Here is a 55,994-nt window from a genome sequence, read left to right on the forward strand (position 1 = left end):
GGGTGGAGCAGCTCGGTAGCTCGTCGGGCTCATAACCCGAAGGTCGTCGGTTCAAATCCGGCCCCCGCAACCAACTTTTCGTCAGCCTGCGATTGTGTAAACAGTCGAAAGCAGACAAACGCCATCAAGCTACTGCTCGGCTTGAGGGTGACAATTCGGACGCGGGGTGGAGCAGCTCGGTAGCTCGTCGGGCTCATAACCCGAAGGTCGTCGGTTCAAATCCGGCCCCCGCAACCAACTTCCTGATAGTTTTCTTCTTTTCCCCCTCATTACATTGAATATATCTCCATCGGGTATGCAACCGATGGCGATTAATGCTGTTTCCTGCGCTTTTTCAAGACCATAACTGGTCGTCTCGACCATTTGTTAGGTATCATCAGATATCTCTTCATGGATGAGGCACGCGCCTGTGATCACTCCTTTTACCTATCTTCCTCCTGCTATTGAAAGCCGGGATGCCACGCTGACCGAGACCCTTTCACAGGGCTTGCCATTGCAACTGCTGCTGATCGCCGAAGAGCAAAAGGAGGTATTGCTGTCGCTACCGGCCCTGTCGGGGATCAACACCCAGTTGGCGCTTGGGCAAAAAGCACCTTTCACCCTGATGCATGGTTCCACCCTGTTGCTGGTCATATTGGTGACCGGCAATGTGACGCGGGATCACCGTCTTTATAAGCAGGTCAGAGGTTGGATAGCCCCGCTCTCCGGGCTCAAGGTAGAGCGGCTCGGGCTGCATCTGGAGGGGTTCTCCCCCTCAGAGCGGGTGATGCTGGCTGAATTGATGTTGTCGGCTCTGTTGGCCGCCAATCTACCGTTGCCGACCAGCAAAAGCCGTAGCGAAAGTGGCTGGAACTATCAGCATGTGTCGGTCTCTCCTGCTGTAGTGCTGGATCTCGCTCGTATCTACAGCGAAGCAGGGGGCAATGGGCTGGCTCGTCATTTGGCGGTGTTACCCGCCTCGGAGCTGACTGCGGCCAGCTATCGCGAGTTCGTCAGCCAGCTGGCTCAGGATGAAGGTTGGCAGTGCCATCACTACGATCAGGCGCAGCTGGCCGAGCTGGGAGCGGGGGCTTTTTTGGCGGTAGCCCGCGGTTCGGAAGATAATCAGGGGGCCATGGTCAAGCTCAGCTACTACCCGTCCAAGCCGGTACGCCGCATTGCGTTGGTGGGCAAGGGGATCTGCCATGACTCAGGTGGCTATAACCTCAAGGTTTCCGGCAGCATGTATGGCATGCATCTCGATATGGGGGGCAGTGCGGTGGCGTTGGGTACCCTTTATGCCATCAGTCGGGCTCAGCTGCCCTATGAGGTTCACTGCTGGTTGGCGATTGCCGAGAATCATATCGGTCCCCAGGCTTATCGTCCGGGTGAAGTGGTGACAGCGATGAATGGTCTCACCATCGAAGTGGTGGATACCGATGCGGAGGGACGAATGGTGCTGGCCGATACTCTGACGATGGCGGCGCAGGATACCCCGGATCTGCTGATCGATTATGCGACTCTGACCGGCGCTTGCAAGCGGGCACTGGGCAGTCGCTATAGCGGCGTCTTTACCAATCGCCACGAATGGCTGGCATCGCTGGTCAAGCTGGGTCAGCACAGCGGTGAACGAGTCTGGCCCTTTCCGCTCGATGAGGATTACGATGAAAATATCGAGAGCGAGTGGGCCGATCTGTTGCAGTGTGCACCAGGCAGTTCGCCGGATCACATTGATGCGGCTCGTTTCCTCGCCCACTTCGTGCCCGAGCAGACCCCCTGGCTGCACTTCGACCTGAGCGGTTTTCGCAACAAGGGGGGCAATGGGGTGGTCTCCAGCGAAGTGACCGGCTTTGGTGTGCGGCTCACGCTGGATCTGCTGGCTGGCCCACTCGGTCGAGTGGGGCACTCAGCTTCCGAATAATCTGACTGATAAAAGGATTTCTGTGAAACAACCAAGCTATGACTGGGTGCTGTTCGATCTGGATGAAACCCTGCTCGATTTCCCGGTCGCCGAGGCACTGGTGCAAACTCTGCAGATCTATGGTGTGGAGGCCGATGACGCCAGCATGGCGCAGTACCATGCTATCAACCATGAGCTCTGGCAGCAGTACAACGATGGCGAGATCGATGCGACAGTGCTGCAGCAGACCCGCTTCTCCCTCTTTGCCCAGCAAGTTGCCGCCGACCCCATGGCGATGAACAATACCTTTCTGGAGCAAATCATTGCCCTTAGCATGCCCCTCGAAGGGGTGGTCGAGACCCTGCAGCAATTGCGCAGCAAGGTGCGGATGGGGATCATCACCAATGGTTTCAGCGTCCCCCAACGTGGCAGACTTGGAAAACTGGGCTGGAGCGAGTGGTTCGAGCCCCTGGTGATCTCTGACGAGATCCGGGTGACCAAGCCGGCGCCGGCTATTTTCCAGCACACCCTCTCCCTGATGGGGAAGCCGGATCCGGCCAGAGTGCTAATGGTGGGGGACAATCCGAAAACTGATATTGCCGGGGCTGCGTCACAGGGATTGGCCACCTGCTGGTATAACCCGAGGCGGCACTCGGGGGAATGCGATGCGACCCACGAGATCCACCACTTCGCCCACCTTGCCGACATTGTGCTGGGACGCTGACAGGCAGGAGTAATCCATCACGTTATCGGTGACCAAAACGTCCTGGCAAGTTGCAACCAGGGCTGTTTGAGACAGGATTGGGTTTGCTTGAGACAGTAAGGGGAGCTGATGCTCCCCTTACTTATGAGTGTTTTCCTGTGAATGCAGGGATCTGAACTGGTAGCGATCGAGGATCTGCTGATAGTCGGGACTCTGTTTCAATTGATCGATAGCCTGATTGATCCGCTGCAGTTGCGCTTCTGTGGTGCTCTCTTTGCTCAGCATCAGGTGAACCGGTGTCTGTTCGATATGCAGCAGAATATACAGCTTGTCCTGCACGCCATCCTTACCCTGCCACTCCTGCAGTCCGTGGGGGTCCAGAATAAACCCCTGGATCCGACCCCCTTGCAACATCTTCAGCAACTGATCCAGCCGCAGGCGCATCTGCAAACGGGGCTGCAGCTCGGGCCTTGCCATCAACTGGCGGAAGGTATTGCCGTAATCAAAGCCCTTGAGCACCCCGATATGGAAGTCAGGGGTGTTGATCAACTGCTCCAGGGTGGTGATCCCGCGCCAGCGTTCGGCATCTTGCCGACGGATGACGATGGCCGTCTCCTCTTCCCGATAGGGGTGGCTGAAGCGGGCATATTGCTGCCGCTCGGCGGTGATATTGGCTGACATGGCCAGTTGAACCGTGCCGAATTTCAGCTCGTGCAACACGCGAGCCCAGGGCATTTCACTGAATTTGGCCTGATAACCGGCCCGCAGGAAGATGGCGTTGAGCAGCTCCACATCCAGTCCGCGGAGCTGTTGCTGTTCATTGCGATAACTGAAGGGCTGCCAGTCGACCCAGCCCACGACCAATGACTCTTGTGCCGTAGCCTGGCAACACAAACACCATAACAACAAGAGTCTGTACACAACGCATACCCTCGAACAGGCTGATACGGTGAGTATTGGACAGGAACGACGGAGTAACCAGTGCTGAGGGTTGAGCGGATGCACAGATGTGCATCCATCACAGTTCGTGGGCGTGGAATCCCTTGCGGTAACGGGCTTCGCAGCGCGGGCAACGTTGCAGGGTCGGATCCTGTTCCAGCTGTTCGATGGAAAGCGGCTCTTCACAATCGGAGCAGAGGCCATAGAGGCCGAGATCCATCTGGCAGAGTGCCGCGTCGATCCGCTTGAGGCGGGCCACACTCTGCTCTACCTTCGGCAGATCCAGTCGGCTGGTCAGTTCCACCAGTTGATCCTGCTCGCAGTGATCGACCTGCTCGGCCCACTCGTCACGGCGGCAGGCTTTGAGCTGACCGATCAGCGTTTCTCGTACTTGGGCCCAGTCTGACAGCAGGCGATTACGCCAGACAGTCAACTGTGCTTGCGTCATTTCACACACATTATCCCCCACAGGACAGACGACAGATTCGGGGCAGTATAGGGATCCGATAACTCTATCAAGATGATATGCGTCAAGTTAAACGTGGTTAGCCGTGGCTTTTGGCTGCTTGCAGCAGGGCATCGCGGATGGGAGCCGTCTCTTTGAGCACCCGGATCTCCTGAAACAGCAGGTCCGCTTCGGGATATTCCCGCTTGAGATAGCTGAACCACTGCTTGATGCGGCTGGGGTAGTAGTCGGCTTTTTCGCTGGCCAGATCCTGCTCGGTATAGCTCACCATCAACTGCAGCACCTCGGCCCAGCTCATGTGCGGGCAGCCGGTTTTCATCACGTTGGCCAGATTGGGCAGGGAGATGGCGCCGCGCCCGACCATCAGGGCATCGCAACCCGAGACCCTGGCGCAGGCGAGGGCATCTTTGTGATCCCAAATCTCGCCGTTGGCGGTGACGGGGATGGGCAGGGCGCGGCGAATGGCATCCACATACTCCCAGTGGGCGGGGGCCTTGTAGCCTTCGCGCTTGGTGCGGGCATGAACGGCCAGCTCGTTGGCGCCCCCCTGGAAGACCGCCTGGGCGTTCTCCAGATAGAGATCCTTGTCGTCGTAACCGAGGCGAATTTTGGCGCTCACCGGCAGATGGGCAGGCACCGCCTCGCGCACCGCCTTGACGATGCGGTAGATGGTCTCGGGCTCTTTGAGCAGCACCGCACCGCCCTTGCTCTTGTTGACCGTAGGGGCGGGACAGCCGAAGTTGAGATCGACACCGGGGGAGCCCAGCTCGATGGCGCGCACGGCGTTCTCGGCCAGCCACTCGGGGTGTTGCCCCAGCAGTTGTACCCGCACCGGGGTACCTGCGCGGGTTTTGCCATCTTGCAGCAGTTCAGGGCAGAGGCGGTAGAACACCTTGGCGGGCAGCAGCTGATCGACGACCCGGATAAACTCGCTTACGCAGAGATCGTAATCATTGACGGAGGTGAGTACCTCCCGCATCAGGTGATCCAGTACCCCCTGCATGGGGGCCAAAATAACGCGCATAACGGCTTTCCGACGAGAGTGGCAAGAAAAAAGAGCGCAGATTGTAGTGGGGTTGCGGCCCGCTGTCAGCACCCGCTCAAACTCTGTTAGGCTAGAGGGAGATAAATCACGCAAGGAGAAGGAATGAAGCGTTGGTGTCTGATGGCGCTCGGGTGGCTGGCATTTGCCACCGGTATTGTGGGCATTGTGCTGCCGCTCTTGCCGACTACCCCCTTCATGTTGCTGGCTGCCGCTCTGTTTGCCCGCTCGTCGCCCCGTTTTCATCGCTGGCTGCTGACCCATCCCTGGTTTGGCCCGCCCATCGTGGATTGGCAGCAGTATCGCGGTATTCGTCGTCAGGCCAGACGGCGCGCCATTATCTTCATTTTGCTCACCTTTTCGGTGTCGCTGGCGGTAGTGCCACTGCTGTGGGTCAAGGGGCTGCTGGTTGTCATAATGGTGATCCTGCTCACCTGGTTAATGCGCCTGCCGGTGCTGGAGCCAGTTGCAATGGCGAAGTGAAGTCCCTAAGCTATTGCAGCAATAATGCTATGGAGTCGGCCTGTCATTTTTGCGTGACAGGCTTTTTTATTTCCCGCAGAAGGGAATTGAGAAAAAATGGCCACCCTTGGGTCAAAAAAATAAGCGGTCAACACATGAATCCGGAAACCCTGAAATTTATCGAAGCAAGCATCAAGACCATTCCCGACTATCCGAAGCCGGGCATTCTGTTTCGTGACATCACCAGCCTGATCGAGAACGCCGAGGCCTTCAAGGCCACCATCGATCTGCTGGCCAATCATTATCGTGATCAAGGGATCACCAAGATTGTTGGCACCGAAGCTCGCGGCTTCATCTTTGGCGCGCCGGTTGCCTATGCCATGGGGCTGGGCTTCGTACCGGTCCGCAAGCCGGGCAAGCTGCCGCGCGAAGTGATCGAGGAGTCCTATGCCCTCGAATACGGCACCGACACCCTGCAACTGCACACCGATGCCATCGTTCCCGGTGATAAGGTGCTGGTCGTGGACGATCTGCTGGCGACCGGCGGTACCGTTGATGCGACCGTCAAGCTGATCCGCCGTGCCGGTGGTGAAGTCGCCGATGCGGCCTTCATCATCTCCCTGCCGTCTCTGGGGGGCGATGCCCGCCTGACTGCTGCTGGCATCAAGGTAGTCTCACTGGTCGAGCTGGCCGGCGAGTAATGCCTCTTCGGCCCGATCCTCTGCATCGGGCCTGCGTTGAACCGGTGCCCTTGCGGGCATCGGTTTGAAAATCAAGCGATCCCTCCCGCTGTCACCGATAGCCGATACAGCCAGCCCGCCATTTGTGTTAGCATCCGGCCTCAATGCCCTGTCTTCCCTGCATGATGGATTTATGAGCTATCAGGTTCTGGCGCGTAAATGGCGCCCCCATACGTTTGAACAAGTGGTAGGCCAGCAACATGTGCTGACCGCCTTGACCAACGCCCTGGATCAGGGACGGCTGCATCACGCCTATCTGCTGAGCGGTACCCGCGGGGTCGGCAAGACCACCATCGCCCGTATTCTGGCCAAGAGCCTCAACTGCGAGCAGGGGATCAGCAGCCACCCGTGCAGCGTCTGCGATACCTGCCGCGAGATCGATCAGGGCAACTTTGTCGACCTGCTGGAGATTGACGCGGCCTCCCGCACCAAGGTGGAAGATACCCGTGAGCTGCTCGACAACGTGCAGTACCGCCCGGCCCGCGGCCGCTTCAAGGTCTACCTCATCGATGAAGTGCACATGTTGTCGCGCCACAGCTTCAACGCGTTGCTGAAAACCCTGGAAGAGCCGCCCCCCTATGTGAAGTTTCTGCTGGCCACCACGGATCCGCAGAAGCTGCCCATTACCATTCTCTCGCGCTGCCTGCAGTTTCATCTGAAGAGTCTGGATCAGACCCAGATCGCCAAGCAGCTCGAATGGGTGCTGGATCAGGAGGGGCAGCCCTTCGAGCCACGCGCCCTGCTGGCCCTGGCCAAAGCCGCCGACGGCAGTATGCGCGATGCACTAAGCCTGACCGATCAGGCGCTGGCCCACGGCAATGGTAGCGTGCGCCTCGACAGCGTGCTGGCGATGCTGGGCACGCTCGATCACCGCCATCTGCACCAGCTGCTGGAAGCCATTTTGCGGCAAGATGCGCCAGCGACCATGGCCAAGATCACCGAGATCGCCACCCTGGGCCCCGATTTTGATCAGCTCCACGCCGAGCTGGAAGGCTTGCTCCATCGCATCGCCATGGCGCAGCTGCTGCCTGCCAGTGTGCAGGAGCAGGGGGCGGATGCCGATTCCCTGCTGCAACTGGCCAAGGCGATGAGCCCGGAAGAGGTGCAGCTCTGCTACCAGATCGTGCTGGGTGGCCGTAAAGATCTGCCCTGGGCCCCCGATGGCCGCACCGCGCTGGAGATGACCTGCCTGCGGATGCTCGCCTTCTCGCCAAGGCGCGATGCCCTGCATCCGGCCAGCCTCACTGCATTGCCCCCGTCAATGACGAGCAGTGCGGCGAGCAGCGCCACTCCGGTAGCCTCCTTGCCGGGAAAGCGCCCGGCCGCTGAATCGGCCGCACTGGCACCGATCAGCGGCGCCGTGCCCGCACCGCTAGCCAGCCCTGTTGCCAGCACGCCTGTTGCTATCAGTGCAGTGCCCGCGGTTGATGTCTCCCTGCCTGCGATGACGGATGACATCGGCAACCCCGCCGACAGCGAGGAGGAGACCCAAGCCGCCGAGCTGTTCAGCCAGCAGGATGAGCTGCTGCGCGAAGCCGCAGGCATGGGGTATCAACCCGAGCCCGCGTTGACCCATGTGCAGCCCGATGTGTCTGCGCACTCGGTTGCACAGCCCGCAGATGCTGATGAACAAGCTTCTGCCGCAGCCTACGCGGACCATTCCCGTGGCGAGTCGCTGACTGCCAGCATCGAGCCCGCGTTCGAGCCGACAACCGCGCCGGTTAGCGCACCTGAAGCTGTTTCAGCGGTATCGAGCATGCAGAGCCTGCTTGGCAAGCGAAATATGCTGCGCAGTCGTCAGCGTGGTCAGGATGCCCCGGCGGTACCCGTGCCGCGCGCTGTGCCGGTTGCGCCAGCGCGCCCTGTCGCGCCCGCCGCTGCACCGGTCGTCACCCAACAACCTGCTCCGGTCAGCCAACCGGCCGGGCAGGGGATGGCGACGATGGGACACTATGATGATCTGCCACCGGTGGATCTCTATAACGACAGTTACGAGCCGCAGGGTGACAACGGGGAATACGAAGAGTACCTCAATCAGGGCTTTGCCGAGCAGACTCCGGTGATGAGCCACGCTCCCGTCACGGCACCGGCCCAGCCAACCGATCTGCCACCCTGGGATCTCGACGGGCAGCCGAGCTATCGACCCGGTGAACGCAGTGCTGCGGCGACTGCGGTGACGCCCGCCCCAGCGACCCAGCCGGTCGCACCCGTTGCGACTGCGGCGGTGGCTGCTGCCCCTGTGGTTCAGAATGAACCTGCCCAGCCGGTGATGGAGACCATCGACTGGAATGAGCTCGAAAGCGACAGCGAGCCGCAAGAGGGAGAGGCGACTCGCCTTATCCCCTCCTCGCTACTCAATGGCTGCGGCGACCCTTGGGCCGAGTTGATCGCTCACACTCAGGTGGGAGGGCGGCTGCGCCAGATGGCCATCAACTCGGTGATGACGCGGGAGGGGGACAAGGTGTTGCTGACCCTCAAGCCCGAGCAGCGCCATCTGGTGAGCGACAAGGCGCGCGCCGATCTGGCCGAGATCATCGGGCCTGCGCTGGGTCAACCGGTGCAGGTCGAGGTGACGCTCGGTGTGGTGCCTGACCAGGAGACCCCCCTCGAGATCGAGCATCGCCTCTATCTCGGGGTGCGCGAGCAGGTGACCCGGGATCTGGAGCAGGATCCCAACGTGCAGTTTTTAGTTCAGCGGTTTGGTGCCGTGCTCCATCACGAGAGCATCGAGCCCCTCAACCGCTAAATTCCGTGGCCGGGAGCTTGCTTCCGGTTGAAAAGCAGTTTGGCTGTCCCCATCTAGGACAGACAAGCCCACAGCCCGGCGCTGGATGCCGGATTTCAAGACGAGAGACGACATATGTTTGGTAAAGGTGGAATGGGGAACCTGATGAAACAGGCCCAACAGATGCAAGAGCGTATGCAGAAGGCGCAGGAGCAGCTGGCTCAGATGGAAGTGACCGGTGAAGCCGGTGCAGGCATGGTCAAGGTCACCATGACCGGTAGTCACAGCGTCCGTCGCATCGAGATCGACCCCTCCCTGATGGAAGATGACAAGGAGCTGCTGGAAGATCTGGTTGCCGCCGCTTGCAACGATGCCGTGCGCCGTGTGGAAGAGCAGAACAAGGCCAAGATGGGCGAGCTGACCGGTGGCATGCAACTGCCGCCAGGCTTCAAGATGCCCTTCTAAGGCGACTCTCCCCGCGCATTCTTGCTCCCTTGTCGCTGGCCATTCGGGTCACGGCAAGGGGGACGGCCGAGAGACCCAAAGACGCAGCGTTATTGCTCAGGCGATACGCTGCGTTTTTTTATGGGCGCCATGCTGGCGCGGGCGGGCTCTAACTGAGAGGTTGCCACAGCGAAGGCCGATTACGCCATGAAACGCAGCGCCTTGTATAGGCGGCACTATTTGTCGATACCCGCTATCGGATATCCCGGTTTGGCGTGGCCGGGCGGGAGCGGCATAATGGCGGCTTGCCGTATTGAGGAGATTGTATGAAATATATCGGAGCCCACGTCAGTGCGGCCGGCGGGGTGGAGAATACCATCGCCCGCGCCCAGGCCATCGGGGCCAACGCGTTTGCCCTCTTTACCAAGAATCAACGTCAGTGGCAGGCGGCCCCCTTGTCGGATGCCACCATTCGTGCCTTCAAGGCGGCCTGTGACAAGGCCGGTTTTCTGCCGGAGCAGATCTTGCCCCACGACAGTTACCTCATCAATCTGGGCCACCCGGATCCCGATGGTCTGGCCAAATCCCGCGATGCGTTTCTCGACGAGATGAAACGCTGCGAGCAACTGGGGCTCTGTTATCTGAACTTCCACCCCGGTAGCCATCTCAAGCAGATCCCAGAGGCGGCCAGCCTCAAGCTGGTGAGCGAGTCCATCAACTGGGCGCTGGAGCGCAGTGAAGGGGTGACGGCGGTGATTGAGAATACCGCAGGGCAAGGGACCAACCTCGGCTGGTCGTTCGAGCACCTAGCCACCATCATCGAGGGAGTGGAGGACAAGAGCCGGGTCGGGATCTGTTTCGATACCTGCCACGCCTTTGCCGCCGGCTACGATCTGCGCACTGCAGAGAGCTGCGCTGCTGTCTTTGCCGAGTTCGATCGCACGGTGGGTTTTCATTATCTCAAGGGGATGCATATCAACGGCGCCAAGTGCACCTTCGGCAGCCGGGTCGATCGCCACCACAGCTTGCGGGAGGGCAATCTGGGAGAGGCGGTATTCCACCACATCATGAATGATGAGCGCTTCGATCGCATTCCGCTGATCCTCGAGACCATAGACGAGTCTATTTGGGGCGAGGAGATCAGCTGGTTGCGCAGTCTGGCGAAGTGATACTCAGAAGCGGATCAAAGAGAGGGAGCCGTGGCTCCCTCTCTGCTTTTTCCGTTATTGGTGGGCGGACCAGCCAGCGGCGCTCCGATCGGGCGTTACTCTGCGCGGCTCACTTCGGCATTGTTCACCTGAGCCCGGCAGAAGTGGATAAAGTGGCGCAGGGAGGTGGAGTGGTACTTCTGCTTGTGCCAGATAAGGGAGAGCTGGCGCGGGAAGCGACGGGAGAGGGGCAGGGCGATCAGCCGCCCATCTGCCAGGCGATCCGAGGCTGCCAGCCGGGAGATAAAGGAGATGCCAAGCCCCTTCTCCACCGCCAGCATCACCGCCTCCAGGGTGTTGAGTTCAAGCCCTGGTTGCCAGCGGGGCAACTCGGGCTGGATCTGCTGGATAAATTGCTCGCGGCTGCCCGATTGTGCTTCACGCAATACCCAGGTTTCGCCCCCCAGACGGGAGAGGGAGAGCTCCTTCTTGTTGGCAAGCGGGTGACCGGGTGGGGCCACCACCAGCATCTCGTCCTGCAGCCAGGGTTCGGCGAGCAGGTCGGGGTGGTGGTTCTCCCCCTCGATCAGTGCCATATCCAGCTCGAAGTTGGCCAACGCATGGCAGAGCAGGTGAGTGTTGTTGATGGTCACCTTGGGGGGGAGCCCCAGCTCCTGTTTGCTGCTGGCGAGCAGGGTGGGGAGCAGGTAGTTGCCGATGGTCTGGCTGGCACCAAGGCGCAGTTGGCCGCTCGGCTCGGCATCGGGGCTGAACAGGTTCTCGATATCTTGCATCCGTGTCAGCAGCTCTTCGGCGGCCGGTTGCAGCAGGCGCCCCTCGTTGTTGAGCTGCAATCTGGGGTGAATGCGGTCAAACAACGGGGTGGAGAGCTGGCGCTCCAGCTCCTGTAGCGACTGGGAGACGGCCCCCTTGCTCAGGCAGAGCTCGTTGGCGGCAAGGCCAAGGTTTCCATAACGGGCAATGGTGGCGAACACTTTCAGCTGCTGCAGGGTCAGTTTCATCGTGTTTGGTTTTCCTGAATGATTGATTTAATTCATTTAGATATCTTAAACGATAAGGGACCATTATCCTATCGCCATAGTCATCAATAGAAAGGTGTCATCATGATCGCAAGAACCCGTAAATCACTGGCTGCCGCCCCAACCCCCATGGCGGGTCTGGCGCTGGGCATCGCCAGCCTTGGTTGGTGTTGGGAAAATGCCGGTCACTTCGATGGCCGGATGCAACTGCTGGGTGCTGCCATTGCGGCCGTGCTGCTAGTGATCCTGACCTTCAAGTTTCTGCTTCACCCCCGCCTGCTGTTGCTGGATCTCGCTCACCCCGTGGTGGGCAGTGTGGTACCGACCTATGCCATGGGCACCATGGTGGTCTCCAAAGCGCTCGGTATGATTGCGCCGCAAGCGGGCGAGGCCCTCTGGCTGTTTGCCGTGGCGGTTCATCTGCTGTTCCTGGCCACCTTTATCTGGCATCGCGCCAAAGAGTTTGAAATCCACCACATGGTGCCGAGCTGGTTCGTGCCGCCGGTGGGGATCATCGTGGCTGACGTCGCCTTCCCGGGTGGTCAGTTTGCCCCGCTGGCCAACGGTCTGCTCTGGTTCGGGATCATCTGCTACGGCTTGATGCTGCCGCTGATGCTCTACCGCCTGATCTTCAGCCATGAAGTGCCGGATGCCGCCAAACCGACCATTGCCATTCTGGCTGCCCCTGCCAGCCTCTCTCTGGCCGGTTACCTGACTGTCAGTCAGGAGCCGTCACTGCTGCTGGTGGCCGTGCTGTTGGGGATCGCCATCCTGATGACCGGCATCATCTATCTGGCCTTCATCAAACTGCTGCGTCTGCCCTTCTCGCCGGGTTATGCCGCCTTCACCTTCCCGCTGGTGATCGGTGCCACCGCTCTGTTCAAAGTGGCTCATCTGGTTGAAGGGTTTGCGCAAGGGAGTCACTACGTCGAGCAGATCAGACTGCTGGCTCACTTCGAGCTGGGGGTGGCTACCGTGATCGTCGGGTATGTGGCACTGCGTTACCTGATGTTTTTTCTGCCGCAGCGTAATACCGAAATGAATAACGGCATGGCTCGCCAAGGGGCTCACCGATAAACCTTGATGATGTGACATCGGGAAATGGATAAGCAGTGCGCTCCGAGAGCGACGGGATAAACGACCAGTCATACGATGGATGGACAAAGAGCCTCCACCCTGGTTGTGTAACGAGCAAAATGCCCCGCAGTGCGGGGCATTTTTTTATGGTTTTTTGATGTGGCGCCAGTGGCGGGCTATTTGACATGGATTTAACTGGTATTACCTGTCAGGACGACTACAATGCAGCACCACTTTTTCGCTCGACCCCGATACATGTCGTCCCAAGATCCCGTATTTGACTCCTCTTTTGAAGCCCGTTTTCTGCATCCCCGCTACTGGTTCAGCTGGCTGGCGCTCGGTGTGCTGATGCTGCTGGCCTTTGTGCCGGTGCGATTGCGCGACCGTTTGGCCGAAGCCTTGGCACCGCTGGTGTTTCGTATCTCGAAAAAACAGATCTATATCGCCAGAACCAATCTGGAGATCTGCTTCCCGGACAAGAGCCCGGAAGAGCGGGATGCCATTGCACTGACCTCGATCCGGGTCGGCCTCAAGAGTCTGTTGGGATTTGGCGAGTTCACCATGCGCAGTCAGCGTTATCTGATGAGCCGGATGCAGGTGATCGGTTGGGAGCATATCGAGGCGGAGCGGGCTGCCGGTCGTCCGGTGATCCTGGTGGTGCCCCATACCTGGCCGGTGGATGCCGCCGGTTACTGCTTCACCCAGCGCGGGGTGCCCATGTGCACCATGATGAAACGGGCACGCAATCCGGTGTTTGACTGGCACCTCAACCGTGCACGGGCCAAAAACGGTTGCCGCGTTTACGAGCGCAGCGCCGGGATCAAGGCGGTGATCAGAACCATCAAGAGTGGTCGCAGCTTCTTCTACCTGCCGGATCAGGATCACGGTCGCGAGAAGAGCATCTTTGCTCCCTTCTTCGGCCACCCCAAGGCGACCCTGCCAGCCTTGCCCCGTCTGGTTCAGGTCAGCGGCGCCAAGGCGGTGCCGCTGCTCGCCTGCTATGACGAAGCGAACCACTGTTACCGGCTTGAGATAGATGCCCCGTTTGACAACTATCCCACCGAGGATGTGATGGCCGATACCTGTCGGATGAACGATATGGTGCAACAGCAGCTGACGCGCCATCCGGGCCAGTACATGTGGTTCCTCAAGATCTTCGATACCCGTGAAGATCAGGAGGGGCCGGATGGCCTCTACGAGGCGGGGATCCAGCGGATCCGCAAGGGATTGTCGCCCCACGGCTGACCCTGAATTAAGATTGATTGAAATGGCCCCAGGTGGGCCATTTTTTATGATAACTAGTCTGATCTGTGCCTTGCAGGTCGATAGCAAGCCTCCTCAGGGTAGAAAAAAATGTCAGGATAATTACAATAACCGCTTGTTTTTGATGACTTGATGGTCGCCATGTCTGCGTTAGATCCGGTATTTGATACCTCATTTCATAGCCGCCTGCTGCATCCCAAATGGTGGGGCAGCTGGTTCGCACTGGGCCTGCTCTCCCTGCTGGCATTTACTCCTGCGAGGTTGCGGGATCGCTTTGCCGATCTGGTCTCACCGACCCTGCTGCGTTTTTCGAAAAAGCAGGCCTATATTGCCGATACCAACCTCAAGATCTGCTTTCCAACGCTGGATGCCGCCGCACGTCAGGCGCTGCTGCTCAAATCGATCCGGGTCGGGCTCAAGACCTTTATGGGCTTTGGCGAGCTCAGTTGGCGCAGCAAGGCGCGCCTGACCCGCCGCGTCAAGGTGAGCGGCTGGGAGCATGTGCAAGCGGAGCAAGCTGCGGGCCGTCCGGTGATCCTGGTGGTGCCTCATACCTGGGCGGTCGACATGATTGGCCGCTACTTCTCCATGATGGGCATCGAGATGTGCACCATGATGAAGAGCCCGAAAGATCAGGTTTTTGACTGGTACATCAACCGCGAGCGGGCCAAAGGGGGCAAGGTCTATGAGCGCAGTGTCGGTATCAAGCCGGCGATCAAGTCGATCCGCGCTGGCGCCAGTTTTTTTTATCTGCCGGATCAGGATCACGGCCGTGAGGCGAGCGTGTTTGTTCCCTTCTTCGGTCGTCCCAAAGCAACCCTGCCAGCGTTGCCCAAGCTGGTGAAACTGACTGGTGCCAGAGCCGTGCCCATCTTCGCCAGCTATGACGAGGATGAGGGATGCTATCTGCTGGAGATCGAGCCGCCGTTTGACCCTTATCCCACCGCCGATCTGCTGGCAGACGTCAACGCCATGAACCGGGTGGTGGAGATGCAGGTGGCGCGCCATCCCGAGCAGTACATGTGGTTTCTCAAGATCTTTGAAACCCTGGAGCATCAGGAGGGGGATGACGGACTCTATGAAGCGGGGATCCAGCGTATTCGTCAGGGCTTGCCGCCCGAACCTTGAAAATTGGCCCGCATGCGGGCCAATTTTGTTGGCAGAGGAGCCTTTCGTATTTGGTCTGTTGCGGGTGGTTTTTAAGGCGAACGGGTGGACAAAAACAGCGCAAACAGAGGATAACAGGGTGTCTTATGACAGGGAGAGGCAAGTGAGCGTGCGCGGAGCTATCTTCGAGAGCGGAAATAGGGTAAAAGGGCGGCCATGAAAATTCCAAATCGAATCCAACCCCTGGTGGATGACGGCCTGGTCGATGACGTCATCAGCCGGCTGATGAGCGGCAAAGAGGCCGACGTCTATGTGGTGCGCTGCGGCGACGAGATCCGCTGCGCCAAAGTCTATAAAGAAGCGTCCAAGCGCAGCTTCAAGCAGGCCGTGGTCTATCAGGAAGGCCGCAAGGTGCGCGGCAGTCGCGATGCTCGCGCCATGGAGAAGGGCTCCAAGTACGGCCGCAAACAGCATGAAGAGGTGTGGCAGAACACCGAGGTCGACGCCCTGTTCAAGCTGGCGGCGGCCGGTGTGCGGGTGCCGCAGCCCTATGTCTGCCTCGATGGCGTCCTCTTGATGGAACTTATCACCGATGAGGATGGCAATGTCGCGCCGCGCCTCAACGATGTGGCGCTTACCCCCGAGCAGGCGGTCATCGACCATGCCAAGGTGATCCGTTACGTGGTGAGGATGCTCTGCGCCGGTCTTATCCACGGCGATCTCTCCGAGTTCAATGTGCTGGTGGATGAACAGGGCCCCGTCATTATCGACCTGCCCCAGGTGGTGGATGCCGCCGCCAACAACCAGGCCAAGGCGATGCTGGAGCGGGACGTCAACAACATGCGCAACTACTACGGCATGTATGCCCCCGAGCTGCTCAAGACCCGCTACGCCCGGGAGATGTGGGCCCTGTATGAAGATGGCAAACTGACCCCCGACAGCGAGTTGACCGGCTTGTTCGAGGAGAGCCGCGAGCAGGTGGATCTCGATTCTGTATTGCACGAGATCGAGAGCGCCCAGGAGGAGGCACTGGCTCGTCAGGCCAGGATGAAGGCCGAAGAGGAAGACAGCTACTGATCTTGTTGGTGGCCGTGGTCAATGGAAAAAGAGCGCCTAGTGGTGCTCTTTTTTATTGTCTGCCGCACAGCCCTGGCCTCTTGGCCGGGGCCAGCCGGTAAAACCGGACCCAGCAGAGATCGCCGGTATGATAGCGGCGATCCAGCCATTGTCCATCTGCAGCTTCAATGACCTTGAGCGAGGCGGGATTTGTCTTGTCACAGCTGATGAGCACAGGTTCGCTGAGCACATGGCGCTGCACTCAACCGAGCAGGATGCGGGCGGCACCTTCACCCCGGCGGGTGGGATGGTCTCGTAATCGATATAGCCAAGCCACTGGTGGGTGGCTTGGCTTGTCGCCGTGGCGCAGGCGCAAGGTGGCGAGGAGCGCTTCCCCTTCGAGGGCAAAATAGGTGGTGGTCGGTAGGTAGCCCGGCGGCAGATGCAGGCCATTGGCATGGGCGAGCAACTCCTGCAGCCACTGAGTCGAGCCGAATTGCGCCACCTGATAGAGCGGCAACCCGGCGGCGCCACATTCGGCCTCGTAGCGGCGGTAGGCGGGGGCGTCGGTCAGCCGAGCGGCCCGGCACTCGATGAGGGGTTGCATCAGGTCTGGGTGGCCAGAGGCCACAGCGGCCAGGGTTCGCTGTGGTGTGGCTCCTGGATGCAGGCGCGCTGGCGGCCAGCCTGTTTGGCGGCATAGAGTGCCCGATCCGCGCGCGAATAGGCCTGCTCAAAGCTCTCGCCCTGCTGCAGCGAAGTGAGCCCTATGCTGAGGCTGATGGGGCCACCGGCCAGCGACCGAGTGGCGTCTGCGACCCGCTGCTGCAGGGTCTGGCAGCAGGCCGGCAGCGTTTGCGAAGTCTCCATCACCAGCAGCGCCAGCTCGTCGCCGCCAAGGCGCCCGGCTAGCCCCGCCGTCGGCAGGCTCTCCCGGATCACCCGTCCCACCGCCCGCAGCATGGCGTCGCCAGCGGGATGACCGTGGCGGTCATTGATCTGCTTGAAGTTGTCCAGATCGATCAGCAGCAGCTGGCCGGGGCTAGCCATCTCGCGGGCACGCAGGGCCACCTGGTGTTCGAAATAGTGTCTGCTGTCCAGTCCGGTCAGGGCATCCAGGTTGGCGCGCCGCTCCAGCTCGCGCTGGGTGGCGAGCAGCGCCTGCTGCTGACGGGTGTGCACCAGGCTCAGCAAAATGAAGCTGCGGGCAATGGTAAAGAGCAGGCTGAGCAGGATCACCGGGCCGAGCAGGGGATCGGTCAGGCTGGAGGCAGCCGACTCAGGCCACCACTGATGCTTGGCCATCCTGATCAGTTGCAGGGCCAGTTGCAGCGCAAGCAGCAAGATGGCAAAGCGCAGCACCCGGTAGGCGGGGGCCAACCGCTGATAGCGCCAGAGCTGCCACAGCAGCAGGCACATTTGCAGCGAGATGGCCCCGGATAGCACCACGATCCGGCTGTGTATGTCATCCTGCGGTAGCTGTGTGGCGGTGACAGCGAATAGCAGGAAGCCGGCGAGGGCAAGGAGCGGGCAGAGCCAGCCGAAACGGTCGGCCTCGCGCCGGAAGAAGTGGCGCAGCCCCCGCTCATAGAGTAGCGGGGTGGCGATGATCAGCAGATTGGTAAGCAGGATATTGGCAAGGGAGATCTCTCCCGTAAGGGGTCGCAGCAGCAGGCAGCCAAAGGCGGCGGCGATGGCCAGTTCGCTGGCCGACCAGTAGAGCAGGGAGCGCAGCTGTCGCTGGGTATGCCACAGGTAGGCGAAAATGGCCGCGACCCCTATGTGCGACAGGCTGACGAACAGCACCAGACTCAGCAACTGGGCCGAGGAAAACAGACTCTGCATCAAGGGTTTGGGCTCTTCCTGCCGGGAACGGCGCAGCGACCTCAGGGCCGGGTGACTGGGCCGGATCACAGCATGAATTGCGCCGTTGAGCAATGGTTCAAGTGATCCGGGCACGATCGCAGCAACAACCGCCACAAGAGGGCTGCTGACTCGATTAATCAGGGGCGGGGCATGACGCCGGAGCGTTTATGCTTCCCACACTCTTGGGTCAGTCAATAATGACCGGCAGCCGCATGACGTTGGCCTCCCGACCGAGGTGGGCCAGCAGGCGGCGCACATCGTCGAGGCGGATGATCAGAGTAGCGGTGTTGACCAGCGGATGGCACTGCACCTGTTCGGCCTGCCAGATGGCCTCGTCCACCACCAGCTCTACCGCTTTTTCCCTGTCGCGCACCATGGCGAGCAGGGTCACCGAGCCCGGGGTAAGGCCGAGCACCGCATCGAGCCGCTCGGGGGAGCCAAAGCTCAGCCGCTTGACGCCGAGCATGACCGCCAGCTCCTTGAGATCGACCCGGCGCTCCTCCGGACTCACCACCAGAAACAGCCGCTCGCTTTTCGGATCGCGCAAAAAGAGGTTCTTGGTCTTGGCTGCGGGCAGGTCGGGCAGCAACTTGCTCGCCTCCTCACAGGTAAACACTGGGGGATGGTCAAAGCGCTGGTAGGGGATAGCCAGCTGATCCAGCAGGGAATAGATTGCCACATAGACTCCTTTTGTCGGCGAAGAGTGGTCAGAACGGGATGGGCGGGAATAACGACCGGATCGAGCTTACCAGTTTGACCCCCGCCTCGCAGCCAGCGTGACGATTGCGAGCAGGCACTGTATGAACGTACAATAGTCCCATTCTCGGACAGCCCCTTTACGCTTCATGACTGCAACCCAGCCCACCGTACCCGCCACTCCGCCGCTCGACGGTTTTATCCTGACCCGCCACGGTCGGGACGTGCGCGGCCGCAACGGGCAGGCAGCCACCACCGAAATCGTGATGTGGCTCTGGAGCGCGCAGGGGCCGGTACGGGTGGTGGTGCCGGGACAGGAGCCGGTGTTCTTCCTGCCGCAGAGCCATATGGCAGAAGCCGCCGAGCTGTTCAAGGGGGCCGGGGTGAGCGGGCGGTTTCGCCGCCTGCCAATGCACACCTTCGACGGTCGCCCTGTGGTGGGCTGCTATTTCGCCACCCTGAGCGCCTTTCACCGCGCCATCGAGCTGCTGCTTATTCGCGGGCTGGAGCACTTTGAGGCGGATATCCGGCTGCCGGAGCGGTTTCTGATGGAGCGTTTCATCACAGCTGGTGTGCGTTTCGATGGCCGGGCGGTGAAGAAGGGAGGCAAGCAGGGCTACTGGGAGGTCAACGAGGCGCGCTGCGCGCCGCAGGCGGTGACGCCAACCCTCTCCTGGGTGTCCCTCGACGTGGAGTGCGCCATGGACGGTGCCCTCTTCTCGGTCGGCCTTTACAGCGAACAGGATGCGCGGGTCATCATGATCGGCACCTCGGAGGCGGATGCTGAGAGCTGGGGCACCCAGGTCCAGTGGGTAGAGGACGAGAGCGCCCTGCTGAGTGCGCTGGAGAGCTGGTTCAGCCAGCATGACCCCGATCTGGTGATTGGCTGGAACGTGGTCAATTTTGACTTTCGCCTGCTGCTGCGCCGCGCCGAGCTTAACAAGCGGCGGCTGCGGCTCGGGCGGGGTCGTGAGCTCTGCTTCTGGCGCTCGTCACGGGGCGATCCCCAGACCGGCAACGTCATCATTCCCGGGCGCATGGTGCTCGACGGCATCGATACCCTGAAAAGCGCCACCTGGCAGTTTGCCAGCTACAGCCTGGATGCGGTGGCGAGCGAACTGCTTGGCCGTGGCAAGGATATCGAGGATGTGGCCAATCGGGGGGAGAAGATCACCGAGCTGTTCCACTCCGACAAGGAGGCGCTGGCTCGCTACAACCTGGAAGATTGCAAGCTGGTGTGGGAGATCTTCGACTACTGCCACCTCATCCCTTTTGCCATCGAGCGCGCCTCCCTCACTGGTCTTGAGCTGGACAGAGTAGGGGGCTCGGTGGCGGCCTTTACCAACCTCTATCTGCCGCGGCTCCATCGTGGCGGCTACGTGGCCCCCAATTTGCCGGCCGACGGTGGGCTGGCGAGCCCCGGCGGCTATGTGATGGACTCCAAACCCGGTCTCTATCGCCATGTGCTGGTGCTCGATTTCAAGAGCCTCTATCCCAGCATCATCCGCACCTTCTGCATCGATCCCATGGGACTCATCGAGGGGTTGCAACACCCCGACCACGCCATTCTAGGTTTTCGCGGCGCCATGTTCTCCCGCGAGCGGCACTTTTTGCCGGATCTCATCGCCACCCTGTGGGCGGCGAGGGACAGAGCCAAGGCTGCCAGCAACAAGGCACTCTCCCAGGCCATCAAGATCATCATGAACTCCTTCTACGGGGTGCTGGGGTCGGGGGGCTGCCGTTTCTATGATCCGCGACTTGCCTCGTCAATTACCTTGCGTGGTCACAGCATCATGCAGCAGACCCGCGAGTGGATTGAGGCGAAGGGGTTCGAGGTGATCTATGGTGACACCGACTCCACTTTTGTCCATCTGGGGCGCGAGACCAGCCCGGATGAGGCGGACGAGATTGGCCAGCGACTGGCGCAAATGATCAACGATAACTGGGCTGCACTGATCAGGCGAGAGTTCGACCTGCCGAGTTATCTCGAGATCCAGTACGAGACCCACTATCGCCGCTTTCTGATGCCCACCATCCGCGGGCTGGAGAAGGGCAGCAAGAAGCGCTATGCGGGGCTGGTTGGCAAGGCCAGTGAGGGGAGTGAACAGCTGGTGTTCAAGGGGCTCGAATCGGTGCGCACCGACTGGACCATGCTGGCCAAGCAGTTTCAGACCCGCCTCTACGAGCTGGTGTTTCACGATGAAGATCCCAGCGGCTATGTGCGCACCATGGTGGATGAGACCCGCGCCGGTCGTCACGACGATCTGCTTATCTACCGCAAACGGCTGCGCCAGAAGCTCGAAGAGTATCAGAAGAATGTGCCGCCCCATGTGCGTGCGGCGCGGCTGGCCGATGAGGAGAACCTGCGCCGCGGGCTGCCCCAGCGCTATCAGCATCGGGGCGCCATCGCCTATCTGATGACCCTCAATGGCCCCGAGCCGCTGGAGTACCGGCGCAGCGCCATCGATTACGAGCACTATATCGACAAGCAGTTGCGGCCCATTGCCGATGCCATCCTGCCCTTTATCGGCGAGTCGTTCGACCGGATCTGTGGTCAGCAGCTGGATCTTTTCTGATTGGTGCAAGTTGGCACTTTACTTCCCATGAATACTGGATAAAAATACAGTTATAAATCATGGAGAAGTTTCCTATGCGTCTTGAAATCATCATCGACAGAAAACATCAGATCCCGACCTCGACCATGGAGGCGCTGCGTCAGGAGCTGCTCAAGCAGCTTGGCGAAAAATTTCCCGACATCCATGTGCGGGTCGCGCCGGGCAGTACCATGGCCCTGACCGTCAGCCGTGCCAGCAAGGAAGACAAAGAGCTGGCCGAAGCTATGGTGCAGGAGGTGTGGGAGAACGCCGACAGCTGGATGCCGGAAGAGAACGTCGCATCCTGATCCCCATGGTCAGTGGATAATTCTGGGCGGTGGATAAATGGGCTGCGGATAAACGGGCATGCCTGCTAATGCACTGCTGATACCCATACAACAAAAAACGCAGCCAGGTGGCTGCGTTTTTTGTTGGTGGTGAGTCGCAGTGGCTTGTCTGGCTCTGGGTTGAGCCATGCCGTTACAGTCCCGCCCAGCTTTTCAGGCTCTGCTGCTGCACCCGGCGGTTGGCTTCGCGGATCTCCCCTTTGGCGCGCAGGTCGGCCAGCGCAATGGGCAGTGCGGCGCGGATCTCGGCACTGCTCATTCCGGCTTTGAGGGCCGGGTGATAGGCCATCTTGAGCAGCACATAGTCCAGCCCGGTCAAAAAGCTGTCGATGCTGTTGTCATTGAAGATGGAGGGAAACACCTTGTCCGAGTCGTTGGGCAGACCCATCACCTGGGTGAACTCCTCCACCACGCAGTCGAGAAAACGCCCCTTGGCTCTGCTGTAGTCTACCGGAATGATGATGGTGGCACGGCTGATCTCGTGTTTCGCATTGGTTGCGAAGTTGGCAAGGCAGAGCCCCTCCTTGAGCGCCATCTTGACCGATGGATCCCCCCCCATGGTGCGGTTGGCCCAGCTCTTCATCTTGCTGTAGTCGGTCATGATGAGGGTGAGGTTGGGCTTTGCGGTCACCATGCTGATGGGGTGGCCGGTGATGCGGGCCAGATGGGCCGCCTGTACCTTCACTACGTCGGCCTGCAGCGGCTTGTCACCCGATTCGTTGATAAGTTGCAGCCGGATCGGCTGCTGCCAGCGGGCAAAACGGGTCTGCCTGGCTTCGCCATACTCCCGCTCCATGGCGATGGCCATAAAGCTCTCGACCAGATAGCTGTCGCTCTGCCAGCGCTCATCGGCCAGGGCGCTGTGGCCCGCGAGCAGAAGCAGCAGCGCCAGCAGCCCGCGTGACGCGCGGCGGGGATAGGCAGCGCAGCCCAAGTTGGCCATTACCAAAGTGGCAATAAAGCGGGTGGCACCAAAGGGGATGGCGGCAAATGACATGTTTCCTCCCTGAAACGGTTGTCAGCCTAGCGGTTGGCCTTGTCGATATCACGCCAGGTGAGCCAGAGTCTGAGATCAAACTCCAGTTGATGATAGTCGGGCTCCATGTGCTGGCAGAGCTGGTAGAAGCTCTTGTTGTGATCCTTCTCTTTGATATGGGCCAGCTCGTGCACCACGATCATTTTCAGGAACGGGGGCGGCGCCTCCTTGAACAGGGCGGCGATGCGGATCTCGTTCTTGGCCTTGAGCTTGCTGCCCTGTACCCGGCTGACGTAGGTGTGCAGGCCGAGGGCATCCTTGATCACGTTGATCTTGCCATCGAACACCACCTTTGACAGGGGCGCCGAGCTCTTGAGGTAGCGGTTCTTCAGCTCCATGGTGTAGGCAAGCAGCGCCTTGTCGCTCTGGATCTGGTGGCTTTCCGGATAGCGTTTGGCCAGCATCTCCCCCAGCTTGCCCGCCGCAATCAGCTGCTGTACCTGTGCCTTGAGGGGGTCTGGATAGCCGCCCAGATAAGTCAGTTCCGCCATGGTGTCACTCGTTACATCAAAAAGAGCGTCATTGTAGTTATCTCGGGCGGGCTTGCCTACTGCGGGCCGCCGCTGCAAGGCGATCTGGCGCAATAAAAAGGGCGGCCATTGCAACAATGGCCGCCCTGCGGGGCGTATTGACGATCAGCGTCGGCGATAGAGACCCGGATCCACCTCTTCGTAGTGGCTGGTCAGGTATTGATAAAAGGCGAGATGGGAAGGGGAGCTCGGCTTTTTCAGCTCCTCGCTCACCCGATCCGGCTTGGCGATGATGAACTTCGGATTCTGGCGCTGGATATCGGCCAGCACCCGCTCGCGCACGTCATAGGGCGGATTGACGTTGGCAAAGAAGAGATAGGCGGACGCTGGCTGGCGATCGGTCCAGAGATAATATTGCGGCTGGATGCCATCGACCCAGATCTTGTCGCTCGGGACTGTCTCGGCCTTGATGCGATCGACCCGTACCTGCGCCGCCGGATTGAAGGGGCGACCCTTGAGGGTCCCTTCCCAGGCGTTGTTGATCATCAGCAGCAGCATGGCCAGCGTCGCCAGCCAGGGGGTGGCACTGCGCACATCCCAGGCTCGCCAGAGGGGGATGAGGATCAGCACCGGCAGCGCCCACAGCAGGCTGGTGCCGAGCACCTCGTTGACCCGCTCGAGGGACCACTCCTTGGTGCTCCAGCCAAAACCGAGCTGCTGGGCCAGCAGCCAGCTGGCGGTGAGCACCACCAGCGAGATGCAGAGCAGCCCGATGGCATCTGCCTGCTGTTCGCTGCGATCCAGCAATACCGCCAGCGGCAGCACTGCCAGTTGCAGATAGAGCACGTCGTAGTGATCGAACACATGGCCGGAGACCGAGTTGGCGATCAGGGTAAACAGCACCCCAAACAGGGTTGCCAGCAGGGCGGGCAGATACCACTCCTGACGGCGGCTCAGCATCAGAATGATGAAGGCGGGCAGCAGCATCACAAGGCCGGTGCGCAGCAGGCCGACGGCGCCCACCATGGGGGAGAAGCCATTGCCGTAGCTCCCTTCGAAGAAGATGTCGAAGGCGTAGTATTTGAAGGCCGCCAGCAGATCATGCTGCTGGAAGTAGGCGTAAAGCGGGCCGCCAATCAGCGCCAGCCCCAGCAGGCTGGAGATGAGCAGCAAGATGGCATCACGCCACTTCTCATGCAGACACCAGTGGCAGAACAGCACCAGATACCAGGCTCCCCAGAAGGCGCCGTTGTTGGTGCGCATCCAGGCGACGATGGCGAAGGTGAGGGCCGCCACCAGCGCCGGCCACCAGCGAAATCCCTTGTCCAGCAGCAGGGTGATGAAGGCCCACTGGGCGATGAGGGCGAGGTGGAAGGTCCAGTCCTCAGTCATGTTGCCGTAGTAGTAACGGGTGCCGTAGAGAGCCAGCACCGCCAGCATGGCGCCAAGGCGCGCCTTGAACGAGAGTCCGAGCTGGGCAAAGGCCTGCCAGCTGGCCAGCAATCCGAGCCAGCAGAGCACCCACTCCAGTGTCCAGATCCCGACAAATCCCCCCATTCGATAGCCCAGTGCGTCGAGAGCGAAGATCATCGGCCCCTTGATGTCGATCATGTCGCGATAGAGCACCCCCCCTTCGCTCCACATCTTGCCCATCACCGCGAACAGCGAGGCATCAAACCCCGGCGCCATGGCGTGGAAGAGCGGGTTGCGCAGACAGAAGAGCAGCGCCAGCAAGGCGGTCAGCAGCACAATGGCTGGCTTGATACCCGGGTTGACGCGAGGGGGAGTGAAACGGATGGAGTGATTCATGAAGTCGCCTGTTCCTGCAGCTGGTCTTGAAAGCGGGCCTATCTTGCCGAGCTAGTGAGTGCGATGCAATGGGGCAGGCCCGTGTGGGGAAAATATTCTCGAAAAAGCCCGGTTCTTGCAGGGAACCGGGCGCTGGCTGCGGCAATATTGGCCGTCAGGGGGATGTGGCGAAGCCAGCCATTCCCCCTCTGCATCAATGGATGTACTCAAGCAGGGGGGGCTGCGCTTCCAGTGTCGGCAGGTGACGGGCCCAGCGGATAAAAGCGTCGGCCAGGGTGATGCCGAGCTCCTGATTGTGCTGGGTCAGGGTGCGCGCCAGTGCGGTGTAACCCTCCTTGCCGGAGGCGGTATAGGCGCTCGACACCCCGCGATAGACCTGTGCGGCATTGACCGCTTGCCACTGGCCGGGGGCGGCTTCCCACTCCAGTCGGGTGATGCGCTGGCCCTTGGGCCGATCGGCCTGATAGGTGAATCGCACCCCTGCGGTGTAGGGGAAGCTGCCGTTGCCATTGCCGACCACGCCGTTGTTGGTGGCGTTGTCGATGGCATTCTCCAGCGCCTCCGCCAACTCGTGACCGTGCACCCGATAGAGGGTGAGGGGAATGGCAAACGGCAGCAGGCGACCGGCGATATCCGCTTCGCTCAGGGGGCCCGGCTCCAGCGAGCAGCGCACGCCGCCAGCATTGTGCAGGGCAAAGTCCACCTCGCCTACCTGTTCACGGGCAGCGGTCAGCATGGCGCGGGCCACCAGCGGGGCGAGCTGGCTGCCGTGCGGCAGGGTGGCATCCGGCAGCCGCTGATGGGGCAGTGGCGCCGCCAGTCGGGTGACGATGCGCTGGCTCATGGTTTCAATCTCAGGCCGATAGCGTTTGGCCAGATGTTTTTCAAGCTGTGCATCCGGCTCGCAGAAGGTGAGCCCGGCGGGTGGGGTGGAGGCAAATGGCCAGGGCTGCCAGGGGAGCCACTCCAGCTGCCCCTGACTCTGCACGACGCGGCCCGCCTCATCGAAGGTGAGCTCGCAGACACCGAGGCAGAGGGCGCTGTGGCCAGCGTGCAAAATAGCCACCCCGTTGTTCATCAGCGGATAACTGCCTTCGCTTGGCAGACCCAGCGGCGCGAGATCGCCGAGCAGGCTATGGGTATGGCCGCCGATGATGAGGCTGAGCTCGGGGAAGCGCTCGGCCAGCAGCTTGTCCTGATCCAGCCCGAGGTGGCTCAGCAGCACGATATGCTGGATCCCTTCGCGCTTGATCTCCTGCAACACCCTGGTGAGGGTGTCGGCGACCGCGTGGAAACGGGTGTGGGGATCCGGGTTGGCGATGGCAGCCATCTGGGCGAGGGTGATGCCGAGCAGCGCAAAGGGAACCCCGTCGATCATCTGACGATGCCAGGGCTGATGGGCGTCGTAGAGATGGGGAATATCCCACAGCCCAAGCGGCGTGTCGGCAGGCTCCTGACTGTTATCCAGATTGGCGGCCAGCACCGGAAAATCGAGCTGGCGCAAGAACTCCACCAGCGGGCCGTTGCCCAGATCGAACTCATGGTTGCCAAGTACCATGGCATCGGGGGCCAGCATGGCGAGCAGGTCGGCGTTGGCGCGCCCTTTGAAGCGGTTGAAATAGAGCGAGCCCTGAAAGGAGTCGCCACCGTGCAGAAACAGAAAACGCTGGCCGGCAGCTGCGGCTTTTGCACGCAGTTGGGTCAGTCGGGTCAGGATCCGGGCATAACCGCCGCACTGGGTGCGCCACTGGCCTTCACCGATAGGGGAGAAGCTCATGGGCGCGCCATCGAAGTGGGAGTGGCAATCACTGAAATGGGCAAGTTGAACCGTAATACTCATCTCGGTCCTCCTTAGGGGGAAAATGAGCACCGAGTCTACTGCAAAGGGGGGGGAGGATACCAGCCCGGCAGGGTGCCGGGCTGGTCAGCGATCAGGCGGGTACCATGATCTGGGTGGCGACGATCACCACCAGCAGGCCGACGGCGACCGGCATACTGGTGCGCTTGACCACCTCAAACGGCGAGAGCTTGCCCATCCCCGCACAGGCGACCACCACCCCGGAGACCGGCGAAATGGTGCGACCCAGGTTGGAGGCTTGCAGCATCGGGATCACCAGATAGGCCGGGTTGATGCCAAGGCTGCTGGCCAGGTTGGGGATCAGCTCCACGAAGGCGTAGAAGGGGGCATTGCCCGAGCCGGTGGTGAAGGCGGCCAGGGTGGTGATCACCACCAGTGACAGCATCATGATCAGGCCGCCGGAACCGAGATCCTGCGCGTGAGCAAGCAGGGTGTCGATAAAGCCGATGGTCATCAGACCCTGGGCGAAGACGCCAGCACCGACCAGCAGCATGACCACACCGGCAAAGGCATCAGCCATGTTGCGCCAGCAGACCTGCAGACCGTCCAGCAGCTCCTTGCCATTGCGGATCCGCACGAGCTCCAGCAGGCTGGCCAGCACCATGCACATGACGATGATGGTGACGATATCCAGCTGCGGACCCCATTTGCCGTCAAATACCAGCACCCCGATGATGGGGGTAAAGGGCAGGATGGCGTAGAAGGCAGGCGCAGTCGTCACCAGGTCACCCGGGGCGACCGGCTCGTTGTGCTCACCGGATTTTTGATCAAGGTAGCGCTGCCAGAAGAAGTGGGTCACCGCCATACAGGCGATCGCCACCAGCGAGATGGGCAGGGTCAGCTTGAAGGCAAAATCCAGCAGCGGCATGTTGGCTGCCTGGGCGGCCATCACCACGTCCCCTGAGGTCGGTGACAGAATGATAGCGGCTGGCGAGGCGCACACGGCCGCAGCCGCGCCACGGGAGATCCCCATGTTGACCATCAGCGGGAACAGGGTGGCCATCAACAGCACGCCGAGGCCGGTAGCGGAGCTGACCGCCAGCGACATGGCGCAGGCCACCAGATAGGCAGCCACCAGCAGGATATAGGGGGACTTGATGATGCCGAGCGGTTTGCTGGCCAGCTTGACCAGAATGGTGTTGGCGCCGATATGGCTCATGTAGCCGGCGAAGCCGCACAGCACCATGATCAGCATCCCCAGTCCACCGCCACGGTCATTGAGCAGGAAGCGGACGTATTCGAAGATATCGGTTGCGATATAGCCGGTGCTGACCACTTTGCTCGGCAGTACCGGCTTGCCCATCATGGCGGTGATGACCAGCAGCAGCAAGCCGCCGCTCAGCAGCACCCCGGTCGCGGAGTATCCTTTGAAAATGGCACGGCCCACCACCAGGGTGACCAGGGTGCCAACAATGAGTTCCAGCATATGTTGCCTTCTGATTGGATGAGAGTGGAAGGAGTCTATTCCGATAGGGGTAGAGTGGCGACTGGAAACAGGATGTTGTGTGAGCTAAATCAACGTTTAACCCCATGAACAGAATTAAAGAAAGGTAAAGGTACTTTACCCAGCGGGTTTGGCTACCTACCCTTGCCAGCCTTGGTTGTCTTTTGAGGCTTTTATATGGTAATTGGTGATTTTTCAGGCATTAAACGCTCTCTTTTCCTGCTCGCGATGCTATTTTCACCTACTTGCGTGTTTGCGGTAACCAATGACGGTTTTCATCAAACCGGTCCTCATCAGGCGGTCGCCATGCGGCGTCTCATGGCTCCTCACTCTTACGGCGTACTGGTGGCTGCCGAGGGGAACAGACCCCGTTTTGCCGCGCTGGCATCCAAAACCACCGAAGCAAACTGCCTGGCCCGTCATGCCATCCGGGTAGATGGGGTCGCGTTGCTGGTCACCCCGAGATTTTATGCCAAAGAGGGAAAACGGGGACTTTGCGAGCTGTGGCTCAATGAGGGGGCAGATCAGGACTTTTTTGCCAACCGTCTTAAAAATGATCATTTCATTCAGATAGATGGTCATGACATCAATGTGAAAAACTATCACCTCGACTGGCAGCGCATCAGTCGTCCTGCTCAATAAAAATACAGTTTCATCCTTGTGCCATACTTTGCTCACGCAACCTGTGAGCTTGCTCTGATTTCTGGGCTCATCATTGTATTGCGCCGCCTCTTGGTCACACATAGGCTATACCCGTCATCTGTGTGGCGGTGGGTTTCACCAAGGTTGGTACTCCGCCCGTGCAATCAAGGAAGGTAGTCTGGCATGGTCAGCAAGGTTTATGGAGTAGTGGGGAGCGTGCTATTGCTGTTGCCCCTGATGAGTCAGGCTCAGCCGAGCCGGCCGCAAGTGGTGCCAGAGTCCCGCATCAATGTCCGTTTTTATGAGGTAAGTGCTGCCCAGCCAGATCAACTGGCACGCGCCATTGCTCAGAGTGCCCCCAAGGTGAATGGCAAGCCTGTGCTCGGCAAGGCGAGTTATCAGGTGGACTGGCAGCTGGAAACCGACCAGTTGCCGGGGCGCTGCCAGCTCAAACGGGTAACGGTAACGACTCATGCCACTGTATTGTTGCCCCGCTGGCGTCAGAGTTCGGAGGGGAGTGACCCTGCTCGCCAGCGCTGGGGTCGGCTGCTCTCCAGCATGTTTGACTATGAATCCCGTTTCAAAGAGATGGTGCTGCAAGGCGGAAATCAGGTGGGTGGCGCTATTGCTGGGCTACCCGGACATGCAGATTGCCAGGCGTTGCGGTATGCCGCGTGGGCTGCTGGCAGTGGCGAATTGAACAAGGTGAAGGCACGGGTAGACGATTTCCAGCGTCAGACGGGTTATGGCGAACAGCTCGGGGTGCATTGGCCCAAGTGAGCGCTATAGAGGGTCCGATATCCTGCCAACACGCCTCTTTATCGAATGATTTGATAAATAGAATGGCCGCCCGATGAGCGGCCATTCTATTTGTTTGCAGAGTCCGGTTTAGACCAGAGCTTTGCCCTTGAGCAGCTTGCGTACCCAATAACGGGCTGGGTGGAGCGCTTCCAGCAGATCGGCGGCCAGCGGCAAGGGATCGCCGCAGATCTCGCTGGCGAGCTGCTCACCACAGAGCGGGGCCGAGCAGAGGCCCCGCGAGCCGAGCGCCCCCAGCACATAGAGGCCGGGGTGAAGGGGGAGCGGCTGGGCGTTGTGCTGATCATGCTGCAGCTGCGCATAGTGATCCGCCAGACCTTGCAGTCTGGCCACTGGCCCCACCACCGGCAGGTGATCCCGGCTGGCACAACGCACCCCTACGCGCGCCTCGTTGCCGCTCACATCCACTTCGGCGTGCCAGGTTTGCTCCGGCAGGCAGGCTTGCAACCGCACCTGATTCTGGATTTGCTCCTCGGCTCGAAACGCAAGGTCTGTTTGGTTGCGGCCATAACTGGCGCCGATGCAGTGGTGATCGTTGTGCATTGGCGTGAGGTAGCCATCGTAGCAGAGCACGGTCTTGAGCTGACGCAAGCTGGCTGTGGTCGGCACATGGCTCACCTGACCGCGCACCGGATAGAGCGGCAGCTCGGCAAAGGGGATCAATGCTGGCAACTGGTGACCGGCGGCGACCACCAGATTGGGGGCCTGCCAGTGGCGGCCATCCTGGCTTTCTACTTGCCAGCCATCGGCCTGCTCGGCAATGGCGCTTACTTGGGTGTGGTACTCCACCTGCAGCAGACCACTGGTTTGTGCTTCTTTGATTGCAGCGCGGGTGAGATCCGCAGGGCAGAGCCAGCCCCCCAGCGGGTAACTGACGCCGCTGTGGCCGCAGGGCAGGCCAACCACCTGCTCTACCTCTGCTGTAGAGAGGGGATGCATCAGTTCGGCCGGGAAGGGGCCCTGGTTCATTTTCGCCAGCTTGGCTGCCGATTTGTCGTCATAGCCGAGCTGGGTCACTCCACATAATTCGAAAGCGATAGGATGGCGTTCGGCCAACGCCAGCAGCCGTTGGCGGGCATAGCCAAAAGCGAGCGAATAGAAGCGTGACAGCGCATCGTGCTCGCCGTTAAGCAGTGGATAGAGGGCACCCTGGCGGTTGCCCGAGGCGCCGGTGGCCGGTTCGCCATCTGCGCACAGCAACGTCACCTTGCGACCCCGCTCCACCAGAGAGAGCGCCGTCATGGCCGAGGCGATGCCGCCGCCGATGATCACTACCTCGCCAGCGCGTCCGGCAGGACGGGCATACCAAGGGGCTATGGTCTGCTGCGGCTGCTTGTCGGTGCGATCCCCCACCAGCATCTCCCGCTTACTACCGTGGCCCTTCACCTTCTTCATGGCAAAACCGGCGGCAATCAGGCCACGACGGACAAAACCGGCACAGGTAAAGGTGGCGATGGAGCAATCTGGACGGGCGAGGCGCGCGAGACCGTCAAACAGCTCCTGTGTCCACATTTCCGGGTTTTTGGCCGGGGAGAAACCATCCAGATACCAGGCATCCACCAGCCCCTCTGCCCGGTGCGGTACCAGCGGCAGCATATCCTTGATGTCGCCAAACCAGAGATCTAGGCGAATGCGGCCGCCCGCAAAATGCAGGCGGTGGCAACCGGAAAGCGGCAGCGGCCATTGGGCGATAAGATCCTGACTCAAGTGGCCAAGTTCAGGCCAGGCAGCCAGCGCTTTGCGCAGATCGTCCCGGGTCAGGGGGTATTTCTCGAAACTGATGAAGTGCAGACGGGAGCCGTTGCCGGATTGAGGCGCCTGTTCCAGGAAGGCTTGCATTGTCGCCAGAAAGTTAAGGCCTGTGCCGAAACCTGTTTCACCTATCACGAAACTGTCACTATCGTGGTGCGAAAATCGCGCAGGCAGCCGGTTTTGCTGCAAAAAGACGTAGCGGGTTTCACCTAGACCGTTATCATTGGAAAAGTACACATCCCCGAAGTCACTGGAGACAGGAGTTCCCGCTTCATTCCAGTCCAATCGGGCATGATGTAAGGATGTTTGACTCACGTTTTCCTCGGCTCGCGTCACAAAATCGCGGGCATTCTACGTGAAAGCAGACCAGTTTGGCAGCCGAAAGCGGGTAGACTTGGCGCCAGTTTTTCCAGACGAGATGAATTAATGAGAAGAGCAGTGATCACCGGTATCGGCGTCATCTCCAGTATCGGCAACAACAAGGAAGAAGTGCTGGCCTCCCTGAAAGCAGGTAAATCCGGCATCACCTATTCCGAGCAGTTCGAGCAGCACAATCTGCGCAGCCGTGTCTGGGGTAACATCAAACTCGATCCGTCTGAACTGATCGACCGTAAAGTCATGCGTTTCATGGGCGACGCTGCGGCCTACGCCTATCTCTCCATGCAGCAGGCCATTGAAGATGCCGGTCTGGCGGAAGATCAGGTCTCCAACGAGCGTACCGGCCTGGTGGTCGGTTCAGGTGGTGCCTCCGGCAAGAACACTTCGGAATCTGTGGACATCGCCCGCGAGAAAGGGGTCAAGCGTGTGGGCCCTTACATGGTGCCGCGCACTATGTCCTCCACAACCTCTGCTTGCCTGGCGACCCCGTTCCAGATCAAGGGTGTCAATTACTCCATCAGTTCAGCTTGCGCCACCTCTGCTCACTGCATCGGTCACGCGCTTGAGCTGATCCAGCTTGGCAAACAGGATGTGGTCTTCGCCGGTGGCGGTGAAGAGCTGGACTGGTCCTCTACCATCCAGTTTGACGCCATGGGGGCCCTCTCCACCAAGTACAACGACATGCCGGAAAAAGCCTCCCGTACCTATGATGCGAATCGCGATGGTTTCGTTATCTCCGGTGGCGGCGGCATCCTAGTGATCGAAGAGCTGGAACATGCGCTGGCCCGTGGTGCTCACATCTATGCCGAGCTGACCGGTTACGGTGCTACCTCCGATGGCTATGACATGGTCGCGCCGAGCGGCGAAGGCGCGGTGCGTTGCATGAAGATGGCAATGCAGGGGGTTGGCAAGGTTGATTACATCAACACCCACGGTACCTCCACCCCGGTTGGCGATACCAAGGAGCTGGAAGCCATCCAGACTCTGTTTGGTGCCAACGGTCCCAAGATCTCTGCCACCAAGGCGATGACCGGCCATGCGCTCGGCGCTGCCGGCGTGCACGAGGCTGTCTACTCACTGCTGATGATGGAGCACGGCTTTATCGCTCCCAGCATCAACATCGAGACTCTGGACGAGAAGGCCGAAGGTCTGCCCATCGTGCGCGAGTACGAAGAGGCCGAGCTCAACACCGTCATGTCCAACAGCTTCGGCTTTGGCGGTACCAACGCCTCCCTGGTGTTCAGCAGGTTCAAAGCATGATTATCCGGTTGATATGAAAAAAGCGCCTCAGGGCGCTTTTTTTGTTTCCGTGATCTGCCATCACTCATTGCAGAGCAGAGCAGAGCAGAGCAGAGCAGAGCAGAGCGTCAACCATTGTAGGATAGGGGGCAGAGTTCAGCGCTGATGGTTGGTGTCAGGTGAGATCACACCAATAAGCCTGCTCCGCATCTTGGGAGAAAGGCAGATAGCAAGAAGGGAGCCTGAGGCTCCCTTCTTTGTTAGCGGTAATTTGATGGTTACTGGTTAGAACCAGAAGCCGATAATAAAGGAGCCTGCCAGCGTCAGCATCACGTTGGCCACCGCATAGGTACCTGCGTAGCCAAGCGCCGGAATGGAGCTGTTGGCGGCCTCGTTGACCACATCCATGGCGGGGGCGCAGGTACGGGCACCAGTGATGGCGCCGAGCAGCAGCGCCGGGTTCATTTTCAATACCCAGACCCCGAACAGATAACCGACAAGCACCGGCAGGGTAGTGACCAACATGCCGGAGAAGAGCACTACGGCACCCACTTCGCTCAGGTGATCCAGAATGCCGCCACCCGCCTTGAGGCCGGTGCTCACCATAAAGACCGCAAGACCGAGATCCTTGGCCAGTCGCAGGGCTCCGGGCGGTACGTAACCCACGGTGGGGTGGTTGGCCCGCAGATACCCCATCAGAATACCAGCCAACAGCAGACCGACGGCGTTGCCGAGGCCAAATTCAATCTGGCCGAACACAAGCGAGACGGAGCCGATCAGCAAGCCGAGCACGAAGAAGGTGGTGAAAGCCACTAGATCTGTGGTCTGGCTGTGGATACTGATAAAGCCGATCTTGTTGGCCAGCAGTTTGACCCGCTGTTTCTCGCCGCTGATCTGCAGCACATCGCCTTTTTGCAACATGATGTTGCGATCGAACGGCATCTCGATTTGGGAGCGTACCACCCGGTTGAGGAAGCACCCCTTCTCGGTGAGGTTGAGCTCCACCAGGTGGCGGCCGACCACGGCGTCGTTTTTCACCACTATCTCTTCGGTGACGATCTGCAGGTCGAGCAGGTTGCGATCAAATACCTCTTTACCGTTGCGGTAGTTGACGTCCAGTTTCTCGTGGCTCTCGGGATAGCCCACCAGGGCGATCTCGTCCCCTTCCTGAATGACGGCATCGCCATCGGGACTGGCGAGAATGCCGTTGCGGCGGATCCGCTCAACATAGCAGCCGGTATGGGGGTAGATGCCGGTCTCCCGCAGGGTACGGCCACCGATCCAGGCTGCCAGTTCGGGGCCAACCCGATAGGCGCGGATGATGGGTAGATAGGTCTTGCGACTGTCGCTGTCGGAGAGACCCCGCTCACGGGCGATTTTTTGCGCTTCAGTATTGAGATCGAGTCGTGCCAGTGACGGGAGATAGCGCACCACCAGCATCAGACCAACCAGACCCACCAGATAGGTCAGGGCGTAGCCGATGCCCATGTTATCGAGTACCGCCTGCATATCGGTTTGATGGGGCAGGTTGAGCAGACCACTGCGCAGGGCATCCTGTGCACCCACCAGCGCCGGGGTCGATGTGAGGGAACCCGCCAGGATCCCCGCCGCCATGCCCGGCCCCAGATTGAAGAACTTGGCCAGCCCCACTGTCAGCAGCAGAGCTGTCAGCAAGATCACCAGAGTCAGGGTGATGTAGTGGATGCCATCGCGCAGGAAGACGCTGAAGAAGTGGGGGCCAGCCTCAATCCCCACACAGAAGATGAAGAGCATAAAGCCGACGTTTTCTGTGGTGGCAGTAAACTCGAAGCCCATCTGGCCAAACAGCAGGGCGGTAAACAGCACACCTATGGTGTTGCCAATCTGGAAGTTGCCAATCCGCACTTTGCCAAGCAGCAGGCCGAAGGCCAATACCACGAAGAGCAGCAGGGAGTCGCTTTGATGCAGCAGTGTCACAAAATCTATAGTCATGCCCGGAAAAACCGAGGAAAAAAGTGGGGCCGATATTGTGCCGTATCTATCACTAATAAAGAAGCATAAGGGGGATTAATCGGAAGTTATCGGACGCTATTTAATGAGCAGGCGGCGGGATAAGGGGAGCATCGGAAAAAATCAGGTGATTTTTGCTCTCCTTCCCGTTGTCAATTAGTGAAACATGCTGGTTGCAGCCGGGCTTGCACTCTCATGGGTGAGATTTTAGATTCTGCTGTCTAGCGCTTCGCCACAGATCGGTTTCAGCAGATTCAACCTGGGGCTCTCTTGGTCGTAAAAGAGTCAAATGACGAGATACTAGCGTCATTCCCATATGGGGAAAGGGCTGGCAAAAAGATATCTCCGGAAAGTGCCAATAGAGCCTGTTAATCAACAGTTACAGAGGGTGGGACAAAACAGAATAAAATCAGGTTAGCCTGTAAAATGGTCTCCTGTTGCAGGGGATAACAGGCAATCCCGCGTCCTGACAGGGCTTGCTGCACTTACCCACAGAATCTGTGGATAACCCTGTTTATGAAACTTGTTCATCGCCCTGAAAGCCGCGCCAGTACTGGGATGCAAGGGCTGTTCAAAAAATACCGGAAGAAAAATGTTTGTATAAAAATCAAATAGTTAGATGCGGCAGGAGAAAACTCTGTCGAGCCGGAACGGGTCACAAAAGGGAGCGTCAGCAGCAAGAAGTATCTTGTGCATTAAAATTGGCAGGAGAGGGCACTAAAGTGGATAACTTGCACCGAGATGGTGAGGAATTTGGCTCCCCCGACTGGACTTGAACCAGTGACATACGGATTAACAGTCCGCCGTTCTACCGACTGAACTACGGGGGAACATCAGGCAAGGAGGAGCATCATACAGAAGGTGTCCTGGGTGGTCAAGCCATTCGCGGGATGATGGCACGGGTGTACCGCTGCCAAACCCTCGGTTACACTGCTCCTCTGCTGTTTTGTGTCGGGAGTGTTCATGAGCAAATTGTTCAAGTTAGCCAGCCAGTTTCAACCCGCCGGGGATCAGCCCGCGGCGATTGCCCAACTGCTGGATGGCATCGAGTCGGGGCTGGCTCATCAGACCCTGCTAGGGGTGACTGGTTCGGGCAAGACCTTCACCATGGCCAACGTCATCGCCACCTTGAACCGCCCGACCATGATCCTGGCTCCCAACAAGACCCTGGCCGCCCAGCTCTATGGTGAAATGAAGGAGTTCTTCCCCGACAACGCGGTGGAGTATTTCGTCTCCTACTACGACTATTACCAGCCCGAAGCCTATGTGCCGACCACCGACACCTTTATAGAGAAGGATGCCTCCATCAACGATCACATCGAGCAGATGCGATTGTCGGCCACCAAGGCGTTGCTGGAGCGGCGCGACGTGGTGATCGTTGCTTCGGTGTCAGCCATCTATGGTCTGGGGGATCCCCAAGCTTATCTGAGCATGATGCTGCATCTCAAAGTGGGGGATGTGATCAACCAGCGGGATATCCTGCGCCGTCTCGCCGAGCTGCAGTACACCCGTAACGACATGGCGTTTCAACGTGGTACTTTCCGGGTGCGCGGTGAAGTGATCGACATCTACCCTGCCGAATCGGACAAGCTGGCGCTGCGGGTAGAACTCTTTGATGAAGAGGTGGAGCGGCTCTCCCAGTTCGATCCCCTGACCGGCGCTATCGAGCAGACGGTAGTGCGCTACACAATCTACCCCAAGACCCACTACGCCACCCCGCGCGAGACCATTCTGGGGGCTATCGAGCATATCAAGGAGGAGCTGCGCAGTCGCCGCGAGCAACTGTTGTCCCTCAACAAGCTGGTTGAAGAGCAGCGCATCAGCCAGCGTACCCAGTTCGACATGGAGATGATGCAGGAGCTGGGTTACTGCTCCGGCATCGAGAACTACAGCCGCTACCTTTCCGGCCGTGCGCCGGGGGAGCCGCCGCCCACCCTGTTTGACTACCTGCCGGGGGACGGTCTGCTCATCATCGACGAGTCTCACGTCACGGTGCCGCAGATTGGCGCCATGTTCAAAGGGGACCGCTCCCGCAAGGAGACCCTGGTGGAGTACGGCTTCCGGCTCCCCTCGGCGCTCGACAACCGGCCGCTCAAGTTCGACGAATTTGAAGCGCTGATGCCGCAGACGGTGTTTGTCTCGGCGACCCCGGGCCCCTACGAGCTGGAGAAGTCCGGCGGCGATGTGGTGCAGCAGGTGGTGCGTCCAACCGGCCTGCTCGATCCGGAGATCGAGGTGCGTCCGGTGACCACTCAGGTGGACGATCTCCTCTCCGAGATCCGCAAGCGGGTCGCCGTCGAGGATCGGGTGCTGGTTACTACCTTGACCAAGCGGATGGCGGAAGACTTGACCGAGTATCTGGCGGAGCACGACGTCAAGGTGCGCTACCTCCACTCCGATATCGATACGGTCGAGCGGGTGGAGATCATTCGCGATCTGCGCCTCGGCAAGTTCGATGTGCTGGTGGGCATCAACCTGCTGCGGGAAGGTCTCGACATGCCGGAAGTGTCGCTGGTGGCAATTCTGGATGCGGATAAAGAGGGCTTCCTGCGCTCCACTCGCTCGCTGATCCAGACCATCGGCCGGGCGGCGCGTAACCTCAACGGCAAGGTCATTCTCTACGGCGATACCATCACCAACTCGATGAAGGTCGCCATTGAGGAGACCGAGCGGCGCCGCGCCTTGCAGCATGCCCATAACCTCAAGCATGGCATCACCCCCAAAGGGCTCAACAAGTCCATTGGCGATGTGATGGACATGGGAGGCAGCCGCACGGCAGGCAAACCTGGCAAGGGGATGCGCAAGGCGGCCGAGCCGCAAGGGGAATACCATGTCCGCTCAGCCAGCGAGATTGCCAAAGAGATCAAGCGGATGGAGGAGCAGATGTTCCAGCATGCCCGGGATCTGGAGTTCGAACAGGCGGCGGCACTGCGGGATCAGATCCAGCGGTTGCGCAGCGAGTTGATCGAATCATGAGCCGCAAACGCTGGCTGATTTGGCAACGACTGCGTCGTCTCTATCAGGGCTTTCGCCATCCCGGTACCCCCTGGTGGGCGAGGGGGCTGGTGATCCTTATCCTGCTCTATGGCATCAGTCCGGTGGATCTTATCCCTGACGTGGTGCCCTTGCTGGGCTGGTTCGATGATGTGACCCTGCTGCTGGTGTTGCTATGGGGCTGGGAGCGTTGTTTGCCCCCCGCAGTGCGCAGCGATCTGGAACAGGCCTCCTAGTTCACCTTTTCAACAACATACTCGGCTTCTCTCTTTGTGCTCCCACCCTCGAAGGAAGCGGAAAAACGGATTCATTTGATGATGGGCGCTGCGGGGCAAAAAAGAGGCTGCCCCGGTGATTGTCGCCCGGATGGCATTGGCGTAGACTCCACGCCGTTCACTTTATGGGTATGGAAAAAATGGATCTGATCCTCTTTGCAATCGACTTTATCCTGCACGTTGACGTGCATTTGAAAGAGCTGTTCGAGAACTATGGCGTCTGGGTTTACGCCATCCTGTTTCTGATCATCTTCTGTGAAACAGGGTTGGTAGTGACGCCGTTCCTGCCGGGTGACTCCCTGCTGTTTGCCGCCGGTGCGCTTACCGTGGGCAGTGTGCTGGACGTCCACACTCTGGCGGCCGTGCTGATCATCGCAGCTGTGCTGGGCAACGTGGTCAACTACACCATTGGTCACTTCTTCGGCGAGCAGCTGTTCCGTAACCCGGACTCCAAAATCTTCCGCCGGGATTATCTGGAGAAGACCCACGCTTTCTATGCCAAGCATGGCGGCAAGACCATCATCATCACCCGCTTCCTGCCTATCGTGCGCACCTTTGCGCCGTTCGTTGCAGGGATGGGGGCCATGACCTATCCGCGCTTCCTAGCGTTCAACCTGGTTGGCGGCCTGCTGTGGGTACTCTCCTTCGTCTATGCCGGCCACTTCTTTGGCAATCTGCCGGTGGTGCGTCACAACTTTACCCTGCTGATCTTCGGCATCATCGGTATTTCCCTGTTGCCCATGGTAATTGGCGCGGTCAAGGCCAAGATGAGCACTGCCAGGGCGTAACCAGAAATACGGTCAGCCAGAACGAGAAAGGGGGGAGCCATAATGGCTCCCCCCTTTTATCTCCACACGGTCATGATGATCAGTTGCAGCAACGCCCTTTCACCAGATTGCCGATGGCCACTACGGTGAAGACCAACAGGTAAGCGGCGAAGATGACGACCAGCCACTGGGGCATGGAGTAACCGAAGAACTGCCAGGTGATCTGGGCACAATCCCCTTCCGGCATAAAGAGCCAGGGGAGCCACTGATCGAGCGGAGCCCAGCTCGGGAAGTCGGCAAACGGGCTGCAGACGTTGAACGGGGAGGGGTTGACCTGATAGTCCACATGCTTGAGGGCCAGCTGGAAGCCGCGGAAGGCACTGTAGCCCCATAGCAACATGGCACTCCAGCGAACATACCACTTATCCGGCGCCACCATGCCGAGCAGACCGGCGGCCAGCACCCCCAGGGTCGCCAACCGTTCGTAAACACACATCACGCACGGGGAGAGGCCCAGCACATGCTGGAAGAAGAGGGCGCACAACTCGAGGAACAGGGCTGATGCTGCCAACAGACCCCAAGCCAGCCGATGGGCGGCGATACGGCGGAGAAACTCGATCATCTCATTGATCTCTCAGAAAAAACAGTGGCTGAATTAGAGCAGAGCGGAACCGAAAAGAAAAGGACCCTGAAAGGGCCCTCGGGTTCCGTTGCAGTGGATTAATGCAGCGCCGGCTGTACCGCTGGCAGCGCACTCTCCATCACCAGCCATCCATGCTGATAGAACCACTCGGTGGCAGGACCAAGCAGCAATTCGACAGAGAAAAAGCCGATCAGCCCCAGCACCAGGGTGTAGGGCAGCGCCATCCAGACCATGCGGCCATAGGAGAGACGCAGCAGCGGCGCCAATGCCGAAGTGAGCATAAACAGGAAGGCGGCCTGACCATTGGGAGTGGCGACCGACGGCAGGTTGGTACCTGTGTTGATGGCTACCGCCAGCAGATCGAACTGGGCGCGGTCGATGGCACCATTAAGCATGGCCGTCTTCACCTCATTGATGTAGACAGTGCCGACAAAGACGTTGTCACTGACCATGGAGAGCACCCCGTTGGCCAGATAGAAGAGGGCCAGCTGGTTCTCCGGTTTGGCAGCCAGTACCAGCTGGATCACCGGCTTGAACAGCTGCTGATCGATGATGACGGCGACCACGCTGAAGAAGACTGCCAGCAGGGCGGTGAAGGGGAGTGCCTCCTGGAAGGCTTTACCCAGCGAGTGCTCCTCGGTGATCCCGGTCAGGGAGGTGGCCAGCACGATAACCGAGAGGCCAATCAGGCCAACGGCTGCCAGGTGCATGGCCAGGCCGACGATCAGCCAGACCGCAATCAACGCCTGAACGATCAGCTTGGCCTTGTCTTGCGGGCTGCGTTTTGCCTCTTCGTAGCGATTGTACTCCTCCATGATGGCACGCACCGTGTCCGGCAGGCGGGCACCATAGCCAAACCAGCGGAACTGCTCTACCAGCACGCAGGTCAGCAGACCGCAGATAAAGACGGGGACGGTGACGGGTGACATACGAATGGCAAATTCGGCGAAGTTCCAGCTGGCTTGCTCGCCGATGATGAGGTTTTGCGGCTCGCCCACCAGGGTGCAGACACCACCCAGCGCGGTACCGATGGCGGCATGCATCATCAGGCTGCGCAGGAAGGCGCGAAAATCATCGAGATCCTGGCGATTGCGCTCAGCCACTTCCTTATCGTCGGTATGGTCATGGCTGTGACCAAACTCCTTGCCGGAAGAGACCTTGTGATAGATGGCATAGAAACCGGTAGCAACGCTGATCACCACGGCAATGACCGTCAGTGCATCGAGAAAAGCTGACAGGAAGGCGGAGACCAGACAGAAGGAGAGGGAGAGCAGGATCTTGGAGCGAACGCCGATCAGCAGCTTGGTGAAGACATAAAGCAGCAACTGCTTCATGAAATAGATGCCTGCCACCATGAACACCAGCAGCAGCAGCACTTCGATATTGGCGACCAGCTCGTGCTTGACCTGATCGGCGGAGGTCATGCCGATCAACACGGCTTCGATCGCGAGCAGGCCACCCGGTTGCAGGGGGTAGCACTTGAGGGCCATGGCCAGGGTGAAGATAAACTCAACGACCAGTAACCAGCCCGCAATGAAAGGATCAAGGTAGAAAGCGACCGGATTGATCGCCAGAAATAGCAAGATGGCGCTTTTATACCACTGTGGTGCATTGCCCAAGAAGTTCTTGGCGAATGCCTGCCCTAGGCTTATTGGCATGATAATGGGTCTCAACTTTGTTGTTAGGATCTGCTTCTATGCAGTCAAGGATGATTCGACCTGTGCCTCCGGATGTTGGCCTTTATCTGTCTGATTCCTCGTGATTTTAATCAAAAAGCGTGACGATTATAAATGATAGCCGATGGATCTCTGCCCATGTGTCTGTTTTATAACCACCTTGTCGGGGTTGGCTGGCTCCCCTGCGGCGATTAGATACATATTCCCAACACTATATTTGCCATATGTGAGCAGAGGACTGACCTTATGCTTGCCAGCCATCATCGCTTTGATATCATTCGTCAGCCTTTTTACGCATTACAACAGAGTCAATTCATGGTTATAAAAGCGCAGAGCCCAGCTGGGTTTGCCGAGGAATACATCATCGAGTCCATCTGGAACAATCGCTTTCCTCCCGGATCTATTCTGCCCGCCGAGCGTGAATTATCCGAGTTGATCGGGGTGACCCGGACTACCTTGCGCGAAGTGCTGCAGCGACTGGCCCGTGATGGCTGGTTGACCATACAACATGGCAAGCCGACCAAGGTGAACAATTTCTGGGAAACCTCCGGCCTCAATATTCTGGAGACGTTGGCTCGTCTGGATCAGGACAAGGTACCTGATCTGATAGCTCAGCTGCTCTCCGCCCGTACCCATATCTGCACCATCTTTATCCGCGGGGCGATCCGTCACAATCCGGAACAGGCCGCCGAGATCCTGCGTGGCGCCGATGGGGTCGAGAACAACGCCCAGGCTTATGCCGAGTTCGATTATCGCCTGCACCACCAGCTGGCGTTTGCTTCCGGCAATCCGATCTACGCTTTGATCCTGAACGGTTTCAAAGGGTTGTACAGCAGGGTCGGCAGCTACTACTTCTCCGACAAGCAGGCTCGCGAGACCGCAGATGCCTACTACAAGACCCTGCTCAATCTGGCGGAGACCAAGAACCACGAAGCCGTGTTCATGACGGTGCGTCAGTACGGTATCGAGTCCGGCAAGCTCTGGACCCGCCTGCGTCAGGACATGCCAAGCGATCTGTGCGACAACTGATCCCTTGTCTGTGCTGTCCAGGAAACGCGCCATCCGGCGCGTTTTTTTATTCTGCCGTGTTTGTGTCTATCCTAGATTGGTGATGGTAATTGCTTGAACTGCATGGATATTTGGCCAAAAAGCTTGATCCAGCGCAAATGAACCCTGCATTTATCACTTTGGTGGCATAGGACCCAACCGCTGATTGAGGTCAAATGGAGGCATCAAGAGCGGAGCCAATATCCGCCAGAAGGAACACACCTTTCACCGGATGAAGGACACAACAATGAGTCTTCTTGAACACACCATCTGGACAGTACTGGGATACGGGGCCATGCCCTTTATCTTTCTGAGCGGATTCGTGGCGGTGGCAGTGACCTGTTGCATGCTGCTGAACGCGTTCGGGGTACAGTCCGCCGAGAAGTGAGTCGCTTCTCATGCCGCCAAATGCCAGTCTTCGGACTGGCATTTGTTTTTTGTGTCTTTTAAAGCACTTATCCCGGCAGTGAAGGGGAAATCTTTGGTCAGTATGGTCGAACCTGCCGCCGATTTTGATTACACTGGCGCCCGTATTTCCCACTCACCCTTCTCTTATCAGGTGTTCAAGGTTTTCTATGGCTCTCAAGGCAACTGTATTCAAGGCCCAGATCAGTTTGTCTGATATGGATCGCAATCTGTATCAGGACTTCTCCCTCACGCTGGCACGCCACCCCTCCGAAACCGATGAGCGGATGATGATCCGGCTGGCGGCTTTTGCCTGGCACGCCGCCGAGCGACTGGAATTCACCAAGGGATTGAGCGCCGATGATGAACCCGAGCTCTGGTGCAAGAACTACTCGGACGAAATAGAGCTCTGGATCGAGTTGGGCCAACCCGATGAAAAACGGCTGAAAAAAGCCTGCAACCGCGCCCGTCAGGTGGTGCTCTATCTCTACGGCGGTCGTGGCACCAGCGTCTGGTGGAAGCAGAACCAGGGCAAGCTGAGCCAGCATGACAACCTCAGCATCATCGAACTCTCCGACAGCCAGACTTTACCGCTGACCGCTATGGTCGAGCGCACCATGCAGCTCACCTGCACTATCTCCGATGGTCAGCTCTGGGTCAGTAACGGCGCACTGGAAGTGACGCTAGATCCGGTGGTGCTGATGGGCAAACCGGCCCGCGAACTGTAACGGACGCAGCCCATGTTCAGCGCCTTGCTCAATATCGTCATCCCGGTGTTCGGTGTGGTCGGTCTCGGCGCACTCTACGGGCGATTGCGACCGGGGGCCGCTCTCGGTTACGTCAATCGGGCCAATATTGAGCTGTTTACCCCGGCGCTGGTCTTCTCCGCGCTGGTCAAGTACCCGCTGGCGCTGGCGGAGCATCTGCCGCTGATTGCAGCGGGGGCGCTGGTTATCCTGTTACCCGGTCTGCTGCTCGCACTGATCAAACTCAAAGGGATTGAGCGGGCAGCGCTGATCTTGCCCGCCATGTTCCGAAATACCGGCAATCTCGGTATCCCCTTGATGGTGCTGGCGTTTGGCGAGCAGCAACTGGGGGCCATCGTGATCCTCTTTGTGCTCTCCAATCTGCTGCACTTTTCGGTCGGCATGTTTATCCTCTCGGCCAATACCTCCCGCTGGCTGTGGCTGCGCAGCCCTGTTCTGTGGGCCGCGCTGGCCGGTTTGCTGGTGGCCAACCTGCACATTACGCTGCCGGAATATGTGGTTACCACGGCCTCGCTGCTTGGCCAGATCTCGGTGCCCCTGATGCTCTTTGCGTTGGGTATTCGCCTGATGGAGGGGGAGCTCGATCACCTGGGCCTCGCGCTCAAGTGCAACCTGCTCTATCTGCTGGCGGGGGGATTGTCGCTGCTGCTGGCGATCTGGCTGTTGCCGCTCAAGACGGAGTGGATCCCGCTGTTGATGTTGTCGGTTTCCTTGCCCCCTGCGGTGTTGAATTACATGCTCTGCGAGCAGTATCACTGCCAGCCGGACAAGGTGGCCAGTATCGTGCTCGGCGGCAATGCCCTCTCTGTGCTGGTGATCCCGCTGGCGGTCTGGCTGGCACTTCATCTGCCCGGCTAAGCCAGATTGCATTGGTGCGACGGTGCGACTCACTGGCCAATTGCTTGATCGAACCGAGTCACAGTAGTTCGCATCTCATCCTTGCAGGGGAAAGTTAGCCTATCAGGATCAGCAAGCTTTTCCATGCCATCTCTGTCCATCATTGCCTCCGTGATACATCTGTCGTCCCCGTATCCGGCCCTGAGCCCCAGGGATAACGGCGACAGCTATAGTATGAAAAAGAGCTGACTGACACTGTTTAACCAATGCCAGTGAGGGAAACCGGATGGGCACAAGTGAGCAATCTGATCCTTTGGGGCAGGCAAAATCGCGCTATGACCCGGCATTGCCTACCGGTTATGACTGGCGCAGACACCGCCGTTTTATCCTCAGTGGCGGTGGTTACAAGGCAGAATGCAGCCGTCGCAACTGGTTTTTGGAGTTGCTCAACCCTGTGCCCTATGTGGTAGTGCGCGACATAGCCATCGGCGGCATCGGTATTCTGGGGGCCATACGGTTGAAAGAGGGGGATGAGCTGGTGATTGCCATTCCCTCTGGCGAGATGCTGCGCGGTCTGGTCGTGAGATCCCAGCCAGACCCACTCTTTCCCAAACTCTATCGCACCGGTATTCGTCTGCATCGATATCCGACGGCCGAGCTGTTTGCCCGCTGGCAAAGTTACATTCAGCCGCAAGATAAAGCGGATTTCGACCATGAGTGCCAAGTCTTGAAACAGGTACGCGGCGCGTGAACCAAATGTCTTTTCAGAGGTTGTTTTCCCCACATTCAGCATGATCTGTCGATGGACTTTGCGGATCAGCAGGCTTGGCTGAGTGGTTTATCTCACTGCATGTGTTTTCATCTTTATGTTTTTATTGAATTTTATCTGTGCCTCTGAAGTCACAGAGGATGCGGATCATTTTCCCTTTTCGTGATCCCCCCCGAAGTAGTTCCCCCTGATATCCCTTAGTATCTGGCCAGCATGACTCCCTTTAGGGGGAGGATAACAAGAACAAAAAGGAATGATGGATGAGATCCGTGAGCAACCAGTGTCTGTTGATGCAGATCCAGCCGACCATCTTGCGCTTTGCCAAGATGCTGGCGAGTGTGCTGCAGCTTGAGGTCGAGATTGTGGATGCCGATATGGTTCGGGTGGCTGGCACCGGGCCCTATGGCAAGTTCTTCGGACGTCAGCTGGAGGGCGACTCCCGCCTGCTGCGTTATGTGATTGATAATCAGCGGGAGAAGATCGTTACCCACACCAGCGATGATCCCGTGTGTGACGGTTGTACCTGCAAGGAGAGCTGCCGTGAGCGCGCCTTCCTCGGGGTGCCCATCATGGTGGACGAGCGCTGCATCGGGGTGATCAGTCTGGTGGCCTTCAGCGACGAGCAGCAGGCGCGCCTCAACAACAATCTGCAGGATGTGTGCGACTATGTGCGCCACATCTCCACCATCTTTGTGGCCAAGTTGCTCGATTCGCGCGGGCTGTCGGACGGGGTCAACAAGGTGTTCCTCAATCTGATGACCAACATGGATCAGGGCTGCCTGCTGCTCGATGACAAGAGTCAACTGCTCTACGCCAACGAGGCGGCGCTCCATCATCTGGGTTGCCAGCAGGAACAGCTGCAGGGGCGCGAAGTGGGGATCCGCCCGCTCACCTTCTCCCAACAGGGGCTGAGTGGTCATCTCCAGCACATCATCACCTTTGAAGGTCGTCAGGAGCTGATCATCGGCCAGCTACACCATGTGCAGGGGCAGCAGCTCTTTCTGATGGCGTTTCACCAGTCCCACTCCGGTCAGGTTCAGGAGCCGGATCCGGATGTGCGGATCGATCAGCTGATCGGCGAGAGCAAGCCGATGCGCACCCTCAAACGACTGCTGCATCGCATCGCCCAGAGTCCCTCCAGCGTGCTGATTTGCGGCGAGAGCGGCACCGGTAAAGAGGTGGTGGCCCGCGCCGTCCATCGCCTGAGTCCGCGGCAGGACAAGCCGTTCATCGCCATCAATTGTGCAGCCATTCCCGAACAACTGCTGGAGAGCGAGCTGTTTGGCTATGTGAAGGGATCGTTTACCGGCGCTTCCAGCGGTGGCAAGCAGGGCCTGATTCAGGCGGCCCATCAGGGCACCCTGTTCCTCGACGAGATTGGCGACATGCCGCTCACCATGCAGGCCAAGCTGCTGCGGGTGCTGGAGCTGCGGGAGGTGACCCCCATCGGGGCCAGCCGACCGGTGCCGGTGGATATTCGCATCATCGCCGCCACTCACCAGCATCTCGATCAATACATAGCCGAGGGGAAGTTTCGTGAAGATCTCTACTATCGCATCAACGTTATCCCCCTCAACCTGCCGCCGCTGCGGGAGCGGGAAGGGGACGTGGAGCTGCTGACCCACTACTTCCTCAACCTGCACACCAGCCGCATTGGCATTGTCTATCCCGGTCTGGCACCCGAGGTGATGGCGCTGCTCAAGGGGTATCGCTGGCCGGGCAACGTGCGCGAGCTCAGCAACCTCATCGAATATCTGGTCAACGTCAGCCAGGCGGGCGAGGTGATTGACGCCAGCCTGCTGCCCCCCAACATCATCCGCAATCAGGAGCCCCATCGCGTGGCGGCCCAGTCGATCCCGGTGACCAATCTGGATGCGGCGTTCAATGTACCTGCCACCGCTCCGCTCGCCGCCACACCGGAGAAGCTGCCTGAACCCGTTCCGGGTGAGAGCGGCCTTGAGAGCATGGAGAAACAGATGATAGAAGAGACCCTGCAGCGGCTTGGCAACAAGAAATTGGCCGCACAGGCGTTGGGGATAGGGATTGCCACCCTCTATCGCAAGATAAAGAAGTACGAGATTGCCGTGCAGAGCTGAGGCGCTGGCGGCATCGATCTGGCCCGTGTCGTTTATCGGATAGCACGGGTTTTTTATGGGAACAAGGTTCTGCGCCATTGCTCGGTCGGTGATGAACAGATTGGCGGGGTAGCTGCATGGCAGAATGCAAAAAGCCCGCTCGATGAGCGGGCTTTTTTAATCTGGTGCGTCCTAGTGGATTCGAACCACCGACCCCCACCATGTCAAGGTGATGCTCTAACCAGCTGAGCTAAGGACGCAGGGTGCGCAATGCGACTTTTATTTCTTTATGCAGAAGTGGTGGGTTTAATTGGATTCGAACCAACGACCCCTACCATGTCAAGGTAGTGCTCTAACCAACTGAGCTATAAACCCACATCTGCATTTCTTTCAAACTGAATGGTGCGTCCTAGTGGATTCGAACCACCGACCCCCACCATGTCAAGGTGATGCTCTAACCAGCTGAGCTAAGGACGCATAATCAGTGTTCTGTAATGGTGCGTCCTAGTGGATTCGAACCACCGACCCCCACCATGTCAAGGTGGTGCTCTAACCAGCTGAGCTAAGGACGCATCACAGAAAAGTGGTGGGTTTAATTGGATTCGAACCAACGACCCCTACCATGTCAAGGTAGTGCTCTAACCAACTGAGCTATAAACCCACTTTCTCTTACTTCACTACGCCAGCGCTGCTGACGTGGTCGGCATACTACCCATGCCCCCCAAGGCTGTCAACAGGCCATATGCACAAAGGAGACTGTTTGCCCAGTTCTTGCGCAGCCTGTTGATTTTGCAGGCGAGTTGTCGCTTGCCAAGCCCTGTTACTGAGATCGCGACAGGGTAGTGCAGGCTTCCGGAGTGGCAAAACGGCCATAGATGTAGCGCAATCTCGCCCCCAGCATCAGGGCCGCACTGGTGAGGCCGACGATAAAGCCGATCCAGAAGCCCTGTGGCCCCATCCGCGGTACCAGCCAGTCGGTCAGACCCAGGATCATGCCGGTGGGCAACCCCAGTCCCCAGTAGGCGACGATGGTGACGTAGAAGATCGCCTGGGTATCCTTGTAACCACGCAGTGCGGCGGCCGCGACCACCTGCACCGAGTCGGAGATCTGATAGATGGCGGCAAAGAACAGCAAGGTGGACGCAAGGGCGATCACCTGCAGATCATCGGTATAGATGGAGGAGATCTGCTCCCGTAGCAGCACGGTCACTGCAGCGGTGAATGCTGCGACACTCACGCCCAGCAGTAGACCAGTGCGGGCTGCGACCCGGGCGTGATGGGGTTGCCCTTCACCTATGCTGTGACCGACCCGGATGGTGACACCCACCCCGATGGAGAGGGGCAGCATAAACACCAGGCTGGAGAAGTTCAGTGCAATCTGGTGGCTCGCCACCGTTTCGGCGCCGAAGGGGGCCAGCATCAGGGCCACTACGGCAAACAGGGTCACCTCGCAGAAGATGGCCATGGCGATGGGGAAGCCCAAGCGAAACAGTCGCCAGATCCGGCTGCCGTTGGGGCGAGCCAGCTGGGAGAAGAGACGGATCTCGGTAAAGTGACGGGAGAGCTTCACATAGAGGATCATCGCCAGCAGCATGGCCCACAGCACGATGGCGGTGGCGACGCCGCAGCCGACCCCGCCGAGCTTGGGCATGCCGAAGTGACCGTGGATGAAGATGTAGTTGGCGGGAATATTGACCGCCAACCCGACAAAACCGATCACCATGGTAGGCATGGTGTGGGAGAGCCCCTCGCTGAAGTTGCGCAGCACCTGGAACATCACGAAGGCGGGCAGACCCCACAGGATGGCGTGCAGGTAGCCTGTGGTCTTGGCCGCCATCACAGGTTCCACATCCATGAGCTGCAGCGCCAGCGGGCTGTAGTAGAGCGCAACCATCGCCAGCGGGGTGACGATGAGCGCCAGCCAGAAGCCCTGCTGGACGGCCGGGCGGACTTGGTCCCGCTTACGGGCGCCGTTTAGCTGAGAGACGATAGGGGTGAGCGCCATGATGATCCCCTGCACCAGCAGGATCACCGGTAGCCAGAAGCTGGAGGCCACCGACACGGCGGCCAGATCGACCGCACTCACCTGTCCCGCCATCACGGTATCGACGAAGTTCATGGCGACCTGGGCCACTTGGGCGACCAGAATGGGGCTGGCTAGACGGACTAACTGCTTCGCCTCGGACCAATAACGTTGCACTGACACCTCCGAGTTGATCAGATAAGAGTAAATAAAGAGCGGAAATCGGGAAGAGCCTTTGCACTTTCGGACGAAAGTGCAAAGGGTGGGGGAGGCATTCTAGCCTGAAATTCAGCCATGACGAAATAGTTGCCACCCCGAGGGGCAGGATCAGGCGTCTTCGTGATCGCTGATCAGCAGGTTGGCGGCAGCATAGGCAGCCTGCTCGCGCAGCTCGGCGGGCACCCGTTCATCGGCGGCGACCGCGTTGAGGGCGCGGATAGTAGCGGCGATGGCGTTTGGCACATAGCCCTGCTCGCCGGAGCCAATCTGGTTATAGGCGATGCGGATCGCTTCACAACATTGATATACCTGCATTTCTTTTTCCTTGTTTACCCGGATGTGAACGGCGTCACTATAGCGATCGGGCGCAAGCTTGTCAGCCTGTACCCTTGTCTCACCCTCTGCCCGAGGTTAACCTGCCCTTTTTGCCGTAGCAGGAGACGAGAGATGTTCACTGGCATAGTGCAGGGGACCGCCGAACTGGTGGCCATCGAGGAGCAACCCAACTTCCGTACCCATGTGATCCGCATGCCAAGCCCGGCGTGGGGGGAAGGGCTGGCCCTCGGCGCCTCGGTCGCTCACAACGGCTGCTGTTTGACCGTCACCCGGGTCGAGGGGGATCTGGTCAGCTTCGATCTGATGCAGGAGACCCTGCGCCTCACCAACCTAGGCTTGTTGCAGGTGGGGAACAAGGTCAATGTGGAGCGGGCTGCCCGCTTTGGCGACGAGATCGGCGGTCATGCCATGTCTGGCCATATCATCGGCATGGCGGAGGTTACCTCGGTGATCGATACACCCAACAACCGTCAGGTGTGGTATCGCCTCGCCCCCGAGCTGATGAAATATGTGCTGACCAAGGGGTATATCGGCATCGACGGCATCAGCCTGACCATCGGTGAGGTGCGTGAGCGGGAGTTCTGCGTTCACCTGATCCCCGAGACCCTGGCTCGCACCAACCTGGGTTGGGTCAAGGCGGGTTGGCAGACCAATATCGAGATCGATCCCCAGACCCAGGCCATCGTCGATACCGTGGAGCGGGTGCTGGCGGCACGCGGGGGTCACTGAAAGGAAACGGCTCGGTGTCAATCACCTCATAAGCAAGGGCCTGCAGTGTGCAGGCCCTTGTTATTTACATGGCGAAAAAATCCACTCAACTTTCCATGACTCGCAGTCAAAACATCTGCTCGTCATCCGCATCCACAAATAACTGCAAACAGTCGCGGGCTTCGTCGCGGTGGAGGCGCAGGTGGATCGGATTGCAACAGGCCATGCAATCTTCGTAAAACTCCTGATCACCCTGGCTGGCATCCAGTTCGACCCGGGTATGGTGGCCACAGTGGGGGCAGACGATGCGCTTGCTGGTGTACTCGATCATGATAACCTCCTCGGGCCCTGAGGCCGCCTATCTACCCTGATTCTAGTCGGGCTGCAGGGGGTTAACCGCGAGCAAACGCACGTTTATGACAGAGATCAAGCCTGAGGGATGGCAAGGTGAAACCGGTTGGACTGGTCGTGTGCGAGAAGGGCAATCTGGTTGCGAATGACGGGTGAACAGAGGGGGATTGCCAACGGTTGTTTGGCAATCACAGGGGGCCAGCTGCCCCCTGCGAGTAGGAGATGGGGTGCGTAACGAGGCGTTACGCGACCCAGCTGGCCAAGGTGTCAGCATTGAGCTCGGCCAGCGAGCTGAGCTGGTAGTTGGCGATGGCCAAACGCGGGTCACCCACCAGCGCCGGATCCGGCACGATCAGCGCCTTCATCGAGGCCGCCTTGGCCGCCAGCAGGCCGGTAAAGCTGTCTTCGATGGCCAGACAATGAACCGGTTCTACCCCCAGCTTTTCGGCGGCGTGGATATAGACATCCGGGTGAGGTTTGCCGAAACGCTCGATTTCAGCGGAGTGGACCGCCATAAAGCGATCGCGAATGCCGAGTTTGCCGAGCACCGCTTCCACCATCGCAAAGGGTGAGGAGGTCGCCAGACCCACTTTCAGCCCGCGGGCCTCGATAAGGTCGAGCGCTTCCAGCACACCGGCTTTGGCCTGACCTTCGGAGAGGATCAGGGCGTTGACCTGATCCAGAATGCGCTGTACTACCTCTTTCTGAGTCGGGCCGCTCCACGGGCGCAGGCGATACCAGTGGGCAACCAGCTGATCGATGCGCACGCCGATGGTCGATTCACAATCCTCTTCCGTGTGGGGGTGACCCAGTTCGGAGAAAACGGCGATCTGGGCCCGTTGCCAAAAGGGTTCCGAGTCGATCAGAACACCATCCATATCGAAGATCACGGCAGCTAACATCTTGTACTCCTGACAAATTTGAAGAGGGGATTATAAGCCTGACGGGGAAATGCAAAAGGGGCATTGCCATGCCCCTTGCGCCCGATCACATCGGCAAACGTTTGTTTTGCTGTGGCAAAAAAGCTCTTAGAACAGCACTTCGACCTTGGCGGCCACGGCTTTGGCTTTCTCTACCGCATCCTGGCAATCCGCTGCGCGGGCCAGCGCCACGCCAAGACGGCGGCGACCTGCGATCTCCGGCTTGCCAAATAGCCGCAGCTGGGCGCCCGGCACCAGTGCCAACGCCTCACCAATCCCCTGATAGCGGATATTCTGGCTGTGCCCTTCGCGCAGTACCACGGCGGAGGCGCTCGGCCCGTACTGGGTGATGGTGCCGACCGGCAGCCCCAGAATGGCGCGCACATGCAGGGCGAACTCTGAGAGATCTTGCGAGATCAGGGTCACCATGCCGGTATCGTGGGGACGCGGCGAGACTTCGCTGAACCACACTTCATCGCCTTTTATAAAGAGCTCGACTCCGAACAGGCCGTAACCACCGAGGGCCTCGACCACCTTGGCCGCTACCTCTTTGGAGCGGGCCAGCGCCAGTTCGCTCATCGCCTGCGGCTGCCAGGATTCGCGGTAGTCGCCATCTTCCTGACGGTGGCCGATAGGCTCGCAGAAGTGAATGCCATCGACGGCGCGTACCGTGAGCAGGGTGATCTCGTACTCAAAGGGAACGAAGCCCTCGACGATCACCTTGCCACGGCCGGCGCGCCCACCCTCCTGGGCGTAGGTCCAGCTCTCATCGATCTTGGCGAGATCGCGCAAGACGCTTTGCCCCTTGCCGGACGAGCTCATCACAGGTTTCACCACGCAGGGCAGGCCGATGGTCTCGACGGCGGCGACAAACTCCTCCTTGCTCTGGGCAAAGCGGTAGGGGGAGGTGGGCAGGCCCAGGGTCTCGGCGGCGAGACGGCGGATCCCTTCCCGATTCATGGTGAGTTGAGTGGCGCGGGCGTTGGGTACTACCTTGACTCCCTCTTGCTCAAGGGCTGCCAGGGTATCGGTGGCAATCGCTTCAATCTCGGGGATGATGAGGTCGGGTTTAACCTCGGCGACCAGCTCGCGCAGGGCGTTGCCATCGAGCATATCCAGCACATGGGCTTTGTGAGCCACCTGCATGGCGGGGGCAGTGGGGTAGCGGTCGGCGGCGATCACTTCGATCCCGAACCGTTGCAACTCGATGGCGACCTCCTTGCCAAGTTCGCCGGAGCCCAGCAGCAAGGCACGAGTTGCGCCGGGGCGGGTTGCGGTTCCAAACATACGATCTCTCCTGATGTCGATGGTCATTGTTGATGATCGCTATCGCACGAATAGCGGACAAAAAAAGAGGCACGCATAGCGTACCTCAGGAAACGGGTTTGTGAGCGCGCTGCTCCAGATGGGTCAGCAAGGTAATGGCGCCAATGATGATGGCGGCGCCAAGCCACAGACGGCCGGGAGGAGCCCAGCCAAACACCAGCCAGCCCGCCAGCACGTTCATCGGCAGCTTGGCAAAATCGAAAGGCTGCACGAAAGAGGCCTCCGCCACGCTGTAAGCGCGAGCGATGGACATCTGGGCCAGTGCCGTCAGCACACCGGAGGCGGCTACCTGCAGCCATTGGCTCTCGCTTGGCCACTGCCACTCCGGCAGGGCCAGCATGATGTTGAACGGGGTACTGAAAATAAGCAGATACACCACTATGGTGTGGGATGATTCGTTGGCCGCCTGATAGCGCACCATCAGGGAGTAACCTGCCCAGAACAACGCCGCCGCCACCGGCAGCAGAGAGGCCCAGTTGAACTCGTCAGTCCAGGGGGCGAGGATCAGCATGGCGCCGGCAAAGCCCGCCAGGGTGGCCAGAATGCGGGTGCGGCTCACCTGCTCCTTGAGCAGCAGGGCGGAGCCCAGGGTGGCAAACAGCGGCGAGGTCATCAGCAGGGCGATCCCCTGCCAGATGGGGACGGGGTACGCCAGTGCCCAGAGCCAGAGCTGGATGCCGATCACTGCCAGCAATACCCGCAACAGGTGCAACCGGAACTGATTGGTCATCAGGGATTGGCGCAAGCCGTGGCGAACCAGCCAGGGCAGCAGGCAGATCAGGGCGATCAGGTATTGATGAAAAGCGACTTGGGTCGATGGGAGGCCAAGCTTGAAGCTGACATACTGGCTCAGGCTGTTGACGGCGGCGAAGCAGAGTCCTGCCACCATCATCCAGACTGCACCGGCCAGAGGAGAGTGCCTGCGCGAGGGTATCATGGGATCCGGGTCGCTGGAAAAAAGTGCGGCGGATCATAACGGCAATCGTTTGTTCTGCCAAGGGTTGAGGCGTGGCCGCGTGGCTGGCTGGCGAGGAAGTGGCCTTTCATCAAAAATTTTGAACAAGTTGAGCATCTATTTTCGCTATCAGCAAAGAAGCGCAATGTTTAGAGTGACCTCCATCGACAGCGCAGCTGTTCAACCGACAACCAAATGGAGTTTCACCATGGCCAATATCCTCGTTCTCAAATCCAGCATCCTGGGTCAATATTCCCAATCCAACGCCCTGATCGACGGCTTCCTGGCTGACCATCAGGATGATGTCGTCACCGTACGTGATCTGGCTGCCCTCAACCTGCCGGTGCTGGATGGCGAGCTGGCCTCCGGCCTGCGCGGTGGTGACAACCTCAATGAGCGTCAACTGGCGGTGATCGCCCAGTCCGACGAGCTGATCGCCGAACTCAAAGCGAGCGACTTGGTGGTGATTGCGGCCCCCATGTACAACTTCAACATCCCGACCCAGCTGAAGAACTGGATCGATCTGGTTGCCCGTGCCGGCGTCACCTTCCGCTATACCGAGACCGGTCCGGTCGGTCTGGTTGAAAATACCCGTGCGCTGGTGATCAGCCCCCGTGGCGGCATGCACGTCGGCAGTGCCACCGATCTGGTGACCCCCTACATGCGTACCGTGCTCGGTTTCATCGGTATCAAAGAGGTGGATTTCATCTACGCCGAGGGGATGGGTATGGGACCGGATGCCCAGAGCAAGGGGATGGAAGCGGCCAAAGCGCAGCTTGAGGCTCTGGCTATCTAAGGGCTCTCTCTATAAGGGCTATCTATCCCGTCAGGGGTTATCTCTCTCTAGGGGTTGCCCTGCCAGATACAAGAACGCAGCCATCAGGCTGCGTTTGTTTTTTGGCTAGATGTGATTGCGACAGACGTTACTGCTACAGAGAGTATCGCGGCAAGCGGTCGGTATAGACGTTCCGGCGGAGTCACTACTCCATCATAAAGCGGCGACAACCGCGCACCAGCAGCAATGCCACCGTGACCAGCAGGCCAAGCAAGAGGGTGGTCAGCCACTGTTCGGTACTTTGTGGCAAGTGGGGCGTGAAGAGGCTGATCATCAACAGGGTACAGAGCGTGATCAACAGGCTCTGTCGGGTCATCAATATCATGGGGTCATCCTTGGTTTGCTCACCTGAAACGATTTTAATGCCCTCTTGTGACAGGGTGATGTATCCGTGCATCACTCTGTTGGGGCTCTTCAGACCATATCAGGTTTTTACCGCAGAGCCAGCGCCATCACTGGCGCTGTGATCCCGATCCCGCTAGATCTCTTTATCTGAACTGTTTCTGCGCTGGCTGGTAGTGAAAATCACCGCTGGCGAGCCGCGCTTCCAGTGCCGTCTGATCGATCTCCTGCGCCTTGCAGAGATCATCCAGATCGTCATAGCGATCACGTAGCTGCATATTGACGACGCTCAGTAGCATGTTGATGTCCATGGTGGCGAACTTTTTCAAATCCATGATTATTTCTCCCGATCCAGTGATTGCAGCTGCTCGATGGCGGCGCTGACGCTGTGCAGATGCTGGCGGATCGCCTCGCGGGATTCGCTAGGCAGATAGTCGGTCAGGGTATGTTGCCAGCTGCCCGCTTCACTCTTGAGCTGCAGGAAGAGGGCGAGCCCGGCATTGGTGAGGGAGACCAGGCTGATGCGTTTGTCCTGTTCGCTGCTCTCGGTAAAGATGATCCCTTTTTCGACCAGACGGCGGATCTCGCGGGAGATGCGTACCTTGTCCATGCCGCTCGCCTCGACCAGCTCTTTCTGGCTGATGGGGTAGTTGGGGCCGAGCACCATCATCAGGCGCCATTGCGGCACGGTCAG

General features: G+C 59.3%; 52 protein-coding genes and 7 tRNA genes (1 of these 59 running past the window's edge). 28 read left to right on the forward strand and 31 right to left on the reverse strand.

Translation table 11 applies throughout. From position 1 onward, the window contains the following. Window positions 1–160 precede the first annotated feature (160 nt). From G5221_RS00005 to yjjG, 3 genes are all read left to right on the forward strand, one after another. Window positions 161–237, forward strand: a tRNA-Met gene (locus tag G5221_RS00005). Between the two features lie 172 nt (window positions 238–409). Next, the gene (locus G5221_RS00010) at window positions 410–1,900 is read left to right on the forward strand and encodes a M17 family metallopeptidase (RefSeq protein WP_421262568.1); all 1,491 of its coding nucleotides are present in this window, start codon (window positions 410–412) and stop codon (window positions 1,898–1,900) included. Window positions 1,901–1,922: 22 nt separating this feature from the next. After that, window positions 1,923–2,603 (forward strand): pyrimidine 5'-nucleotidase, encoded by a 681-nt coding sequence (gene yjjG / locus G5221_RS00015; RefSeq protein WP_421249974.1) that lies wholly within the window; start codon window positions 1,923–1,925, stop codon window positions 2,601–2,603. Window positions 2,604–2,720: 117 nt separating this feature from the next. Here yjjG and G5221_RS00020 read toward each other — a convergent pair whose 3' ends face one another. The 3 genes from G5221_RS00020 to dusC form a co-directional block, all read right to left on the reverse strand. Then, a complete protein-coding gene (locus G5221_RS00020) occupies window positions 2,721–3,440 on the reverse strand; it encodes a substrate-binding periplasmic protein (protein WP_019445806.1) in 720 nt (239 codons plus the stop codon). Window positions 3,441–3,600: 160 nt separating this feature from the next. After that, on the reverse strand, window positions 3,601–3,969 hold the full coding sequence (locus tag G5221_RS00025; RefSeq protein WP_110303814.1) for a TraR/DksA family transcriptional regulator: 369 nt from the start codon (window positions 3,967–3,969) through the stop codon (window positions 3,601–3,603). 97 nt (window positions 3,970–4,066) lie between these two features. Next, entirely contained in the window at window positions 4,067–5,011 is a 945-nt protein-coding gene (gene dusC, locus G5221_RS00030; protein ID WP_047436768.1) for a tRNA dihydrouridine(16) synthase DusC, read from the reverse strand. Between the two features lie 123 nt (window positions 5,012–5,134). On the opposite strand from dusC, the gene G5221_RS00035 reads away from it, so the two are divergent. From G5221_RS00035 to nfo, 5 genes are all read left to right on the forward strand, one after another. Further along, entirely contained in the window at window positions 5,135–5,512 is a 378-nt protein-coding gene (locus G5221_RS00035; protein WP_019445809.1) for a YbaN family protein, read from the forward strand. Window positions 5,513–5,646: 134 nt separating this feature from the next. Then, window positions 5,647–6,192: an adenine phosphoribosyltransferase gene (gene apt, locus G5221_RS00040; RefSeq protein WP_005352403.1), complete on the forward strand. Its 546-nt coding sequence runs from the start codon at window positions 5,647–5,649 to the stop codon at window positions 6,190–6,192. A 172-nt stretch (window positions 6,193–6,364) separates the two neighbouring features. Next, the gene (dnaX, locus tag G5221_RS00045; protein WP_421262569.1) at window positions 6,365–8,977 is read left to right on the forward strand and encodes a DNA polymerase III subunit gamma/tau; all 2,613 of its coding nucleotides are present in this window, start codon (window positions 6,365–6,367) and stop codon (window positions 8,975–8,977) included. A gap of 114 nt (window positions 8,978–9,091) precedes the next feature. Beyond that, entirely contained in the window at window positions 9,092–9,421 is a 330-nt protein-coding gene (locus tag G5221_RS00050) for a YbaB/EbfC family nucleoid-associated protein (RefSeq protein WP_005333445.1), read from the forward strand. A 305-nt stretch (window positions 9,422–9,726) separates the two neighbouring features. After that, window positions 9,727–10,569 (forward strand): deoxyribonuclease IV, encoded by an 843-nt coding sequence (gene nfo / locus G5221_RS00055; protein WP_005352396.1) that lies wholly within the window; start codon window positions 9,727–9,729, stop codon window positions 10,567–10,569. 95 nt (window positions 10,570–10,664) lie between these two features. Here the strand turns inward: nfo and G5221_RS00060 are convergent, their stop codons facing one another. Then, window positions 10,665–11,570, reverse strand: a complete 906-nt coding sequence (locus G5221_RS00060; RefSeq protein ID WP_019445811.1) for a LysR substrate-binding domain-containing protein — start codon at window positions 11,568–11,570, stop codon at window positions 10,665–10,667. Between the two features lie 102 nt (window positions 11,571–11,672). Between G5221_RS00060 and G5221_RS00065 the strand changes: the two genes are divergently transcribed. The 4 genes from G5221_RS00065 (at window position 11,673) to G5221_RS00080 (ending at window position 16,112) form a co-directional block, all read left to right on the forward strand. Further along, window positions 11,673–12,665 (forward strand): TDT family transporter, encoded by a 993-nt coding sequence (locus tag G5221_RS00065; RefSeq protein ID WP_158112510.1) that lies wholly within the window; start codon window positions 11,673–11,675, stop codon window positions 12,663–12,665. Window positions 12,666–12,920: 255 nt separating this feature from the next. After that, window positions 12,921–13,910 (forward strand): lauroyl-Kdo(2)-lipid IV(A) myristoyltransferase, encoded by a 990-nt coding sequence (lpxM, locus tag G5221_RS00070; protein ID WP_216953494.1) that lies wholly within the window; start codon window positions 12,921–12,923, stop codon window positions 13,908–13,910. A gap of 150 nt (window positions 13,911–14,060) precedes the next feature. Continuing rightward, on the forward strand, window positions 14,061–15,056 hold the full coding sequence (locus G5221_RS00075; RefSeq protein WP_216978871.1) for a lauroyl-Kdo(2)-lipid IV(A) myristoyltransferase: 996 nt from the start codon (window positions 14,061–14,063) through the stop codon (window positions 15,054–15,056). Between the two features lie 195 nt (window positions 15,057–15,251). Beyond that, window positions 15,252–16,112, forward strand: coding sequence for a PA4780 family RIO1-like protein kinase (locus tag G5221_RS00080; protein ID WP_216978870.1), 861 nt, complete (start codon window positions 15,252–15,254; stop codon window positions 16,110–16,112). 241 nt (window positions 16,113–16,353) lie between these two features. Here the strand turns inward: G5221_RS00080 and G5221_RS00085 are convergent, their stop codons facing one another. From G5221_RS00085 to G5221_RS00095, 3 genes are all read right to left on the reverse strand, one after another. Continuing rightward, on the reverse strand, window positions 16,354–16,698 hold the full coding sequence (locus tag G5221_RS00085; RefSeq protein WP_421207272.1) for a hypothetical protein: 345 nt from the start codon (window positions 16,696–16,698) through the stop codon (window positions 16,354–16,356). Then, entirely contained in the window at window positions 16,698–17,936 is a 1,239-nt protein-coding gene (locus G5221_RS00090) for a GGDEF domain-containing protein (RefSeq protein ID WP_219296629.1), read from the reverse strand. Before G5221_RS00090 ends, G5221_RS00085 begins: the two co-directional genes overlap by 1 nt. Window positions 17,937–18,144: 208 nt before the next feature. Continuing rightward, a complete protein-coding gene (locus G5221_RS00095) occupies window positions 18,145–18,636 on the reverse strand; it encodes a prolyl-tRNA synthetase associated domain-containing protein (RefSeq protein ID WP_216978868.1) in 492 nt (163 codons plus the stop codon). Between the two features lie 166 nt (window positions 18,637–18,802). On the opposite strand from G5221_RS00095, the gene G5221_RS00100 reads away from it, so the two are divergent. Both G5221_RS00100 and G5221_RS00105 read left to right on the forward strand, forming a co-directional pair. Continuing rightward, window positions 18,803–21,229, forward strand: a complete 2,427-nt coding sequence (locus tag G5221_RS00100) for a DNA polymerase II (RefSeq protein ID WP_421249972.1) — start codon at window positions 18,803–18,805, stop codon at window positions 21,227–21,229. 74 nt (window positions 21,230–21,303) lie between these two features. Beyond that, window positions 21,304–21,555 (forward strand): DinI family protein, encoded by a 252-nt coding sequence (locus G5221_RS00105; RefSeq protein WP_129503940.1) that lies wholly within the window; start codon window positions 21,304–21,306, stop codon window positions 21,553–21,555. Window positions 21,556–21,727: 172 nt separating this feature from the next. Here G5221_RS00105 and G5221_RS00110 read toward each other — a convergent pair whose 3' ends face one another. The 5 genes from G5221_RS00110 to dcuC all read right to left on the reverse strand — a co-directional run bounded on the left by G5221_RS00110 (window position 21,728) and on the right by dcuC (window position 28,193). Continuing rightward, entirely contained in the window at window positions 21,728–22,591 is an 864-nt protein-coding gene (locus tag G5221_RS00110) for a DUF2927 domain-containing protein (protein WP_421223796.1), read from the reverse strand. A 26-nt stretch (window positions 22,592–22,617) separates the two neighbouring features. After that, entirely contained in the window at window positions 22,618–23,121 is a 504-nt protein-coding gene (locus tag G5221_RS00115; RefSeq protein ID WP_005333421.1) for a M48 family metallopeptidase, read from the reverse strand. A 144-nt stretch (window positions 23,122–23,265) separates the two neighbouring features. After that, on the reverse strand, window positions 23,266–24,909 hold the full coding sequence (locus G5221_RS00120) for a hypothetical protein (protein WP_421223797.1): 1,644 nt from the start codon (window positions 24,907–24,909) through the stop codon (window positions 23,266–23,268). A 193-nt stretch (window positions 24,910–25,102) separates the two neighbouring features. After that, entirely contained in the window at window positions 25,103–26,749 is a 1,647-nt protein-coding gene (locus G5221_RS00125) for a bifunctional metallophosphatase/5'-nucleotidase (RefSeq protein WP_216978863.1), read from the reverse strand. Window positions 26,750–26,840: 91 nt separating this feature from the next. After that, window positions 26,841–28,193, reverse strand: a complete 1,353-nt coding sequence (gene dcuC, locus G5221_RS00130) for an anaerobic C4-dicarboxylate transporter DcuC (protein ID WP_421262570.1) — start codon at window positions 28,191–28,193, stop codon at window positions 26,841–26,843. Between the two features lie 195 nt (window positions 28,194–28,388). Here dcuC and G5221_RS00135 point away from each other — a divergent pair, with 195 nt between their 5' ends. Then, the gene (locus G5221_RS00135) at window positions 28,389–28,853 is read left to right on the forward strand and encodes a hypothetical protein (protein ID WP_421262571.1); all 465 of its coding nucleotides are present in this window, start codon (window positions 28,389–28,391) and stop codon (window positions 28,851–28,853) included. Between the two features lie 183 nt (window positions 28,854–29,036). After that, window positions 29,037–29,633, forward strand: a complete 597-nt coding sequence (locus G5221_RS00140; RefSeq protein ID WP_216978862.1) for a DUF922 domain-containing protein — start codon at window positions 29,037–29,039, stop codon at window positions 29,631–29,633. A gap of 108 nt (window positions 29,634–29,741) precedes the next feature. Here the strand turns inward: G5221_RS00140 and mnmC are convergent, their stop codons facing one another. After that, the gene (mnmC, locus tag G5221_RS00145) at window positions 29,742–31,760 is read right to left on the reverse strand and encodes a bifunctional tRNA (5-methylaminomethyl-2-thiouridine)(34)-methyltransferase MnmD/FAD-dependent 5-carboxymethylaminomethyl-2-thiouridine(34) oxidoreductase MnmC (protein ID WP_421262572.1); all 2,019 of its coding nucleotides are present in this window, start codon (window positions 31,758–31,760) and stop codon (window positions 29,742–29,744) included. Window positions 31,761–31,850: 90 nt separating this feature from the next. On the opposite strand from mnmC, the gene fabB reads away from it, so the two are divergent. Further along, window positions 31,851–33,062, forward strand: a complete 1,212-nt coding sequence (gene fabB, locus G5221_RS00150; protein ID WP_421262573.1) for a beta-ketoacyl-ACP synthase I — start codon at window positions 31,851–31,853, stop codon at window positions 33,060–33,062. Window positions 33,063–33,326: 264 nt separating this feature from the next. Here fabB and G5221_RS00155 read toward each other — a convergent pair whose 3' ends face one another. Both G5221_RS00155 and G5221_RS00160 read right to left on the reverse strand, forming a co-directional pair. After that, window positions 33,327–35,012, reverse strand: coding sequence for an aspartate:alanine antiporter (locus tag G5221_RS00155; RefSeq protein ID WP_005345980.1), 1,686 nt, complete (start codon window positions 35,010–35,012; stop codon window positions 33,327–33,329). 772 nt (window positions 35,013–35,784) lie between these two features. Continuing rightward, window positions 35,785–35,860 (reverse strand) — tRNA-Asn (locus G5221_RS00160). A 133-nt stretch (window positions 35,861–35,993) separates the two neighbouring features. Between G5221_RS00160 and uvrB the strand changes: the two genes are divergently transcribed. The 3 genes from uvrB (at window position 35,994) to G5221_RS00175 (ending at window position 39,087) form a co-directional block, all read left to right on the forward strand. Then, the gene (gene uvrB, locus G5221_RS00165) at window positions 35,994–38,006 is read left to right on the forward strand and encodes an excinuclease ABC subunit UvrB (protein WP_421262574.1); all 2,013 of its coding nucleotides are present in this window, start codon (window positions 35,994–35,996) and stop codon (window positions 38,004–38,006) included. Beyond that, window positions 38,003–38,260 carry a YkvA family protein gene (locus tag G5221_RS00170; RefSeq protein WP_005360976.1) on the forward strand — a complete coding sequence of 86 codons (258 nt, stop codon included), beginning with the start codon at window positions 38,003–38,005 and terminating at the stop codon, window positions 38,258–38,260. Before uvrB ends, G5221_RS00170 begins: the two co-directional genes overlap by 4 nt. Window positions 38,261–38,439: 179 nt before the next feature. Next, window positions 38,440–39,087 (forward strand): DedA family protein, encoded by a 648-nt coding sequence (locus tag G5221_RS00175; protein ID WP_040069761.1) that lies wholly within the window; start codon window positions 38,440–38,442, stop codon window positions 39,085–39,087. A 79-nt stretch (window positions 39,088–39,166) separates the two neighbouring features. Here the strand turns inward: G5221_RS00175 and dsbB are convergent, their stop codons facing one another. Together dsbB and nhaB are read right to left on the reverse strand one after the other, a co-directional pair. After that, window positions 39,167–39,688, reverse strand: coding sequence for a disulfide bond formation protein DsbB (gene dsbB, locus G5221_RS00180; protein WP_005336895.1), 522 nt, complete (start codon window positions 39,686–39,688; stop codon window positions 39,167–39,169). A gap of 98 nt (window positions 39,689–39,786) precedes the next feature. Next, the gene (gene nhaB / locus G5221_RS00185) at window positions 39,787–41,367 is read right to left on the reverse strand and encodes a Na(+)/H(+) antiporter NhaB (protein WP_421207301.1); all 1,581 of its coding nucleotides are present in this window, start codon (window positions 41,365–41,367) and stop codon (window positions 39,787–39,789) included. A 333-nt stretch (window positions 41,368–41,700) separates the two neighbouring features. Between nhaB and fadR the strand changes: the two genes are divergently transcribed. The 6 genes from fadR (at window position 41,701) to G5221_RS00215 (ending at window position 47,306) form a co-directional block, all read left to right on the forward strand. Next, the gene (fadR, locus tag G5221_RS00190) at window positions 41,701–42,414 is read left to right on the forward strand and encodes a fatty acid metabolism transcriptional regulator FadR (protein ID WP_026034983.1); all 714 of its coding nucleotides are present in this window, start codon (window positions 41,701–41,703) and stop codon (window positions 42,412–42,414) included. Between the two features lie 265 nt (window positions 42,415–42,679). Continuing rightward, a complete protein-coding gene (locus G5221_RS00195; RefSeq protein ID WP_005345965.1) occupies window positions 42,680–42,820 on the forward strand; it encodes a TIGR02808 family protein in 141 nt (46 codons plus the stop codon). A 187-nt stretch (window positions 42,821–43,007) separates the two neighbouring features. Further along, complete coding sequence (locus G5221_RS00200; protein WP_005336887.1) at window positions 43,008–43,565, forward strand: YaeQ family protein; 558 nt, start codon at window positions 43,008–43,010, stop codon at window positions 43,563–43,565. Window positions 43,566–43,577: 12 nt separating this feature from the next. After that, window positions 43,578–44,462 (forward strand): AEC family transporter, encoded by an 885-nt coding sequence (locus G5221_RS00205; protein WP_107683067.1) that lies wholly within the window; start codon window positions 43,578–43,580, stop codon window positions 44,460–44,462. 265 nt (window positions 44,463–44,727) lie between these two features. Next, window positions 44,728–45,192, forward strand: coding sequence for a hypothetical protein (locus G5221_RS00210; protein WP_421262575.1), 465 nt, complete (start codon window positions 44,728–44,730; stop codon window positions 45,190–45,192). A gap of 278 nt (window positions 45,193–45,470) precedes the next feature. After that, a complete protein-coding gene (locus G5221_RS00215; protein ID WP_088868863.1) occupies window positions 45,471–47,306 on the forward strand; it encodes a sigma 54-interacting transcriptional regulator in 1,836 nt (611 codons plus the stop codon). A 162-nt stretch (window positions 47,307–47,468) separates the two neighbouring features. Here G5221_RS00215 and G5221_RS00220 read toward each other — a convergent pair. The 7 genes from G5221_RS00220 to G5221_RS00250 all read right to left on the reverse strand — a co-directional run bounded on the left by G5221_RS00220 (window position 47,469) and on the right by G5221_RS00250 (window position 49,842). Beyond that, a tRNA-Val gene (locus G5221_RS00220) sits at window positions 47,469–47,545 on the reverse strand. Between the two features lie 38 nt (window positions 47,546–47,583). Beyond that, window positions 47,584–47,660: transfer RNA gene (locus G5221_RS00225), tRNA-Val, on the reverse strand. A 25-nt stretch (window positions 47,661–47,685) separates the two neighbouring features. Further along, a tRNA-Val gene (locus G5221_RS00230) sits at window positions 47,686–47,762 on the reverse strand. 18 nt (window positions 47,763–47,780) lie between these two features. After that, window positions 47,781–47,857 (reverse strand) — tRNA-Val (locus G5221_RS00235). Between the two features lie 12 nt (window positions 47,858–47,869). Next, window positions 47,870–47,946, reverse strand: a tRNA-Val gene (locus G5221_RS00240). Between the two features lie 159 nt (window positions 47,947–48,105). Continuing rightward, a complete protein-coding gene (locus G5221_RS00245; protein ID WP_421262576.1) occupies window positions 48,106–49,485 on the reverse strand; it encodes an MATE family efflux transporter in 1,380 nt (459 codons plus the stop codon). A 150-nt stretch (window positions 49,486–49,635) separates the two neighbouring features. Next, window positions 49,636–49,842, reverse strand: coding sequence for a YaeP family protein (locus G5221_RS00250; protein WP_005345813.1), 207 nt, complete (start codon window positions 49,840–49,842; stop codon window positions 49,636–49,638). Between the two features lie 132 nt (window positions 49,843–49,974). On the opposite strand from G5221_RS00250, the gene G5221_RS00255 reads away from it, so the two are divergent. After that, a complete protein-coding gene (locus tag G5221_RS00255) occupies window positions 49,975–50,592 on the forward strand; it encodes a riboflavin synthase subunit alpha (protein ID WP_128835639.1) in 618 nt (205 codons plus the stop codon). A 106-nt stretch (window positions 50,593–50,698) separates the two neighbouring features. Here G5221_RS00255 and G5221_RS00260 read toward each other — a convergent pair whose 3' ends face one another. The 4 genes from G5221_RS00260 to G5221_RS00275 all read right to left on the reverse strand — a co-directional run bounded on the left by G5221_RS00260 (window position 50,699) and on the right by G5221_RS00275 (window position 54,105). After that, window positions 50,699–50,902 (reverse strand): CPXCG motif-containing cysteine-rich protein, encoded by a 204-nt coding sequence (locus tag G5221_RS00260; RefSeq protein ID WP_005301298.1) that lies wholly within the window; start codon window positions 50,900–50,902, stop codon window positions 50,699–50,701. Between the two features lie 262 nt (window positions 50,903–51,164). Then, window positions 51,165–51,824, reverse strand: a complete 660-nt coding sequence (hxpB, locus tag G5221_RS00265; protein WP_139408317.1) for a hexitol phosphatase HxpB — start codon at window positions 51,822–51,824, stop codon at window positions 51,165–51,167. 126 nt (window positions 51,825–51,950) lie between these two features. Next, window positions 51,951–53,129: a formate-dependent phosphoribosylglycinamide formyltransferase gene (purT, locus tag G5221_RS00270; RefSeq protein WP_421262577.1), complete on the reverse strand. Its 1,179-nt coding sequence runs from the start codon at window positions 53,127–53,129 to the stop codon at window positions 51,951–51,953. An 85-nt stretch (window positions 53,130–53,214) separates the two neighbouring features. Continuing rightward, on the reverse strand, window positions 53,215–54,105 hold the full coding sequence (locus G5221_RS00275; RefSeq protein WP_421262578.1) for a DMT family transporter: 891 nt from the start codon (window positions 54,103–54,105) through the stop codon (window positions 53,215–53,217). A gap of 226 nt (window positions 54,106–54,331) precedes the next feature. On the opposite strand from G5221_RS00275, the gene G5221_RS00280 reads away from it, so the two are divergent. Further along, entirely contained in the window at window positions 54,332–54,919 is a 588-nt protein-coding gene (locus G5221_RS00280; protein ID WP_162506373.1) for an FMN-dependent NADH-azoreductase, read from the forward strand. Between the two features lie 184 nt (window positions 54,920–55,103). Here the strand turns inward: G5221_RS00280 and G5221_RS00285 are convergent, their stop codons facing one another. The 3 genes from G5221_RS00285 to G5221_RS00295 all read right to left on the reverse strand — a co-directional run. Continuing rightward, window positions 55,104–55,283, reverse strand: coding sequence for a hypothetical protein (locus tag G5221_RS00285; protein ID WP_005345799.1), 180 nt, complete (start codon window positions 55,281–55,283; stop codon window positions 55,104–55,106). Window positions 55,284–55,446: 163 nt separating this feature from the next. Beyond that, window positions 55,447–55,635, reverse strand: a complete 189-nt coding sequence (locus tag G5221_RS00290; protein WP_257724851.1) for a DUF4250 domain-containing protein — start codon at window positions 55,633–55,635, stop codon at window positions 55,447–55,449. A gap of 2 nt (window positions 55,636–55,637) precedes the next feature. Beyond that, window positions 55,638–55,994, reverse strand: the 3' portion of a protein-coding gene (locus tag G5221_RS00295) for a MarR family winged helix-turn-helix transcriptional regulator (protein ID WP_005336856.1). It continues 108 nt past the right edge of the window; the window shows 357 of its 465 coding nt (coding positions 109–465); its start codon lies off the right edge, out of view; its stop codon occupies window positions 55,638–55,640.

The organism is Aeromonas sp. 602200 (genome assembly GCF_049173895.1).
Lineage (GTDB): Bacteria > Pseudomonadota > Gammaproteobacteria > Enterobacterales > Aeromonadaceae > Aeromonas > Aeromonas veronii_A.

What these genes read in the sequence shown, in the direction of transcription:
- G5221_RS00050 (WP_005333445.1), top strand. Translation starts at nt 9,092, where the DNA reads ATGTTTGGTAAAGGTGGAATGGGGAACCTGATGAAACAGGCCCAACAG.
- G5221_RS00115 (WP_005333421.1), bottom strand. Translation starts at nt 23,121, where the DNA reads ATGGCGGAACTGACTTATCTGGGCGGCTATCCAGACCCCCTCAAGGCA.
- G5221_RS00280 (WP_162506373.1), top strand. Translation starts at nt 54,332, where the DNA reads ATGGCCAATATCCTCGTTCTCAAATCCAGCATCCTGGGTCAATATTCC.
- G5221_RS00275 (WP_421262578.1), bottom strand. Translation starts at nt 54,105, where the DNA reads ATGATACCCTCGCGCAGGCACTCTCCTCTGGCCGGTGCAGTCTGGATG.
- G5221_RS00135 (WP_421262571.1), top strand. Translation starts at nt 28,389, where the DNA reads ATGGTAATTGGTGATTTTTCAGGCATTAAACGCTCTCTTTTCCTGCTC.
- G5221_RS00155 (WP_005345980.1), bottom strand. Translation starts at nt 35,012, where the DNA reads ATGACTATAGATTTTGTGACACTGCTGCATCAAAGCGACTCCCTGCTG.
- fadR (WP_026034983.1), top strand. Translation starts at nt 41,701, where the DNA reads ATGGTTATAAAAGCGCAGAGCCCAGCTGGGTTTGCCGAGGAATACATC.
- G5221_RS00260 (WP_005301298.1), bottom strand. Translation starts at nt 50,902, where the DNA reads ATGATCGAGTACACCAGCAAGCGCATCGTCTGCCCCCACTGTGGCCAC.
- G5221_RS00060 (WP_019445811.1), bottom strand. Translation starts at nt 11,570, where the DNA reads ATGAAACTGACCCTGCAGCAGCTGAAAGTGTTCGCCACCATTGCCCGT.
- G5221_RS00205 (WP_107683067.1), top strand. Translation starts at nt 43,578, where the DNA reads ATGTTCAGCGCCTTGCTCAATATCGTCATCCCGGTGTTCGGTGTGGTC.
- G5221_RS00200 (WP_005336887.1), top strand. Translation starts at nt 43,008, where the DNA reads ATGGCTCTCAAGGCAACTGTATTCAAGGCCCAGATCAGTTTGTCTGAT.
- nhaB (WP_421207301.1), bottom strand. Translation starts at nt 41,367, where the DNA reads ATGCCAATAAGCCTAGGGCAGGCATTCGCCAAGAACTTCTTGGGCAAT.
- G5221_RS00025 (WP_110303814.1), bottom strand. Translation starts at nt 3,969, where the DNA reads ATGACGCAAGCACAGTTGACTGTCTGGCGTAATCGCCTGCTGTCAGAC.
- G5221_RS00175 (WP_040069761.1), top strand. Translation starts at nt 38,440, where the DNA reads ATGGATCTGATCCTCTTTGCAATCGACTTTATCCTGCACGTTGACGTG.
- uvrB (WP_421262574.1), top strand. Translation starts at nt 35,994, where the DNA reads ATGAGCAAATTGTTCAAGTTAGCCAGCCAGTTTCAACCCGCCGGGGAT.
- G5221_RS00195 (WP_005345965.1), top strand. Translation starts at nt 42,680, where the DNA reads ATGAGTCTTCTTGAACACACCATCTGGACAGTACTGGGATACGGGGCC.
- fabB (WP_421262573.1), top strand. Translation starts at nt 31,851, where the DNA reads ATGAGAAGAGCAGTGATCACCGGTATCGGCGTCATCTCCAGTATCGGC.
- G5221_RS00255 (WP_128835639.1), top strand. Translation starts at nt 49,975, where the DNA reads ATGTTCACTGGCATAGTGCAGGGGACCGCCGAACTGGTGGCCATCGAG.
- G5221_RS00120 (WP_421223797.1), bottom strand. Translation starts at nt 24,909, where the DNA reads ATGAATCACTCCATCCGTTTCACTCCCCCTCGCGTCAACCCGGGTATC.
- G5221_RS00285 (WP_005345799.1), bottom strand. Translation starts at nt 55,283, where the DNA reads ATGATATTGATGACCCGACAGAGCCTGTTGATCACGCTCTGTACCCTG.
- dusC (WP_047436768.1), bottom strand. Translation starts at nt 5,011, where the DNA reads ATGCGCGTTATTTTGGCCCCCATGCAGGGGGTACTGGATCACCTGATG.
- G5221_RS00085 (WP_421207272.1), bottom strand. Translation starts at nt 16,698, where the DNA reads ATGCAACCCCTCATCGAGTGCCGGGCCGCTCGGCTGACCGACGCCCCC.
- G5221_RS00065 (WP_158112510.1), top strand. Translation starts at nt 11,673, where the DNA reads ATGATCGCAAGAACCCGTAAATCACTGGCTGCCGCCCCAACCCCCATG.
- G5221_RS00035 (WP_019445809.1), top strand. Translation starts at nt 5,135, where the DNA reads ATGAAGCGTTGGTGTCTGATGGCGCTCGGGTGGCTGGCATTTGCCACC.
- lpxM (WP_216953494.1), top strand. Translation starts at nt 12,921, where the DNA reads ATGTCGTCCCAAGATCCCGTATTTGACTCCTCTTTTGAAGCCCGTTTT.
- dcuC (WP_421262570.1), bottom strand. Translation starts at nt 28,193, where the DNA reads ATGCTGGAACTCATTGTTGGCACCCTGGTCACCCTGGTGGTGGGCCGT.
- G5221_RS00125 (WP_216978863.1), bottom strand. Translation starts at nt 26,749, where the DNA reads ATGAGTATTACGGTTCAACTTGCCCATTTCAGTGATTGCCACTCCCAC.
- G5221_RS00170 (WP_005360976.1), top strand. Translation starts at nt 38,003, where the DNA reads ATGAGCCGCAAACGCTGGCTGATTTGGCAACGACTGCGTCGTCTCTAT.
- dnaX (WP_421262569.1), top strand. Translation starts at nt 6,365, where the DNA reads ATGAGCTATCAGGTTCTGGCGCGTAAATGGCGCCCCCATACGTTTGAA.
- hxpB (WP_139408317.1), bottom strand. Translation starts at nt 51,824, where the DNA reads ATGTTAGCTGCCGTGATCTTCGATATGGATGGTGTTCTGATCGACTCG.
- G5221_RS00215 (WP_088868863.1), top strand. Translation starts at nt 45,471, where the DNA reads ATGAGATCCGTGAGCAACCAGTGTCTGTTGATGCAGATCCAGCCGACC.
- G5221_RS00290 (WP_257724851.1), bottom strand. Translation starts at nt 55,635, where the DNA reads ATGGATTTGAAAAAGTTCGCCACCATGGACATCAACATGCTACTGAGC.
- G5221_RS00080 (WP_216978870.1), top strand. Translation starts at nt 15,252, where the DNA reads ATGAAAATTCCAAATCGAATCCAACCCCTGGTGGATGACGGCCTGGTC.
- G5221_RS00075 (WP_216978871.1), top strand. Translation starts at nt 14,061, where the DNA reads ATGGTCGCCATGTCTGCGTTAGATCCGGTATTTGATACCTCATTTCAT.
- G5221_RS00100 (WP_421249972.1), top strand. Translation starts at nt 18,803, where the DNA reads ATGACTGCAACCCAGCCCACCGTACCCGCCACTCCGCCGCTCGACGGT.
- nfo (WP_005352396.1), top strand. Translation starts at nt 9,727, where the DNA reads ATGAAATATATCGGAGCCCACGTCAGTGCGGCCGGCGGGGTGGAGAAT.
- apt (WP_005352403.1), top strand. Translation starts at nt 5,647, where the DNA reads ATGAATCCGGAAACCCTGAAATTTATCGAAGCAAGCATCAAGACCATT.
- purT (WP_421262577.1), bottom strand. Translation starts at nt 53,129, where the DNA reads ATGTTTGGAACCGCAACCCGCCCCGGCGCAACTCGTGCCTTGCTGCTG.
- G5221_RS00210 (WP_421262575.1), top strand. Translation starts at nt 44,728, where the DNA reads ATGGGCACAAGTGAGCAATCTGATCCTTTGGGGCAGGCAAAATCGCGC.
- G5221_RS00250 (WP_005345813.1), bottom strand. Translation starts at nt 49,842, where the DNA reads ATGCAGGTATATCAATGTTGTGAAGCGATCCGCATCGCCTATAACCAG.
- G5221_RS00090 (WP_219296629.1), bottom strand. Translation starts at nt 17,936, where the DNA reads ATGCAGAGTCTGTTTTCCTCGGCCCAGTTGCTGAGTCTGGTGCTGTTC.
- G5221_RS00110 (WP_421223796.1), bottom strand. Translation starts at nt 22,591, where the DNA reads ATGTCATTTGCCGCCATCCCCTTTGGTGCCACCCGCTTTATTGCCACT.
- dsbB (WP_005336895.1), bottom strand. Translation starts at nt 39,688, where the DNA reads ATGATCGAGTTTCTCCGCCGTATCGCCGCCCATCGGCTGGCTTGGGGT.
- G5221_RS00140 (WP_216978862.1), top strand. Translation starts at nt 29,037, where the DNA reads ATGGTCAGCAAGGTTTATGGAGTAGTGGGGAGCGTGCTATTGCTGTTG.
- G5221_RS00105 (WP_129503940.1), top strand. Translation starts at nt 21,304, where the DNA reads ATGCGTCTTGAAATCATCATCGACAGAAAACATCAGATCCCGACCTCG.